Below are 55,052 nucleotides of genomic sequence, written 5' to 3' on the forward strand. Positions count from 1 at the left end.
TGCTGTGGATCAACGACGGGCTGATGGCGCTGTTCTTCTTCCTCATCGGGCTCGAAGTGAAGCGCGAGATCGTGACCGGCCAGCTCCGCAGCTGGAAGCAGGCTTCGCTGCCCATCATCGCTGCAGTCGGCGGCATGGCGATCCCCGCGATCATCTTCGTCGCGCCCAATTTCGGCTCGCCGGAGAACCTGCGCGGCTGGGCGATTCCCGCCGCCACCGACATCGCCTTTGCGCTGGGCCTGCTGGCCCTGCTCGGTTCGCGCGTTCCCGTCGCGCTCAAAGCCCTGCTGCTCGCCATCGCGATCATCGACGATGTCGGTGCGATCGCGATCATCGCCATCTTCTACACCGAGAACATGAACCTCGCCGCGCTGGCGTTGGCGCTGGTTCCCGCCGCTGCCATGCTGCTGCTGAACCGTGCGGGCGTCGCACGGACAATACCCTACTTCCTGTTTGCGGCCCTGCTGTGGATTTGCGTGCTCAAGTCCGGCGTCCATGCGACGCTGGCAGGCGTGGTGACCGCGCTGTTCGTGCCTATCGCAACGGGCGAGGAGCGCCCGCTCGAACGGCTCGAACATGCACTTCACCCGTGGGTCGCCTTCCTCATCCTGCCGGTCTTCGCCTTTGCCAATGCCGGCGTTTCCTTTGCCGGTGCGGGGCTCGACGCGCTGCTCGCGCCGCTGTCGCTGGGCATTGCGGCGGGGCTCGTCATCGGCAAGCAGCTGGGCATTTTCGGTGCCTGCTGGCTGTCGATCAGAGCCGGCTGGGCGAAGCTGCCCGAAGGCGTCGGCTTCCATCATATCTACGGCCTCTCGTGTCTTGCCGGGATCAGCTTCACCATGAGCCTGTTCATCGGCAACCTCGCCTTCGCCGATCCGCAGCAGATCGCGGCGGTCAAGTTCGGGGTGCTCGGCGGATCGCTGGTCTCGGCGATCGCGGGTATCGTGGCACTGCGCTTCGCTACCCCGCACCAACCGGCGCAGGTGGCCGCATGACGACCGCGCTGCTGCTTGTCGCGGCGGGTCTCGTTGCGCTGGTCCTCGGCGGCGACCTGCTCGTGCGCGGCGCAGTGGCGCTGGCCGAGAAGGCCGGGGTCAGCGCCCTCGTAATCGGGGTCGTCATCGTCGGTCTCGGCACATCCACGCCCGAGCTGGTGACCAGCATCGAAGCCGCACTGGCCGGCGCCCCGGCGATCGCCTGGGGAAATATCGCCGGTTCGAATATCGCCAACAGCCTGCTGATCCTCGGCACGGCCGCGCTGGTCACCCCGATAGCGATCGCCTCGCCCAATCGCTGGCGGGATCCGCTTGTCGCCGTGGGGGCCAGCGCGATCATGCTGGTCCTCGTGGCGAGCGGTGCGGGATCGGCACCGGTAGGCCTCGCGCTGCTTGCCTGCCTCGCGGGCTACATCGCCTATTGCTACCGCGAAGAACGCCTCGCGCAGCCGGCCAGCGTGCACAATGCGCCATTCGACCGGGCGCAGGCCCTCGAACTCACCGACACGCATCTGCACGACCTGCGCAATGGCTGGACCAAACCCATCCTGCTGATTCTGTTTGGCCTTGCGGTCCTGATAGGCGGCGGGCGTATGCTGGTTATCGGGGCGATCGACCTTGCCCGGATGGCGGGGCTGACCGAGGCGCTGATCGGCCTCACGATCGTGGCGATCGGCACTTCGCTGCCCGAACTTGTCACCTCGGTGATCGCCGCGCGGAAGGGCGAGACCGAAGTCGCTTTCGGCAATGTCGTGGGATCGAATATCTACAATTTGCTGGGTATCGGCGGAGCGACCATGCTGTTCGCACCCGGCGCGATCCCCGCCGACCTGCTTCCCGTCGACCTCGGCGTGGTGCTCGCCAGCGCCGTGATCATCCTCGGCTTCACGCTACTGCGCGGCATTTCGCGCATCCCCGCGCTGGCTCTGCTGGCCGGTTACGCGGCCTATCTCGCCCACCTCGTTTCTAATGCATGACTTCAAGGAGCTTACGATGATGTCACGACGCAATGTTCTCGCCGGTGCGGCTTCCGCCGGGGGTGCCATGGCCGCCGGAGTCGGCACGGCCGCGGCGCAGGCTCCCGCACGGCTCGTCCCTGTGGTCGACGGCAAGACCGCTCTGTCGCCCGACGAAGCGCTCGACCTCCTGATCGAGGGCAATCGCAACTTTCTCAACGACGTCCCCACCTCTGCACCGGTGGGACGCAAGCGCCGGCTCGAGATCGCGCAGGGCCAGGCCCCGTTTGCTGCCTATGTCACCTGTTCAGACAGCCGCGTTTCGCCCGAGATCCTCTTCGGTCGCGGCCTGGGCGAGCTGTTCATCATCCGCAATGCGGGCAACACGGTCGACACCGTCGCGCTGGGATCGATCGAATATGCCGTTGCCGAACTGGGCGTGCCGCTGATCGTGGTCATGGGGCATGAATCCTGCGGCGCGGTGAAAGCGGCCAAGGCCGTGGTCGACGACAATGCTACCTTCCCCGGCAGCATCGGCCGCATGATCGAACCGATCATCCCAGCCGTGCTCGAAGCTCGCGGCCGCGAAGGCGATATGCTCGACCATGCGATCCGCAACAATGTGTCGCGCGTGGTGCACCGCTTGCGCACCACCACCGACCCGCTGCTGCTCGATCCCCAAAAGACCGGCAAGCTGAAGGTCGTCGGGGCCCATTACAATCTTGGGACCGGAGCGGTCGACTTCTTCGATCGCTAGATAGCCTCAACGACGGTGGTCCGATCCTGCAGCACCACCCTTCGGGATCGTGGTTTTGCACGGTATCACACTGCCGAACTGAACTGCCTCGTTGAGGGCTGACGATAGACGTCGAACGCCGCGGCGATCGTTCGTGCATAGGGCAGCCCCTCCGTACAGATGGTAAGCCATTGCCCGTCGGTGGATGCCAACCCTCGTTCGAGAAACGGGCGGAGCGTCTCGTTCGCTTCCCGCATGAGGCATGCCCCAAGCTGCGCGCGGCCCTGGCACAGCAGACGTTCGATCACCGCAGCGCGGTACCGGTCGTCGGGCTTGCGGACGATGCCGCGCTCGGCCGCGAGGTGTCCCTGCGAACTCAGCATGCGATAGCGGCCGCTGTTTTTTTCGTTCTGCGCGAGCAGTTGCGGAAAGCTGCTGATCGCCGAGGCGCCCAACCCGAGTAGGATGTCGCTGGGATCGTCGGTGAAACCCTGGAAGTTGCGCCGCAAAGTCCCATCGAGTGCCGCACGGGCGAGCGGGTCTCCGTCCGGCTTGGAAAAATGGTCGAAGCCGATCGGCGTGTAGCCATGCGTGGCGAAATACGCGTATCCCATTTCGGCCATTGCAAAGCGTTCGCGCTGGCCTGGCAGGTTGCTGCCATCGATCACCCGCTGCCGTGGCACGATATGCGGCACGTGGGCATAGCCGAACAGCGCGACCCGGTCGGCGCCGAGAGCGCGAGTGCGCTGCAAACTGTCTTCGAGATCATGCATAGACTGGCCCGGCAGGCCGTACATCAGGTCGAAGTTGAGCGACGTCACGCCCGCCCCGCGCAGCCAGTCGACGGTCTGCACAATGCAGTCCTCGGATTGCACGCGCCCGATCGCCTCCTGGCACTGGGCCGCGAAGGTCTGGACCCCCAGGCTGGCGCGTTCGATGCCGACCTGCCCGATCATCTCGGCCCATTCCCGCGTCATCGTTCGCGGATCGAGTTCGATCGAGAAGGTTGGATCGGACACGGGCAGCTTCGCAAACAGACTATCGATCAAGCGCCCGAAGTCGCTCGGCTCAATTGCGTTGGGGCTACCCCCGCCGAAAGCGATCCGCGCGATCCGCGCCGATTTCGGCAGGAGCGAGCCGACCAGTTCGATCTCGCGGTGCAGCGCCGCAAGATACGTCTCGAGCCGCTGACGGCGGCCCGATGCAGCGGTGTTGCATCCGCAATAGAAGCAGATCTTCTCGCAGAACGGGACATGGATGTAGAGTGAGATGTCGCCTTTGACCTCCCCCAGCGCTCGCCTATACAGGCCGGCGTCGATGGCGCCGAATTCGGCCGCGGTGGGATAGCTCGTGTAACGGGGCACGGGCCTGGCAAGCAGATCGGGGTAGTATGTCCACATGCGGGCCTACTTGAAGCTGCCCACGATGCGCGTCATTGCGCCAGATCAAATCTCTTGCGGCATGATCCCGCATGACATGCCTTTACGGTACAGGGTTCCTCGTGTGCCGGCTTACGATCAATGGGGATTTCCACCGATCCCCCGTTGCACAGCTTAGCCGTGATGGTTCGCACGGGCTGCGGCAGCGGCCCGACCGCCAGCGGCAGCAGCACGAGGATGCTCGGAAGCACGGAGCCGGTCACAGCTCGTCTTCCTCATCGTCGATCAGGATGCGCTGCGCCGCGCCATCGAGGTCTTCGAACTGCCCCCTCTTCATCGCCCAGAAGAATGCTGCGAGACCGAGCATGCCGAGGCCCAGCGCGATCGGGATCAGAAAGGCCAGGCCGCTCATCGTGCCGCCCTGGCGAGCCGGAGCGAATTGCCCACCACTACCAGCGAACTGAGCGACATCGCCACTGCCGCGATCAGCGGCGTGACGAGGCCTGCCAGCGCCAGCGGTACGGCAAAGACGTTGTAGACGATTGCGAAAGTGAAGTTCTGGCGAACGATCCGCATGGTCCGGCGAGCGACCCGGACTGCGAGCGCGACGGGACGCAGTGACCTGCCGAGAAACACCGCATCCGCCGCCTGCTGGCTCACATCGCTGGCGCTGGCCGGGGCTATCGAGGCATGCGCTGCGGCCAACGCCGGGCCGTCATTGATGCCATCCCCCACCATGAGCGGACGGCGGCCCGCCGCTTTGAGCTTTTCGATATGCGCCAGCTTGGCATCGGGGTGCAGTTCGGCCTGCCATTCGAGCCTCAGGTCGTCGGCAACCGCACTCACCGGCCCCGCTCTGTCGCCAGAGACCACTGCGCTTTGCACCCCGGCCGCGGCAAGCTCGTCCAATGTCCACTTGGCGTCGTGCCGGACGGGGTCGTCGAAGGCGATATTGGTGACCTCGTCCCCGATCCGCAGGCCCGTAGCGATCCGGATGCCGTCCGTATCGGGGCGCGTGAGCGCGACTGGGATGCCGTCAAGAACAGCGGAGACACCATTGCCTCCCGTTTCTCGCACGCCGGACAAATCGATGGCTTCGACGCCCCGACCTTCGAGCGCGCTGGTGATGCTCTTGCTCAGCGGATGGCGGCTGGTGCGGGCAAGTGCCAGAGCGATCGCCGCCTGCCGGTCGGTAAGATGCCCCAGCTCGGGAACCGGCTCGCCCAAGGTCAGCGTTCCCGTCTTGTCGAACAGCGCGGTATCGACTTCGGCAAGGCGTTCGAGCGCGCTGCCATCCTTGACCAGCAGGCCTTTCCTGGCGAGCGCCCCCGACGCCACGACCTGCGCTGCGGGAACCGCGAGTCCTATCGCGCAGGGGCAGGTAATGATCAGCACGGCAATCGCGATCACCAGCGACTGGTACCATCCCGCCCCGGCGATCATCCACCCGGCGAAGGCCAGCAACGCGAGCGAATGCACCGCGGGGGCGTAAAGCCGCGAGGCACGATCGGCGATGCGAACGTAGTGACTGCGTGATTGGCCCGCCTCGTCCATGAGGCGCGCGATCCCCGCGAGCGCCGTATCCGAAGCGGCGTCCGTCACGCGCACGCGCACCGCGTTCCCCAGGTTGATTGCCCCGGCATAGACCGTGTCGCCGACCCGCGCGGCTTGCGGCGCGCTTTCCCCGGTCAGCATGGCGTTGTCGAGCGACGTCTCGCCTTCCTCGATCACGCCGTCGGCCGCAAGCGCCTCGCCCGCTGCGACGATCATCAGCATGCTCCGCTCGAGATCCTCCGCAGCGACCGTGCGATGCGTCCCGCTTTCATCGAGCACCATCGCGCTGCGGCCCATGCGCGACAGCAGGGCGCCGATTCCTGCGCGGGTCCGGTTGCGCATCGTCGCGTCGAGCGCGCGCCCGGCAAGCAGGAAGAACAGCAGCATCACCGCGCTGTCGAAATAGGCATGGCCGGTGCCCGCGATGGTCTCGTAGAGGCTGAGCCCCGTCGCCAGCAGGACCCCGATCGAGATCGGCACGTCCATGTTGGTGCTCCGGTGGCGCAGTGCCATCGCCGCGCTCGCGAAGAAGGGCCTTCCGGCATAGGCCACGACCGGCAGGGCGATCATCGCCGACAACCAGTGGAACAGGTCGCGCGTGCCCCCTTCCGCACCCGACCACACGCTGACCGAAAGCAGCATGATGTTCATCATGCCGAACCCGGCGACCGCGAGCGCCCGCATCAACGTCGCCGCTTCGCGGTCGTCGCGCGCCATCGGATTGTCCGCCACGGGCTGGGCCTCGAACCCGATGGCGGCGATCGCTTCTACGACGTCGCGTTCATCCAGCCGAGCGTCGTGGCGGACCGCGACACGCTTGGCGGAGAAGTTCACCCGTGCCCAATCCACACCTTCGAGCTTCGCCAGCCCGCGCTCGATCTTCGATATGCACCCGGCACAGCGCATCCCCGGCACCGTGAACCGGCTGTCGCGCAAGGGCATACTGTCTTGCGTATCGAGAGCGAGCGGGGCGTTCATTGCACTTCCGCTTCGTCCATCCAGCGATTGTTGCCATCGGTGACGGCAACGCGCGCGATCCAGCGACCCGAGGGGAGGGTCTCGGTCGAGGCATAGCTACCCGGTGCCACCTGCTCTAGCTGCAACGACATGTCCTGCGGCTGGCCGAGCGGACGCCGCAATTCGGCAGAGACGCGTGCCGCCTGCGGCACGCCCTGCGTCGTTACCACCAGCCTGCCGTCGCCAGCGCGGGTCATGTTTACAGCGTAGCCAAGCTTGCCGCCCTCGCGCGCCTCGTCGAGCCAGCCGTTGAACTTCTGGCTAGCGACATAGGAATTCTCGACCACCACGCCGCCGAAACCGCCGATGGCGAGCGAAGCCATATAGAAATTCACGGCAACCACGATGCCGAAACCAGCGACCATGACCACGGCCATGTCCCGGCCTGTGAATTCACGGCGCATCATTCATCCTCCGGCGCATCGAAGCGCGTTTCCACCACATCCGTTTCGCGCTGCTTGTCGAGCGAGGTGACGCGGAATTCAAACTGTTGCGGCGCGGTCCCCGCGGGAACGACGAGATAGGCACGCACCTGCCGCACGAGATCGGCGGGCACCGTCACCCGCTGCGTGGCCGCTGCCTCGCCGCGGTTGATCGTATCGGTCCACATGACTGCACCGGGGAGGCCCTCGACTGCGATTTCCATCTCGCGCGGGCGGCTTTCCATATTGCGGATCTTGAGCGTGTAGGAATTGCGCACCGATCCGTCCGACATCAGCATGAAGGGCGGGTTGCGATCGGGGGCCACGGTCAGTTCGGTATGGCTGCGCGTGCCCAGCGCGAACACCAGTGCTCCGCCGATCCCCGCCCAGATCATCGAGTAAGCGATCGTTCGCGGCCGCAGCAAGGTGCGCCAGGGCGATTTCACGGCGCCTCCGGCTGCCTCGCGCTCGCAATCTTCGAGCGTGGCATAGTCGATCAGACCCCGCGGGCGCCCGATATCGTTCATTACCCGGTCGCAGGCATCGATGCACAGTCCGCAGGTAATGCACCCGATCTGCGGACCTTCGCGGATATCGATCCCGGTCGGGCACACCTGCACGCACTGGGTACAATCGATGCAATCGCCGAACCGGTCGGGGTTCTTCGCCGCCTTCTTGACACTTCCGCGCGGCTCGCCGCGCCAGTCCTTGTAGGTCACCAGAAGCGATTTTTCATCCATCATTGCCGTCTGGATGCGTGGCCAGGGGCACATGTAGATGCACACCTGTTCGCGCATGAAGCCGCCCAGCGTGACCGTGGTCAGCGTCAACACCGCGACCGTTATGTAGGCAACCGGTGCCGCTTCGCCGCGCCAGAAATCCTGGACCAGCGTGGGCGCATCGGCGAAATACATGATCCACGCGCCGCCGGTCCAGAAACCGATGAACAGGTAGATGCTCCACTTGAAAGCGCGGCGAACCACCTTGCTCCAGGTCCATGGTGCCGCGTCGAGGCGGATGCGCGCGTTGCGATCCCCATCGACAAAGCGGTCGACGTGCTGGAACAGGTCGGTCCACACCGTCTGCGGGCAGGCATAGCCGCACCATGCACGTCCCACGGCGCTGGTCACCAGGAACAGGCCTATCCCCGCCATGATCAGCAATCCGGCTACGAAGTAGAATTCGTGCGGCCAGATCTCGATGCTGAACATGTAGAAGCGGCGATTGGCGAGATCCACCAGCACCGCCTGATCGGGCGCGTAAGGGCCGCGGTCCCAACGGATCCACGGCGTGGCGTAGTAGATCCCCAGAGTGACCAGCATCACCAGCCATTTGAACCGGCGGAAAGGCCCATCGATCCGCTTGTTATGCACTGCTTTACGCGGCTCGTAGAGCCGCTCGGGCAGGTGCTCGCGCGCAGGTTCGTGTGGCTCGTGCCGCCGCATGGTCGCCGCGGGATCGGCAACCGCACTCGAAACCGGCTCGTTGCTCTTGGCGATGCCGTCCTCGACGACTACCGACCAGTCGCGTTCTCCCGGGGGGCTGGTGTCCTCAGGGTTGTTCATCGACCGCTACCTCGGGATCCTCGGCAACTTCCACGAAGTCTTCACCTCCCCCGAGCGAGTGTACATAGGCCGCCAGCATCTTCAGCGTCACCGGATCGAGCCGGCCTTCCCATTTGGGCATCATGCCCATCCGCGGATTGAGGATCTGCCGCTTGATCGCCTCGCGGCTGCTGCCCCGCAGCCAGATCGCATCGTTGAGAGTGGGCGCGCCCTGCGCGCGGTCCCCTTCCCCGCGGATACCATGGCAGGCGGCGCAATTGTCGGCATAGAGCTGTGCGCCCACCGGATTGCTCGCGGCCTTGCCGCTGAACGCGAGGACATGATCGGTCAGCGCATCGAGCTGGTCGGTGTCGAACGCGCCAGCGAAGGGCGGCATGACACTCCTGCGCGTCTCGTCGTCACCATCCTGCCGGATGCCATGCGCAAGCGTATATTCGATCGCCTTGAGATCGCCGCCCCACAGCCAGTCGTCGTCATTGAGATTGGGATAGCCTAGTTCCTGGCTGCCCGCCGCGCCCGAACCATGGCATTGTACGCAATTGACGCGGAACGCGGCTGCGCCGCCGGCAATTGCCTGCTGCATCAACGCGCTATCATCGGGCAGGCGTTCGACCGGAATACGCGCGAGTTGTTCGCTCACGGTGGTGCGCGCCTGATCGGCAGCGCTCATTTCCTTCGCCAGTTCGCCCCGGCTCGACCAGCCGAGCACACCTTCGGTCGCCCTGTCGATCATCGGCCAGGCGGGATAAGCGATCACATAGCCCACCGCGAAAGCGATCGTCAGGTAGAAGGTCCACAGCCACCAGCGCGGCAAGGGCGTATCGAGTTCCTCGATGCCATCCCATTCATGGCCGACGGTGGGCGTGCCGGTCGGCTGGTCGATGCGCTTATTCGCCATCGGCTTTCCCTTCGAAGATCAGGTTTGCAGCGTCACGGTTGCGTTTCTTCGCACCGGGCCGGAACGGCCAGGCGCACAGCCCGACGAACAGCGCCAGCATCAACACCAGCGCATAGCTGTCGGCGAAGTGGCGCAGGGTTTCGTAAATGCTCATCGGCCCTTCTCCTCGGCCAGTTCTTCGAGCGGCGCGGCACTGTCGAAATCGACGAGCGTGCCGAGCATCTGGAGATAGGCGATGAGCGCGTCCATCTCGGTTATCCTGTCGGGATCGCCGTCGAAATCGCGGATCTGCGCCTTGGGATAGCGGGTGGCGAGATCGCCCGGGTCGCGATCGGGGTCCGCCTGCGCGAGCAGATCGGCTTCGGCATTCGCGAGGTCTTCCTCGGTATAGGGTACGCCCACCCGCATCAGGGCGATCATGGTCGCTTCCGGATCGCCGAGGTCGAGCTTGGTTTCCTTGAGGAAGCCGTATTGCGGCATGACGCTTTCGGGCACCACGCTCTGCGGGTTCTCGAGGTGCTGTACGTGCCATTCGTCCGAATAGCGGCCGCCTACGCGCGCGAGATCAGGCCCGGTGCGCTTCGAGCCCCATTGGAACGGATGGTCGTACATGCTTTCGGCAGCCAGGCTGTAGTGGCCGTAGCGTTCCACCTCGTCGCGGAACGGACGGACCATCTGGCTGTGGCACACGTAGCAGCCTTCGCGGATGTAGATGTCGCGTCCGGCCTGTTCGAGCGGGGTGTAAGGACGCACACCCTCGACCTCCTCGATCGTATTGTCGAGATAGAACAATGGCGTAATCTGCACCAGACCGCCGATGGCGACGGTCACGAAAGTGCCGATGGCCAGCAGGGTGATGTTGCGCTCGAGCCGTTTGTGGCCCTTGACGGTTTCTTCGACGACGGGATCGGTCATGACTTGCGTGATCCTATTCGGCCGGAACGGCGCTGGGCTGATTGACGATCGGGCGATCCGCTTCGGGATCGTAGGCAGCGTCGTTCAGCGGTGCTTCGACGCGCTGCTTTCCGGCCAGCGTCATCCAGATGTTGTAGGACATGATGAGAGCGCCACTGAGGTACATCAGGCCGCCCGCTGCGCGCATGACATACATCGGGAACATGGCAGCGACGCTGTCGGCGAAGGACCACACCAGATAGCCGTCGGGCCCGTATTCGCGCCACATCAGCCCCTGCATGATGCCCGCGACCCACATGCTAGCGGCGTAGAAAACGATGCCGATCGTTGCGAGCCAGAAGTGCCAGTTGATCATGCGCAGCGAATACATCCGTTCGCGCTTCCACAGCCGGGGCACGAGGAAATAGACGCAGGCGAAGGTGATCATGCCGTTCCAGCCGAGCGCGCCCGAATGCACGTGGCCGATCGTCCAGTCGGTGTAGTGCGACAGGCTGTTGACGCTCTTGATCGACAGCATAGGCCCTTCGAAAGTGCTCATGCCGTAGAAAGCCAGCGCCATCACCATCATGCGGATGATCGGGTCTGTGCGGACCTTGTCCCACGCGCCGTTGAGGGTCATCAGCCCGTTGATCATGCCGCCCCAGCTCGGCATCCACAGCATAACCGAGAACACCATGCCCAGCGTCTGCGCCCAGTCGGGCAGTGCGGTGTAATGCAGGTGGTGCGGTCCCGCCCAGATGTAGAGGAAGATCAGCGACCAGAAGTGGATGATCGACAGTCGGTAGGAATAGACCGGGCGCTCCGCCTGCTTGGGGACGAAGTAGTACATCATCGCCAGGAAGCCCGCGGTGAGGAAGAAGCCGACCGCATTATGGCCGTACCACCACTGCGTCAGCGCATCCTGCACCCCGGCAAAGGCGCTGTAGCTCTTGGCCCCCAGCAGGCTGACCGGGATCGCCAGATTGTTGACGATGTGCAGCATCGCTACCGTCACGATGAACGCGAGGTAGAACCAGTTGGCGACGTAGATATGCGGTTCCCTGCGCTTCGCCAGCGTGCCGACGAAGACGACGAAATAGGCGACCCAGACTATCGTGAGCCACAGGTCGACATACCACTCAGGCTCGGCATATTCCCTCGACTGGGTAATGCCGAGCAGGTAGCCCGTTGCCGCCAGGACGATGAACAGCTGGTAGCCCCAGAAGACAAAGCGCGCGAGGTTGGGAAAGGCCAGCTGCGTGCGGCAGGTGCGCTGCACGACGTAGAAGCTGGTCGCCAGCAGCGCGTTGCCACCGAAGGCGAAGATCACCGCGCTGGTATGCAGCGGGCGCAGTCGGCCGAAATTGAAATAAGGTTCCAAATTGAGCTGCGGAAAAGCCAGCTGTGCAGCGATGAAAACGCCAGCCAGAAGGCCCGCGATTCCCCAGAACATGGTGGCAATGACACCCCAGCGGATGGGATCGTCGTCATAGCGAGAGGGGCCGTCGGGGAGCTTGAAAAAGCCCCTCGCCTTGCCCAGCGGGTCGAACCGCGATGCGCTCACCCAGATCATCACGAAACCCAGGGCCGCGATGATCCAGGCATGCGCCGCGAAACCGCTGTCCGCCGCGCCAACTGCCGCCGCCATCGCGATGAGCATTACAAGGAACCACAGGCCCACACGGCCCAGCGCAGTTTCCGCTTGCATAGATTTCTCCGTCCTTTTGCAGGGAGTTAAGCGGGTATCCCGCGAAGGGCATTGATCCAGATCAAATTTGGAAAAGAAATCATGCGGCCTCGCGCAGGAATCCCGCCCGGTCGCGAAGGCTTTCCAAGGCGTTCAAAATCACGCCCGAGCGGCCCACTGTCTCGATCACCCCGTCGTCCCTCAGCTTGGATAGCTGCCGACTGACGGTCTCGATAGTGAGGCCGATGCTGTCCGAGATGTCCCGGCGGGACATTGGCAATTCCAGAAACAGTCGATCGCCCTGCTCGACGCCGATCCGGTCCGCCATCCCGATCAGGAACACAGCGACCCGCTCGCCGGCCGTTTTGCGTCCCAGCGCGATCGTCTTCTCGCGGCACCGGCGCAGTGAGCGCGAGGTGCTATCCAGCAAATGGTGCAGGACCCCCGCCTCGCCCGATGCCAGCCGGAGGAACCGCGCCGAGTCGAAAGCTAGAATGTCGCAATCCCTGAGCGCGCTGACCGAGTAGGAGTAATTGTCGGAATCCGGCACGGAAAAAACCTCGCCGGCGAACTGGAAGGCAACGATCTGGTCGCGCGACTCCGACGCGTGCGCAACCAGCTTGGTGGCCCCGTTGACGACGAAGACGATCTGCTGACCCGCGCCCGCGAATCCCAGCGCATGCCCCTTGGCGAGCTGGCTTGACCGGGAAAGCGACTTGAACCGGCAAAACACGGAATCCGGTAGATCCGCAGGAAGAATCCGGTGGGCAAAACGCTGGAAGGGATCGGTTGATGTGATCATGAAACCGCTCTCGCCCCGATGGGCCGACACTTCCTTGATCTAGATCAATGCCGACAAGAAACTTTCGCTTCAAAGCCGCCCCAGCGCTGCAACAACCCTGGGCTGCATTGGGCGGCCACTGCGGCGCTCGAGGACAATCGAATGAAGAAGTTTCTGGTGGCTGCGCTGACCGGTACGGCAATGTTGGCTGCGCCTGTCCAGGCCGCGGAAAACGAAGGTAAAGTGCAGCTAAAGCTGCTCGGCACCTATGTCGCGCCCGATGGCAAGATCACCGATATCAACACGGATATCGTGGGCCTTCCTGCCACCACGCAGACCAAGGCGAGCGACAATTTCGTACCCACGCTGGCAATCGAATATTTCGCCACGCCGAATTTCTCGATCGAGACGATCTGCTGCGTGACCCAGCACGATGTCGATGCGGTGGCCGGCCTGCCGGGTGCCGAACTGGTGTCCGACGCCAAGGTCATCCCCGCGACCTTCACGGCGAAGTACCATTTCGATCTCGGCGGCGTAAAACCCTATCTCGGTGCCGGGGCCACCTATTTCTGGTGGGTCGATGTCGAACCGGGTGCGGACACCATTCCGCTTGGTGTGACGCGCACCACGCTGTCGGACGAATTCGGCCTCGTGCTGCAGGCGGGTACCGATATCGCGCTCGGCGATAGCGGCATGGGCCTGACGATCGACGCGAAGCGCTACTTCGTCGACACGACCGCGCGCTGGTATGTCGGCGATATGCTGGCAATCGAGACCGAGCACAAGCTCGACCCGTGGGTATTGAGCGCCGGCGTAGCCTATCGGTTCTGATCGGGCATCGAATAGGCACGCTTCCAAACGGCGAGGAACTCAGCGCGCCCGGCTAGCTCTCTAGCCGGGCGCGCGATCCTTGCGGCAGGATCCAATCGCTAACTGACGGTCGCCTATTTGAGAATTTCGAGCCAGTAGCGCGCAGTCCATCGTCGGCTCGATGCCAGATTAGCTGCTTCGGTTAGGTTCTGCCGGGCAGCTTTGCGGCCTGTTTCCCTGCCGTTCGAGCCGGGTTGCAGATACCGGAAAGCGGACCGACAGCTCCGCTCTGGCCACCGACGAGGGACTTGTCTGATTGCGAAGTGGAAGCGAAGAGTACTTGGCTCAGGCTCGCTCCGGATCCAATCGCTGAAGCAGGCGTGCCTGCGACACAGTAATCTGTGCCAAATCGAACTGATCGAGGTGCGTCAAAAAGGCTTCGATAGCGCCCGCTAGCGCGGGCTTGAGGCCGCACGCACCATCTATCACGCACTTTTCCTTTCCGCCCATGCAGGCAACGAAGCCCGTGAGGTTCTCCATGCTCCGGACGACGTCGCCTACGTTTATCTCTGCCGGCGGCCGCGCAAGTCGCAGTCCGCCGCCTCGTCCCCGCAGCGATACGACATAGCCTGCTGCGACCAGGTCTTGTGCGACCTTGGCGAGATGATTGCGCGAAATGTCGTAGTGATCGGCCATCCAATCGATCGAAACCACCTCATCCTTGGCGGCAAGCGCCATGAGCATTCGCAAGGCATAATCAGTTCTCAGGTTCAACTGCATAAAACAGGTATATCATATATTGATTTTCGCTCCAAGGCGCTATAACAGGCATATCAAATACCGCTTTGAAAGAGTCGAACATGTCCACCCTCGCCGAGAAGTCCCGCGAACAAGTCCACGCCGCAAGAGCAGCAAAGCGCGCGCAGGCGGTGGCACTTGGCGTCGATGAGCGGTTCGTGTCGCTCATGGTGGAGCGTTTTTACGCCAATGTTCGGGAGGACGAGCTGCTCGCTCCAATCTTCGCCGAGCGCATTTCTGACTGGCCCCAACATCTCGAGCGGATGAAAGCCTTCTGGCGCTCCATTCTTTTTAACAGCGGTGAGTTCTCGGGAAACCCGATGGCCAAACACATGGCGATCACTGGTCTTGAGCAGTCTCACTTCGTGCGCTGGCTCGAGCTTTTCTACGCAACTCTGGATGCACTCGGACCCCAACCCAAGGGCGTCGCGCTCGTCGCCGAACGCGCGCGCTCCATCGCCGACAGCCTTCTCACCGGGATCTCGATCCGGCGAGAAGGTCTCTCCGGATCCACAGCAGGAAAGGACCTCCCCCATGTTTGAACAACGATCGATATTAGCCGAACGGGAAGCCGACCTGGAGACCGAGCTTCAGCCTCTGGAGAGCATACTCCACCCCTTGGCAGCACCACCCGTCGCGCCACAGAATGCGGGGTTCCAGCTGCCGCGCGGTGTTTGGACGGCGATGCTGTCCTGCTATGCGGTATTCTTCGCAGCCATCTTCGCCGCGACCGGCGGCAGTAGCGCCGCGCGCTTCGCCATCGTCATTTCCGTCCTCTACACTGCGGTCTATTTCGGGGTGGCGAGGATCGGCGCGCGCCAGGCTGGGAGAGAAGCCACATCGCCGCTCGAACAGGGCCAGATGCTCGATACCTGGACCGGCTTGATGGACAAAAGAGCGGTTTACGGCCAGGTATTGATCGTGCCGCTCGCGGTCGCCCTGTTCGGCATCGGGATCCTTTTAATTACCGTCCTGATCGGTATCGGAGCATAGGCATGACGAAAAATTTGCCAGATGATGTCCGCAAATATTCGGAAACGCCGGTTTTTAACCAGCAGACGGTACCTGATAAGCTTACTTCGGAGCACGACCTCAAGGCTGGAGTGTGGGGCAAGCTATGCGTGATCGCTGGCCACCTCGCCTATCACGTTCCGGGAGCGCCGGATCAGAAACGTGCGATAAAAACGGGCGAACACATCGTTATCGAGCCTCGACAAGTGCATTTCGTCAGGCCCATTGGCGACGTTCAATTTAAGGTCGAATTTTATCGTTGAGCGAGTTCAGAGAGCGCAAAGGACGAGGTGAACAGCCGACCATTCGATCCATTCGTGCCGGCTATCGCACTTCGACGATCCGCAGACGGCGCTCCTTACCAGAACGATCGGGCCAGTTGATCGCAGAGCCAGCCTGCATCCCGATGAGACCGGCACCCACGAGCGTCAACACGGAGAGACGGTTCTGGTCCAAGTTAGCATCGCGTGGCCAGACCAGTTGGACCTGGCGCCGATCGCCCGACCGCTCGTCGATGAATTCGACCTCAGATTGCATGGCCACGACATCGGACGGCAAGCCTTCGGCCGCCACGACAATTGCGCGGTCCAGTTCCTCGCACAGTTTTCCAGCTACATCTGGACTGCGTTCCTCAATAGACATCGCCAGTTCGTAGAGTGCGTCGGCTTCGGTATCGATAACGTGAATGGTCGGCTTTTCGCCGTTCTGGGAGGTGGTCATTTCTGTAACTCGCTTGAGAGCCGCAAGAGTATCGCGGCAGGGCTGTCGATCGTCCGGGAGCCTCGCCCCGGACCGGATCACGGCCGTCGAGACGAGGCGTCCGCCCGTGCGGGCAGCTGACCTGCGTGCGCGAAGTGTCGGTCGATGTGCGGCGAAAAGACCATGAGCCACATGTGGGCGCGAACTCTGATCTAGTCAAATCGCAACGTAGCAATCGCCTCATCGACTAGTCCGAGACTTTCGAGTCCGGAACGCCTATCGGCAGGAAATGATGAACTTTCCTTCCTTCGGATCCAGGCGCGGGCCAGATCTCGCGATCGATCTCGGCACTGCCAATATGCGCATCATGGTTCGAGGCGAAGGGGTCGTCTTCGACGAACCATCCTTGTGCTATTACGAGAACACGGCCGGTCAGATGAAACTGATTGCAGCAGGCCGAGACGTCCTGGCGATGATTGATCGGGTTCCCGGGAACCACGTGGTCCGCCGTCCTCTCGCCCGCGGCGTTCTTCAGGATATGGAAGCAGCCACCGCTTTGCTTGCACATGGACTGGCTTCGGTGGTCGGCAAGAAGCGTAGGGGACGCCCCCCGGCCATGATCGGCATTCCCGCGGACGCCACGAAGGCGGAGGCGAACGCACTTCTTGTTGCCGCAGACGATGCCGGCTTCGGGCGGATCGAATTGGTGCGCGAGCCTTTTGCAGCGGCTATCGGGGCGGAACTGCCCGTTCGCGAAGCCCGTGCTTCCATGGTTGTGGAATGCGGGGCGGGAACGACCGAGATCGCGGTTTTCTCGATTGACGGGCATTGTCGTTCACGCTCCGTACGTTTGGGGGGGCTGAGCCTTGACGAGGCCCTCATCGAACACCTCCACCTGCGGCATCATTTCCTCATCGGCAAAATCACCGCCGAAACGCTGAAGAAGCATCTCGCGAAAGATGGTGCCCAAGACGCGGAAGTGGAAATCAAAGGGCGGTCATTGCACAACGGCCTTCCCGGAACTTTGACCCTGTCGGTCACCGAGTTCAATCCGGTGCTGAAGCGACACTTCGGTCGTTTCGCAGATGCCGCCCGGCTGGTGGTGGGCGAGATATCTCCCGATCTTGCTGCTGACCTGTTGAGCGAGCGCGTTGTCGCCACGGGCGGCGGGACCTGCGCGCGTTTCCTGGCTGAGGCGATCACCGCGGAATGCGGTATTCCGGTCGCCATTGCCAACGATCCTTCCGGTTGCGTTTCGCGTGGTCTGATGCGGTTGATGGAGGAGCGCGCTGCCTGATCTCGAGAGCTTCGCTAATCTCTGTCGCTGATGCAGAACACTTCTAGAGACTGTTCCATCTCGCGTTCGGCAAGGGTCAGAACTGCTGTGTTTTCATCGACCCTCACTTGCGTTTCCCGCCGGACGTCATGAGGTCAGGCTTTGGCGGCGGCTTCCAGTCTGGCGGAGGAACCGGGCGCTACCGGCTCGAGTCGGCACCATCGCCCCCTCCTCGTCTATCCAATCTCTCGGCGCGCCAGGCTTTCCACGATCTTGCACTCGCCGATCTTGTTGGCCTTGCACGACCGCAGCATCTGTCCAAGTTCATCGCGAAGCGAAGTGAGGTAGCGAATCTTGCGCTCGACCTCGACCATTTGCTGATGGACGAGTTGGTCGACGTCCTCGCATGGCTTGTCCTCGTGATCGGACAGCGCGAGCAATTCTCGCACCTGCGCCATGCTGAAGCCAAGCTCGCGGGCTCGTCGAACGAATGTCAGCATCTCCAGATGCTCGTCGGAGTAGTCGCGGTAATTGCTTTCGGTCCGGTCGGCGGGCGGGAGAATGCCCTCCCGCTCGTAATAGCGGATCGTCTCGGCTTTGGTGCCGGTTGCCTGTGCCAGTTCGCCGATACGCATCGCTTGACCTTGTAGTTGCTACAGGGTGCATATGTCTCCGCGACTCGAACGTTGCAAGGAGCGCGGCATGGGCAAATCCTGCTGCCAAACATCCGAACCCGACCAGGATGCGCACAACAATCCACGCTGGCGCGCGATCCTATGGGTCGCACTCATCGCCAATGCGGCGATGTTCGTTGTCGAGATCGTCGCTGGCGTTGCAGCGGATTCCCGCTCGCTCCAGGCCGATGCCCTCGATTTCTTCGGCGACGCCGCCAACTACGCCATCAGCCTCGGCGTTGCCGGCATGGTGTTGGCCTGGCGTGCCAAGGCGGCTCTGTTCAAGGCCGCCACGATGCTTGCTTTCGGCCTGTGGGTGATTGGCTATGCCATCTACGGTCTGGTCGCTGGATCGAATCCTGAACCCCAGACAATGGGTGTGATCGGGACGCTCGCGTTGATCGTGAACATTGTCGTCGCGCTCATGCTGTTCCGCTACCGCGATGGCGATGCCAACATGCGCTCGGTGTGGATTTGCTCGCGCAATGACGCGATCGGCAACCTGGCCGTGCTTGGCGCAGCGTTCGGTGTGTTCGGAACCGGACAGGCATGGCCCGATCTTCTGGTAGCCACCATTATGGCGGGACTGGCCTTGTGGGGCGCCGCCGAGGTCTTCGGGCATGCCCGCCGCGAACTCGCGCACCAGTGATCTTCCGCATTCAACTCTGAAAGAAAGACCGACCGTGACCAATGCCCTGCGCCTTGCGCTGCTTTTCGCTTCCGCTTCGCCGTTCACTCTCTCGATGCCGGCGTTCGCGCAGGATGCGCCGACAGGCGAGGATGAACATGCCCATGAAGAAGGGGAAGAGACACAGGCCATTATCGTTCAGGGCACGCGTTCGGGTCGCAGGGTGCAGGACGAGCCGATCCGGGTCGAAGTGATCGCAGGCGAGGAAATCGAGGAAAAAGCGATCATGCGTCCCGGCAATATCGCGATGCTCGTTAACGAGACCGGCGGCGTGCGCGTCCAGGTCACGTCGCCGGCTCTCGGTGCTGCCAATATCCGCATCCAGGGGCTCGAGGGCCGATACACCCAGCTGCTGGCCGACAACCTCCCGCTCTATGGCGGGCAGGCGGCATCGCTGGGGCTATTGCAGATCCCGCCGACCGATCTCGGGCAGGTTGAGGTCATCAAGGGTGCGGCCTCGGCGCTTTACGGTGCCTCGGCACTGGGCGGCGTGATCAACCTCATCTCCAAACGGCCCGGCGACGCGTTCGAAGCCGAAGTCCTTGGCAACGCCACGACCCGCAACGGACAGGACGTGACCGCCTATGCCGCCGGTCCGTTGGATGATAATTCGGGCCTTTCGCTCACTGTGGGGGCGCATCGCCAGAGCGGGCAAGACCTCGACGGTGATGGCTGGTATGACATGGCCGCCTACGATCGGCTGACGGCCAGACCGCGCTTCCAGTGGGACGGCGATGACGGTTCGTCGGTCTATCTCACCGTCGGCGCGATGACGGAAGACCGCATAGGGGGCACGCTGCCCGGCAGGGCCGCGCCCGATGGCACGGCTTTTCGCCAGACGCAGGATACCGAACGCCTCGATGCAGGTGTTGTCGCGCAGACGCCCCTGTCGGACCTCGCTACGCTGAATTTGCGCGCATCGGCCATGCGTCAGGACCATCTCCACCGCTTTGGCGACGTGACGGAGGATGATCGCCACACGAGCCTGTTCGGGGAAGCCTCGGTTTCGAGCAGCAGCGGCGCAACCTCCTGGGTCGGCGGCGTCGCCTTCCAGTCCGATGGCTTCCGGTCCGAGACTTTCCCGGCATTCGATTACACTTACGATGTGCCGGGCATCTTCGCGCAGGTCGAACACGAAGCGACGCTGGACCTGACGCTGGCAGCGAGCGCGCGTGTCGATTTCCACGACGAATTTGGAACGCAGTTCAGCCCGCGGCTTTCCGCACTCTACCGTCCGGGCAACTGGACCATTCGTGGATCGTTCGGCGGAGGATTCTTCGCCCCCTCTCCCTTTGTCGATGAAATCGAGGCGGCAGGCCTCTCCCGGCTCGAGCCGCTAGGGGGCTTCGAAGCCGAAACCGCGAAAACCGCATCGCTCGATGTCGGTTACGCCGATGGCCCTTGGGAAGCCAACTTGACGCTGTTCGGTGCGGATATCGAGAACGCATCGCGGCTTCGCGAGATTGGCCCCGACAGAGTCGAGCTGGTCAATATCGATGGCACCACACGGGTTCGCGGGACCGAGGTATTGCTCCGCTTCAAGCAGGACGGTTTCACGGTCACCGGCAGTTATGTGTTCGTCGATGCGAGCGAACCCGATCCGTCGGGTGCCGGCCGCCGCGCCGCACCGCTGACGCCCAAGCATACGGCGGGTCTCGTCGGGATGTGGGAAGAGCACGGCAAGGGCCGGATCGGGATCGAGGCCTATTACACCGGCGAACAGGCCCTCGACGACAATCCCTACCGTACGCGCTCGCGCCCCTACCTGCATCTCGGCATTCTCGGCGAGATTACGCTTGGTAAAGTCAGCCTTTTCGCGAACGCCGAGAACCTGCTCGACGTTCGCCAGACGAAATACGATCCGCTGCTGCTCCCGCAACGCGCCGCGAGCGGGCAGTGGACCGTCGATGCCTGGGCGCCTCTCGAGGGCTTCATTCTGAACGGCGGGATCCGCCTTCGGTTCGGCGGGCACTGAGCAGAGCCATGGCTCGCGCCAGCCGAAACCTCCGGCAGCGTACATCTACCGCCTGATCAGGAGCGACCGACCGCGAGCGGCCATATCCGGACTCACAGTCGATGACGCGGATCGCTGCTTTCTGCTGTCCGATCGCACTACCAGACGGTCTCGATCCGTCCCACGCGGCGACACTCGGAGCGTTCCCTCCTCGGCCGGGTACCCACAGGGCATCCAGTTTTCTTACATCCGTTGCCAAAGCCGTCTTCCCGCGCCAAACAGGTTGCAATGGGAGACGGACATTTGAGTGAGACCTTTCCGGAAATCCGCGAAGCGGTGCGGCGGTTGTGCGCGCGGTTCCCCGGTGAATACTGGCAGAAGCTCGACCGCGAGCGCGCCTATCCGAGCGAATTCGTCAGCGCGCTGACCGAGGCCGGCTTCCTGTCGGTGCTGATTCCCGAGGAATATGGCGGCTCGGGCCTCGGGCTCGAGGCGGCGTGCGCGGTGCTCGAGGAAATCCACCGTTCGGGATCGAACGGCGGTGCCTGCCATGCGCAGATGTACACCATGGGCACGCTGCTCAAGCATGGCTCGGACAAGCAGAAGAGCGAATACCTGCCCAAGATCGCCAGCGGCGAATTGCGGCTGCAGGCCTTCGGGGTGACCGAGCCGGGGGCGGGCACCGACACGACGCGGATCAGCACCTTCGCCAAGCGCGATGGCGACGATTACGTGGTCAACGGCCAGAAGATCTGGATCAGCCGTGCGGAGCATTCGGACCTGATGGTGCTGTTGTGCCGCACCACTCCGCGCGAGGAATGCGCCAAGCCGTCCGACGGGATGAGCGTGCTGCTGGTCGACATGCGCGAGGCGGTGGGCAACGGGCTGACGATCCGCCCGGTGCGCACCATGCTCAACCATGCCACCACCGAACTGTTCTTCGACGATTTACGGGTGCCGGCCAGCGCGCTGATCGGCGAGGAGGGCAAGGGTTTCCGCTACATCCTGTCGGGCATGAATGCCGAACGCATCCTGATCGCCAGCGAATGCATCGGCGACGGGCGCTTCTTCATCGACCGCGCGGCTGCCTATGCGAAAGACCGCAGCGTGTTCGGCCGCGCTATCGGCGAGAACCAGGGTGTCCAATTCCCCATTGCGCGCGCTTATGTCCAACTATCCGCAGCCGCCGAAATGGTCACTAAGGCCGCGCGCATGTTCGATGCCGGCGAAACCGGCGGGACCGAAGCGAACATGTCGAAGATGCTGGCGAGCGAGGCCAGCTGGTTCGCCGCCGATATGTGCATCCAGACGCACGGCGGGTTCGGCTTTGCCGAGGAATACGACATCGAGCGCAAGTTCCGCGAGACGCGGCTCTACCAGGTCGCGCCGATCAGCACCAATCTGATCCTGAGCCATGTCGCCACGCATGTCCTGGACCTTCCCAAGAGTTTCTAGAACACATACGTTTCCAAGGAGAGAGAAATGTCGAGCAACGGTCCGCTGACCGGCCTCAAGGTCGTTGAATTCCAGGGTATCGGTCCGGGGCCGCACGTCTGCATGATGCTGGCCGACATGGGTGCCGAAGTGGTGCGTATCGAGCGCGCAGGCCACCAGCCAATGAACCCGGTGGTCGAGCGCGCGCGTCACCGCGCGGCGGTCGATCTCAAGAGCGATGAGGGCAAGGCGTTCGTCAAGCAGGCCTTGGCGCATGCCGATGTGCTGGTCGAAGGGTTCCGCCCCGGCGTGATGGAACGGCTCGGGCTGGGCCCACAGGACATGCTCGCGGCCAATCCGCGGCTGGTCTATGCGCGGATGACCGGCTGGGGGCAGGAGGGCCCGCTGGCGCAGGCCGCAGGCCACGATCTCAACTATATCGCCATCACCGGAGCGCTCGACGCGATCGGCAAGCGCGGCGAACTGCCCGTGCCGCCGCAGAACCTCGTCGGTGATTTCGGTGGTGGGTCGATGTATTGCGCGATGGGCGTGCTCGCAGCGTTGTTCGAACGCGAACGCAGCGGCAAGGGGCAGGTAGTCGATGCCGCGATTGTCGATGGCGTGACCAGCCTGATGAGCTTCTTCTACGGTCAGCCGCACAGCGCGCTGCGCACGGTGGATCGCGGCGCTGGCCTGCTGGGCGGGGCGGCGCATTTCTATCGCTGCTATACCTGCAAGGACGGGAAAGAGATCAGCGTCGGCGCGATCGAACCGCAATTTTATGCCGAGCTGCTCCAGCGTGCCGATGCGCCCTCGCATTTGCGCGAGGCCCAGATGAACCCGGCGAATTGGGATAGCTATGCCGAGGATCTGGCGGCGCTGTTCGTGACGAAGACGCAGGACGAATGGTGCGCATTGCTCGAAGGAACCGACGCCTGCTTCTCGCCCGTCGTCCCGCTCGACCATGCCAAGGACCATCCGCACATGAAGGCGCGCGAGGCTTTCGTCGAAAAGGACGGGCGCTGGCATACTGCGCCCGCGCCGCGGTTCGACCGCACGCCGAACACGATCCGCGACAGCGCGCAGGATGGCGAAGAGGTGGTGGCGCGCTGGCGTCAGGAGAGCTAGAGGCGCGCGCAAAGGAGAGTTTCCGATGCGCGAATGCACCCAGTTCTATATCGACGGCCAGTGGGTCGACCCGGTCGACGAAAACACCGTTGCGGTGGAGAACCCCGCTACCGAGAAGACCATCGGCCATATCAGCTTCGGCAGCGCCGCCGATGTCGACAAGGCGGTGGCTGCCGCGCGGCGCGCGTTCGATAGCTGGTCGCAGACCTCGAAGGAGGAACGCCTGCGCGTCATGCGCGCGATCCAGGCCGAGATCGAGGCCCGCAAGGAAGATCTCGCGCGCGCGGTCAGCGATGAAATGGGCGCGCCGATGAGCCTCGCCAGCGGGCCGCATGTCGGCCTGCTTGCGGGCCATTGCCAGAAGGCGATCGAGATCCTCGAAGGCTTCGCGTTCGAGCGGCAGGATGGGCCGACGCTGCATGTGTGGGAGCCGGTCGGCGTGGTCGGCATGATCACCCCGTGGAACTGGCCGCTCAACCAGATCGCCTGCAAGGTCTTCCCCGCGCTGGCGACGGGCAACACCATGCTGCTCAAGCCCAGCGAGATCGCGCCCTTCAACGCCCATATCTTCGCCGAGATCATGCATGCGGCAGGTGTTCCCGCGGGCGTCTTCAACCTGATCAATGGCGACGGGCCGGGCGTGGGCGAAGCGATCAGCGGGCATCCCGATATCGATATGGTCAGCTTCACCGGCTCGACCCGCGCAGGCATCGCGATCGCCAAGAACGCCGCCGATACCGTCAAGCGCGTCGCGCAGGAACTGGGCGGCAAGAGCCCCAATATCGTGCTCGACGATTCCGCTTTCACCCAGTCGGTCGCCAAGGGCACGGCCGCGATGATGGGCAATTCGGGCCAGACCTGCACCGCGCCCAGCCGCATGCTGGTGCCGCACGCGCGGATGGAAGAGGCGAAGGCCGCAGCCAAGGAAGCCGCTGAGGGCGTCATCCCCGGCGATCCGAAGGGCAATGCCGCGATCGGCCCAGTGGTCAGCCGCGCGCAGTGGGACAAGATTCAGGGCCTGATCGAGAAGGGCGTCGAGGAAGGCGCGACGCTGGTTGCGGGCGGCCCCGGCAAGCCGGAGGGGCTGGAGACCGGCCACTACGTCAAGCCGACCGTCTTCGCCGATGTCACCAACGACATGACCATCGCGCGCGAGGAAATCTTCGGCCCCGTGCTGTGCATCCTCGGCTACGAGGATTACGACGACGCGATCCGCATCGCCAACGACACCGAATACGGCCTCGCCAGCGCGATCACCGGCGAGGACATCGAACTCGCCCGCAGCCTTGCCAAGCGCATTCGCGCGGGCCGCGTGGCGATCAACGGCGGCTACGATCTCAACGCCGCCTTCGGGGGCTATAAGAAGTCGGGCAATGGCCGCGAATGGGGCGAATGGGGCTTCCACGACTTTCTCGAAGTCAAAGCCGTGATGGGGCACGGCTGATGGCGGGCCGGTATTTCGACGAATGGCAGGTCGGCGATACGTTGACCCACGAGATCCGCCGGACCGTGACCGAGACGGACAATCTGCTCTTCACCACCATGACGCACAATCCGCAGCCGCTCCATCTCGACGCGGAAGCGGCCAAGGCGAGCGAGTTCGGGCAGATTCTCGTCAACGGGACTTTCACCTTCTCGCTGATGGTGGGGCTCAGTGTCGGTGACACCACGCTGGGTACCCTTGTGGCCAACCTCGGTTACGACAAGCTGGTCATGCCCAAACCCGTCTTTATCGGTGATACGCTGCATGCCACCAGCGAGGTAATCGGCCTGCGCGAAAGCAAGTCGCGTCCCGATGCAGGCATCGTCACTTTCCTCCACGAAGCCGTGAACCAGCGCGGCGAGGTGGTGTGCCGCTGCGAACGCTCGGCGCTGCTCAACAAGCGACCCGCCTGACACCGTCCCGTTCCGCGCGCGTAACCTTTTGGCTCCCGGCGCGTTTATGGCGCAAGGGAGATGGCTCTGGTGCAACACGAACCGACCAGCATGGGCGAAGTGCTCGGCGAACTCGACGAGTTAGCCTCGACACATGACGAGGTCTGCGTCGCCGATGTGCTCGACGACTTCGGCGAACGTAGCTTCGGCCCGTTCATCATGCTCCCCGCGCTGCTCGAGATCACCCCCATCGGCGGCATTCCCGGCCTGCCCACCGCACTGGCGCTATTCATCGCGCTGATCGCAATCCAGCTCCTTGTGGGGCGCGACCATGTATGGATGCCGCGCTTCGTCCAGCAGCGCTCGGTCGGCTCGAAGAAACTGCATAAATCGGTCCGCAAACTGCGCGGGCTGGCCAGTTTCCTCGATCATCATAGCGAAGGACGGCTGGAAGGCCTGACGCAGGGCGCGGCGATCCGGCTGGTCGCCGCGGCGGTGATCCTGCTGTGCTGCACGGTCCCGCCGCTCGAATTCCTGCCTTTCGCCAGTTCGGTTCCGATGCTCGCCATAGCGGTTCTCGGCCTGGCCCTGACCGTACGCGACGGGGCGCTGGTTCTGGGAGCGCTGCTGTTTACCGCTCTCGCCACCGCTCTGGGGCTTGCCATGTATTTCAATTCCTCGGGCGACGGCGCGGGTTTGCCGTTCCTCTAGCCAGCGCTGCCGCCGGTCCGGCCGCGCCCGCGCGAGGCATCGCGGGGATTCCCTTGGCTCGGCGCAACTTGCCATTCACCAGTCGCACCCTACATAATCGGGAACGAAAGGACTCCGTGCATGAGCGACCAGAATTCCCCGCCCGAGCCTGAGGGCAACGGCCCGAACCCCTGGGTGAAGAGCCTGATGATCTGGGGCGGCATCTTTCTCGCCCTGCTGATGGTCGTTTCGGTCTTCGGCGGCGGGTCGAGCGGCGGTGGCGCGCAGATCCTCTATTCGGACTTCCGCGACAAGGTTGCTGAAGGTTCGGTTGCCAGCGTGCAGATTTCCGACACCTCGATCGTCGGCGAGATGAAGAATGGCGAGCAGTTCTCGGCCATTCCCGTCCCCAACGACACCACGCTGCCGCAGCTGCTCGAAGACAATGGCGTGCGCTATTCGGGGGCCGAGGCCGATAGCGGCAATCTCCTGCTTTACGCGCTGATCCAGATCCTGCCGTTCGTGTTGATCCTGGGCATCGCCTTCTTCGCCCTGCGCCAGGTTCAGAAGGGCGGCGGTGCCGGCGGCGCGATGGGCTTTGGCAAGTCCAAGGCCAAGATGCTCACCGAACGGCAGGGCAAGGTAACCTTCGCCGATGTCGCCGGGATCGACGAAGCCCGCGAGGAGCTCGAGGAAATCGTCGAATTCCTCAAGGATCCGCAGCGCTTCTCCAAGCTTGGCGGCCAGATCCCCAAGGGCGCGCTGCTGGTCGGCTCGCCCGGTACCGGTAAAACGCTGTTGGCGCGCGCAATCGCGGGTGAGGCGGGCGTGCCTTTCTTCACCATTTCGGGTTCGGACTTCGTCGAAATGTTCGTCGGCGTCGGTGCCAGCCGCGTGCGCGACATGTTCGAACAGGCGAAGAAGAACGCGCCGTGCATCCTGTTCATCGACGAAATCGATGCAGTCGGTCGCAGCCGTGGCCACGGCCTCGGCAATTCGAACGATGAACGCGAACAGACGCTCAACCAGCTGCTGGTCGAGATGGATGGCTTCGAAGCCAATGAAGGCATCATCATCATCGCGGCGACCAATCGTCCCGATGTCCTCGACCCAGCGCTGCTGCGTCCGGGCCGGTTCGACCGCCAGGTCGTGGTGCCCGTGCCCGACATCGAGGGCCGCGAGAAGATCCTTGCCGTCCATATGAAGAAAGTGCCGCTGGCACCCGATGTGAACCCGCGCACCATTGCCCGCGGTACGCCGGGCTTCTCGGGTGCCGATCTCGCCAATCTCGTTAACGAGGCGGCGCTGCTTGCTGCGCGGCGCAACAAGCGCCTTGTCGCGATGCAGGAATTCGAGGACGCTAAGGACAAGGTCATGATGGGCGCCGAACGGCGTTCGATGGTCATGACCGAGGACGAAAAGCAGATGACCGCCTATCACGAGGCCGGTCACGCGCTGGTCAGCCTCAATGAACCCGCGTCGGACCCGATCCACAAGGCGACGATCATCCCGCGCGGCCGGGCATTGGGCATGGTCATGCGCCTGCCCGAACGCGATAATTACTCCTACCACCGCGACAAGATGCATGCGAACCTCGCGGTTGCCATGGGTGGCCGTGTCGCCGAGGAAATCATCTTCGGCCACGACAAGGTGTCGAGCGGGGCGTCGGGCGACATCCAATATGCCACCGATCTTGCGCGCAACATGGTCACCAAATGGGGCATGAGCGACAAGCTTGGGCCGCTGCAGTACGAGGCCAGCCAGGAAGGCTATCTCGGCATGGGCCAGACCGCGCGCACCATGTCGGGCGCGGAGACCAACAAGCTGATCGATGCCGAGATCAAGCGGCTGGTCGAAGAAGGCCTCACGCGCGCCAAGGACGTGCTGACCGAACAGGAGGACAAGCTCCACCTGCTCGCGCAGGCCATGCTCGAATACGAGACGCTGACCGGGGACGAGATCGACCAGCTGATGAAGGACGGCAAGATCGACCGTCCCGACGAGCCCAAGGGCCCGATCGCGGTCAAGCCGGTTGCGGGTATTGCGGTGCCCAAGGCTGGTCGAAACAAGCTTGGCGGAGGACCGGCACCGCAGGGTGCCTGATCCTCTCGATCCATAACAACGATTGCGAAGGGCCGTCCGGGATGACCGGGCGGCCCTTTTGCCGTCTCAGTAGAGCCCGAGTAGCGCCAGAAGCGCAGTGAACAGGCCGAGGATCACCACGATTGCCACGGAGAGCACCGAAAGCCGCCAGAAGGCCGAGAACCGCGACAGGCTGTAAGCGCCGCGCAGGTGCTTGTAGATGTGGATCGGCGGCACGAAGACCGACACCAGCGCCACCGTTTCCGCTGCGGCGCCCGCCAGTCCCGCCAACACGACGCCCAGGATCAGCAGTGTCATGAAGCTGAGCGAATAGGTCACGAAGATCGCATGGTCATAGGCCCTGAACCGGCGTTTCCAGGCGAACAAGACCCACACGAACGGGATGGACAGCGGGATCAACAGCCAGCTGAACTTGTAAAAATTCGTCTGTAGTTTGTAGAGCATGAGCCCGGGGTTCATGCGCCACTTCTTGACCGCTGCCTCGACCCACGAAATCTGCTCGAGGCCCGTTTCCCACTCCTCCAGCTCGCGCAGGTTGGCTTCATCGCCAGTCACCACCCCTGTTGCGTCGGTAGCCGGGGTGTCCGCTGCGGCGGCGGTAGCGATGCCGCTGGGCGCCGCAGTCGCGGGTTGTCGATCCGTTGTATCGACAAGGAAGGGCAGTTCCTTGCGGGCCAGCACCAGTGCATCCAGCTGGCGTTCGACATCGGTGAGCGAATCGCGTGCACGGTCACGCCGGGTTTCGCTGATTCCTGGATCGTCGATGCGGTCGGACAGCACCTCGCGGCGCTCGAGCAGCGCGGTTTCCTTTTCGCCGGCCAGTTCGTTGAGCTGCGCGTCGGCATCGCCGGCAATATCGGTCGGCGCGCTGATCCCGGCGATCTGAAACACCGCGAACATCAGGAAGATCGAGAACAGAAACAAGGCCATCGGACTGACGAAGCGCTTGCGTTCGCCGTCTATGTAGCGGCGGGTCAGCTCGCCCGGCTTGGCTATTAGCAGCGGCAGCGTGCGCCAGGTTTTGCCATCGAAGTGGAGCGCGCCGTGCAGCAAGTCGTGCATAAACGCGCTCAGCGTACGGTGCAAATGCGCTTGCTGGCCGCACGCATGACAGTGGTCGCCGATCAGAGCGGTGCCGCAGTTGAGGCAGGCCCCTTCGGCAAAATGCCCTTTTTCGAGCGGGGTCGCCTTCCCCGTGTCGCCAGATACCACCTTGGCAAACATGCCGCCTTCGGCCGCCGTTCCCAGCCCCTCAACGATATCGCTCATCATGCCCCCTTGTCGGCACATAGGGTAAGACCGGGAGGGCTTGGGCTGCAATGCAAAAAGGCCGCCCGATGGGCGGCCTTCTCACAACAATACCGATGCGGCGAACGGCTTAGCCGTCGTAATCGGCGCCGATCGAGGTCGAGCGTGTCGGCGCGGAGGCGGTGATCCGCAGCGCTTCGGCCGACTGGCTGAGCGAGCCGACTTCATCCATCTCGTCATCGTCGTCGGGCAGAATCTTCTGCAGATTGGTAACCGCAGCTTCGTGCAGTTCCTTGGGCTTGATCGTCTGTTCGGCGATCTCGCGCAGCGCGACGACCGGGTTCTTGTCGCGATCGCGATCGACAGTCAGCTCCGCACCACCCGAAATCTCGCGCGCCCGCTGGGCAGCCAGCAGGACGAGATCGAAACGGTTGGGGACCTTGTCTACGCAGTCTTCGACGGTAACGCGCGCCATGGGGCACTCCGATGCAAATCAAGTGATTCCGGGAAAGCGCGCCACATAGGTTCGAGGCGCGGAATAGTCAAGGATTTGCGCGGTGCGGACAAGCGGCTAAGCCCTCCCAGATGCGAACTGCCGAAGCTGCCGACCGCGATGCGGACTATGCCGAGCCGGCGCCGTTTGAGGCCGAGGCCGCGGGACAGCGGCTGGTCTTCTATCCCGCGGGCGCGGACCGGCGCGCAGCGCTGTTCGATGTGGTGGAAAGCGCGCGCACGCGGCTCGACGTCTGCTTCTACATCTTCGCCGACGACGATGTCGGCGCGCAATTTCGCGATGCGCTCGCCGCGGCGGCGAAGCGCGGGGTGCGGGTAACGCTGATCATCGACCAGTTCGGGGCGGGCGCGAGCGAGGAGTTCCTGCGCCCGCTGACCGATGCCGGGGGCGTGTGCCTACGCTTTTCCGCCAAATGGACGCGGCGCTATCTGATCCGCAATCACCAGAAGCTGGTGATCGCCGATGGCGTCAGGGCGATGTTCGGCGGCTTCAACATCGCCGACGATTACTTCGCCCCGCCCGAACAGAACGGCTGGGCCGATCTCGGCGTCGTTATCGAAGGTTCCGCGATCGAAGGCCTCAACGACTGGTATGCCCGGCTGCGCCAATGGACTGAGCGGGAGGAACAGCATGCCCGCGAAATCGCGCGCACGGTGCGCGACTGGCAATGGCAGCAGCCGGGGGTCACCTGGCTGGTCGGCGGGCCGACGCGCGGCCTATCGAGCTGGGCGCGCTGCGTGTCGGACGATCTGCTAAACGGCGAACGGCTCGATATGTTCATGGCCTATTTCAGCCCGCCCAAGCGGCTGCTGCGCCGCATGGGCGCAATCGCGCAGAAGGGCGCGACGCGGCTGGTGATGGCGGGCAAGTCGGACAATGGCGCGACCATCGGCGCGAGCCGCTCGCTCTATTCTTATCTGCTGTCGAAACGCGCGCAGATCTGGGAGTTCGCGCCGTGCAAGCTGCACACCAAGCTGATCGTGCTCGACGATGCGGTCTATCTCGGCAGTGCCAATTTCGACATGCGCAGCCTCTATATCAATCTGGAACTGATGCTGAAGATCGAGGATGCCGCGCTGGCCGACCGGATGCGCGACTTCGTCAGCCAGCAGATTGCCGCCTCGCAGCGGATCACCGTCTCCCTTCACAAACGCCGCGCCACGCTGTGGAACCGCATTCGCTGGAACCTCAGCTGGCTGCTTGTATCGGTGATCGATTACACGGTGACCCGCAGGCTCAACCTGGGCATCTAACCTATTCGTAATCGTCGTAGTGACGGATTTCAGGGCTGCTGAACTTGGTGAACTCGCTGTGGAACAGCAGCGGGACATTGCCGGTCGAGCCGTGACGCTGCTTGGACACGATCAGCGTGGCCTTGTTGACCAGTTCGAGATGGCGCGCTTCCCATTCGGCATATTTCATCCGCACTTCTTCCGACGAGGTCTCGTCGGGCGTGTCGGGCTTGAGCGCATTGTGATAATATTCGGCGCGGAAGATGAACCACACCATGTCGGCATCCTGCTCGATTGAGCCCGATTCGCGCAAATCGGACAGCTGGGGGCGCTTGTCCTCGCGCTGTTCGACCTGACGGCTGAGCTGCGACAGCGCGACCACCGGGACATGCAGTTCCTTGGCCAGCGTCTTGAGGCCCCGGCTGATTTCCGAAATCTCGTTCACGCGGTTGTCGCTGGCGCGCCCCGAACCCTGCAGCAGCTGGAGGTAGTCGACGATGACGAGCCCGATATTGTGCCGCCGCTTGAGCCGCCGCGCGCGCGTGCGCAGCGCGCCGATGGTCAGTGCGGGCGTATCGTCGATATACAGCGGGAGATCGGTCAGTTCCTGGCTGGCAAAGCTGAGGCGCTGGAATTCCTCGCGGCTCAATTTGCCCGAACGCAGCTTCTCGCTCGAGATTTCCGCCTGTTCGGCAAGGATACGCGTGGCGAGCTGGTCGGCGCTCATTTCGAGGCTGAAGAAGGCGACGCCCGCACCGGGCGACTTGTCGATCTCGATCCCCGATTTCTGATCGTCCATCAGCCGGCGCGCGGCGTTGAAGGCGATATTGGTCGCGAGCGAGGTCTTGCCCATGGCCGGACGGCCCGCGAGTATCACGAGGTCCGAATTGTGCAGGCCGCTGGTCTTGTCGTTGATCGTGTCGAGACCGGTGGTCTTGCCCGAAAAGCGCCCGCCCGAATTCATTGCTGCCTGGACGACTTCCAGCGCGCCGAAGGCGGCCTTGCGGAAGGTCTGCGCCTCATTGCCGGAACTGGCACCCTCGGCCACGCGGTAGAGATCGGCTTCGGCCTGCTCGATCTTGCGCAGCGGTTCGACCTCGTCCGAAGTGTCGAGCGCGCCTTCGACGAGATTGCGCCCTACGCTCACCAGTTCGCGCAGCAGCGCAAGGTCGTAGATCTGCTCGGCCAGCTCGCGCGGATGGAGCAGGCCCTGCCCGTCGGCGGTGAGCTGCGCGAGATAGGTCACCCCGCCCAATTGCTTGAGCGCTTCGTCGCTTTCGAAATAGGGCCGCAGCGTCACCGGCGTGGCGACCGAATTGCGATCGAGCAGCCGCAGGACGCGTTCGTAGATGCGCTGATGCACCGGCTCGTGGAAATGCTCCGCCATCAGCGGCGTGGTCAGTTCCTCGATCACCTTGTTGTCGATCAACACCGCGCCGAGGAAGGCGGCCTCCGCCTCCAGATTGGCAGGCAGCACCGGCCCCTTCGCCGGTTTCGTGGAAGTCGAATCGTCGGCGGGGACAAGAAGGTCGTTATCGGGCATCGCGCCCTGATGCGCTCCAGCCGGCGTGGATGACAAGGAAATTGGACAGCTAATTTTTTCGCGAGGGTTGTGGATAGTGGGGACACTTCGCCAAGCCCTTGCCGCACCCCGCCTATCTCTGCGAAAGCAGCGCCCAGGCATGACCGATTCCCCATCCTCCCCGGGCGACCATCGCATCGCGCATATCGAGCTCGACGAGGAGACGATCATCTGGCGCAATGCCGATATCGAGCAGGAACGGCGGATCGCGATCTTCGACCTGATCGAGGAAAATACCTTCAAGCCGCTGCGCGCGGTCGAACGCGGCGCCGATGGGCCCTATCGCCTCAAGCTCGCCGTGCGCGATGGGCGATTGCTGATGGAAATCGCCGACGAACAGCAGCAGTTGCTTGAGGAATTGCTACTCGGCCTGGCGCGTTTCCGCCGCCCGATCCGCGAGTATTTCGCGATCTGCGACAGCTATTACCAAGCCATCCGCAAAGCCACGCCGTCCGAAATCGAGACCATCGACATGGCCCGCCGCGGCGTCCACAATCAGGCCGCCGAATTGCTTATGGAGCGGCTCGAAGGCAAGATTGAAACCGATTTCGCCACCGCCCGCCGCCTGTTCACGCTGATCTGCGTGCTGCATATCAAGGGCTGAGGGAGAGCACATGGCCAGACGCGGACGCAAACGGCGCACGTTTCGCCTGCCCCCAGTGCTGTCGCGCGCAGGCAAGACCGCCATGTTCCTGGCGCTCATCGCCCTGATCGGCGCGGCCTATGCTTGGTACGAAGGCCGCGACTGGCGGCCGGATGAAGAGCTTTGGCCCGACCAGGGCGCGCTGGTGGGTGCGGGCGACGGCGCGGTCGATTTCGACACGCTGGCGGGGCTGGGCGCCCAGTTCGTCTATCTCGAGGCCAGCGACGGGGCCGCACGCAAGGACGCCGGTTTCGGGCCGAACTTCGCCCGTGCGCGCAACGCCGGTCTGCAGGTCGGTGCGGCACATCGCTTCGATCCTTGCGCGGTGGCCGATGGGCAATCGGGCAATTTCGTCACCATGGTCCCGCGCGATGCCGACCTGCTGCCGCCCGCGATCCTGCTCGAAACGACCGCGGATGACTGCCCGACGCGGATTTCGGACGCCGCGGTGCAGAGTGAACTGACGACGCTGGTCAACCAGATCGAGGCGCATGCGGGCAAACCCGCGATCCTGGCCCCGGTCGAGGAATTCGAGGCGGCCTATGCCCCGTCGCGCCGGTTCGACCGGCAATTGTGGCTGACGCGCAGCTGGTTCGAACCCGAATATGCCACACGGCCCTGGCTGATGTGGACCGCCAATCGCTGGTACCAGACCGAAGCGGCGCAGGAGCCGCTACGCTGGGTCGTGGTCCGGCCCTGAGGACAGTGTGATGACCGACGAAGAGCTGATCGCCGCCGCCCGCGTGGCCTCGCGCCATTCCTATTCGCCCTATTCGAACTTCGCGGTGGGGGCCGCTTTGCGCTTTGCCGATGGCAGCGTGGTGACCGGCACCAATATCGAGAATGCGAGTTATGGCCTCGCGCTGTGCGCCGAGGCGGTCGCGGTCTCGAAGGCGATGGCCGATGGCGTGCGCGGCGGTCTCGAAGCGGTTGCGGTGACCGGGCCGGGACCCGATCCCATCACCCCCTGCGGGCGCTGTCGGCAAGTGCTCAACGAGCTCGCACAGCTTGGCGGGACCGATCCCGAAATACTCTGCGTGGGGCCGGATACCGTGCGCAAGGTGCGCCTATCCGACCTGCTGCCCGACGCGTTCGGACCCGCGAGCCTCGGATGATCGCGCGGCGTACCGCGCTTGGCCTGCTCGGCGGGCTAGCGGGTGCAGCCGTGGTTCCGGGCCAGCTGGCGGCAGCATCTGTGCGCAAGCCGCCGCGGCTGCGGCAGGGCGATACGGTCGGCCTCGTCGCCCCCGCCAGTGCGGTGACGCTGCCCGATGAACTCGACCGCGCGATCCACTGGATCCGCGGAATGGGGCTGGTCCCCAGGCTCGGCGCGCATGTGGCGGACCAGAAAGGCTATCTCGCAGGCACCGATGCGGATCGTGCGGCGGATCTCGCGGTCATGTTCGCCGCGCCCGATGTCCGCGCGATTTTCGCGGTGCGCGGGGGCTGGGGCGGGGCACGTATCCTCCCGCTGCTCGATTGGGACACGATCCGCGCCAACCCCAAGCTGCTGATCGGTTACAGCGACACCAGCGCGCTGCATCTTGCGATTGCCGCACGCGCCGGTTTCCCGACACTGCACGGACCCAATGCGGCGAGCCGGTGGGACGGGGCAAGCTGGGACAGCCTGTGGCGTATCGCTTTTGCCGGGGGCATGCCCATGCTTGGTGGCGGGAGGATCGAGGAGGCGACCGGCCGACCTGCGCGAACGCTTGTCCCCGGCACCGCGCGCGGGCGGCTGTTGGGCGGTAATCTGACGATCCTCTCGACGCTGATGGGCACCGGCTGGCTTCCCGGTTTCGATGGCGCGGTCCTGTTTCTCGAGGATATCAATGAAGAGCCTTATCGCGTCGACCGCATGCTCCAGCAATTACGATTGGCCGGAGTATGCGATCGCGTGGCGGGGGTGGTGTTCGGCCAGTGCACCCGCTGCACCGGGCGCGATCCCGGCTATGCCGGGTTCACGCTCGACGAAGTGCTCGACCGACATCTGAGCGATCTGGGCAAGCCGGTGATCGCGGGCTTCAACACCGGCCATATCCGCAACCAGCTGTGTCTGCCCGTCAATGTTCCGGTCGAACTGGACGCCGCTTCGCGCACTTTACGGATGCTCGAACCCGCTGTTGCCTGAGGCCACACGATCTTGATCGCTTCCCCGGCGGTTTCGGGCTATCGGGGCAGGGTCAGGAGACACCCCCCATTATGAAATTCGTTGCCCTTGATTCGCGTGGCGGAAACTACCTCGTAGTTGCGTCCAACATCGCATGGCTGCGTACGGCCGAAAACGGCCAGACTACCGTCGGCATCGTCGGCGGCCAGCCGCTGCTGGTCACCGGCACCATGGACGAGGTTTCGCGCAAAATCCTCGGCGACTGAGGCCTGCGCTCAGCTGTCCTGCGTTTCGAGCAACTCGAGCAATGACGCGAGGCAGTCGCGCGCCAGCATCTTGCAGCGCTCGGGGCTCCAGCCCTGCTCGGGCTCCGGATTGGCCTTATTGTCCTTGTAAGGCATTTCCAGCGTCATCGCGGTCGCGCCGAAGCGCTCGGCGACCTGGTTGGTGCTCATCGACAGATTGGCCCGGCCCGGTGCCGACTTGGTATAGCCGAGTTCGGTCTGGAAATCGGGCGTGCGGCGGTCGAGGATCGCCTCGTAGCGATAATAGCGTTCGCCCTGTTCGTCGGTCCAGCTGGGGATGCCTTCGAAACCGGCAAGGAAGCTGACGGGGATCGCCTCGTCGCCGTGTACGTCCATGGCGAAATCGACGCCGGTCTTGTCCATGTGGTTGCGGATCGCGAGGACTTCGGGCGATTTTTCCGCGGTCGGGTTTTCCCATTCGCGGTTGAGGTTCGATCCCGCGGCGTTGACGCGCAGATTGCCGCGCTTCGATCCGTCGGGATTGCAATTGGGCACCAGATGCAGGCGGCAGCGCTTGCGCAATTCGCGGCCCACGCTGTCGGCGGGGTCGGTCAGCACTTCCAGCGCGCCTTCCATCCACCATTCGGCCTGCGTTTCGCCAGGATGCTGGCGCGCATAGAGCCACACGCTGAAGCGGCCTTCGCCCATTTCGAGGCAATCGAGCGGCTGCCCGTCGAGCGTCGTGCCCAGATGGACATGGTCGACGCCTTCGGATGACGCGGCCTCGGCGACGAGGTCGTGATGGCGCTCCATCGAATAGGGCGCGAAATAGGCGAACCAGGCGATATCGCTGGCGGGCGTATAGCGGATCGTCAACGTACCGCAGTCGGCATCCTTGTCATAGGATGAGACAGCGCGGCCCCAATAGTCGCGATCCTCTGATACGCAGGCGTCGTAATCGGGCCAGCCGCCCGGATAGGCGCTCTGCTCGAGGCCGGTAATCATCAGCTCGAGCTCGCGTCCCGCAGCGCCTGCGACACGGAAATGGAACCACTGTTTGAAGTCGCTATTGGTGTCCTTCGGGATCGCCAGCTTCGCGCTGGCGCCATCCACCGACAGGACCTCGATATTGCCACTGTCGAAGGCAGAATCGATCCGGATATCGCTCACTCGGTAACCTCTACTTCTATCGTTTCGCCATTGTTGCCGGGGAACTCCCGGAACAGCGCTGAGGCGACCGTCTGGGCGTTCGCCTGTCCCCGCGCAAGGGGTGAATTCTCAGGCGGCTGGAAATCGGCGCGGCCTTCCCAGATGCTCTGACCGGTGGCCTCGTCGCGGATGGTCACGGCAAGCTCGGTGCCGAGACGATCCTTCGCCCCGCCGCCAAGATTGATCCCGATGCCCACGCCGACACCCGAGCCATAACTGCCAGTCGATCCGCCCACGCCTACGCTGACCGGGCTGCGCTTTCCGCCACTGCCGATAACGTATTGCGCAAGCGATACCTGCGCGATCTGGCGCGCGCCGCTGCGGTCGCTTTCGCTATAGCCCAGCCGGCGAAGTTCCTTAGCGACTGCAGCCTTGTAGGGGGCCAGCGCAAGACTGTCGCCGCCGCTGCCCGGCGCGGTTTCGACGAAGATGCTGCCCTGACCCAATTGCGCCGCCTGCTCGGGCGCGACGAAGCGGGTCACCTCGACCGGGCCGACCGGCGTGGTGCACCCGGCCAGCGTCAGGGTGGCGGCGATGCCCAGTGCAAGGGGGAAGCGTTTCATCTGTGGCGATCCTTCTAACGTCTTGGCGGCCTTAATGCCTGCCCCTGCAACGCATGACGATGGAAATCCGCACCGGGGCGTTCGACCGGAAATCTAGAAAGTTGCTGTTACCATTTGGTATGCTACGTCCGCAGCCCATGAGCGAGACGACGAAAGCGCCCGTGCTGGTCACCGGCGGGGCGGGCTATATCGGTAGCCATGCGGTCCTGGCGCTGCGCGATGCAGGCTGGCCGGTGGCCGTGATCGACAATCTGTCGACCGGCTTCGCCTTTGCGGTGCCCGAAGACGTGCCGCTCTATGAAGGCGATATTTCCGACACCATCTTGCTCGAACAGATCTTCGCCGAACAGGGGATCGAGGCGATCATGCATTTCGCCGGTTCGATCATCGTGCCCGAATCGGTCGAAGACCCGCTTTCCTATTACGACAACAACACGGTGAAGAGCCGGGCGCTGATCGAGGCGGCAGTCGAGGGCGGGGTGCAGCATTTCATCTTCAGCTCGACCGCGGCTACCTATGGCACGCCCGCAAGCTCGCCGGTTTCCGAAGACAGCCCGCGGCAGCCGATCAACCCCTATGGCTGGTCGAAGCTGATGACCGAGCAAATGCTCGCCGATTCGAGCGCGGCCTATGGCTTCAATTTCTGCGCGCTGCGCTATTTCAATGTCGCGGGGGCCGATCCGCAGGCGCGCACCGGCCAGTCGACTGCAGGCGCAACGCATCTGATCAAGGTCGCCTGCGAGGCCGCCACTGGGAAGCGCGACGCCGTGGCGGTGTTCGGGACCGATTACGACACGCCCGATGGCACCGGTGTGCGCGACTATATCCATGTCAGCGACCTTGCGAACGCGCATCTGCTGGCGCTCGAGGCGCTGATCGAACACCCCGACCGCTCGCTGACGATGAATTGCGGTTATGGGCGCGGGTTCTCGGTGCTTGAAGTGCTCGACGCGGTAGACCGCGTGACCAACCAGACGATCGAACGGCGGCTCGAAGCACGCCGCGCGGGCGATCCGGCGGAGCTTGTGTCCGATCCCTCACGCATCCGCGATACGCTGCCGTGGCAGCCCAAACATGCCGATTTGTCGCAGATCATCACTCATGCGCTGCAATGGGAGCGCAAGCTGTCCGATCTGCGCGGTGAGTGACCCGCGTCCGGCTGGTCGCTTGAATAGGTCGTTTCGTCGTTCTGCATTGCCGCGGGAATAGCGGCTCGTCTAAGGGGCGCGCTTGCATATGACCTTGCCCACCTTCCCCGATGGCACGCTCGACGGCCACCGGCATTTCTATGCCGTGCGCGTCTATTATGAAGACACCGATCTTTCGGGGATCACCTATCACGCCAATTACCTGCGCTGGTTCGAACGCGCACGCAGCGACCTGCTGCGCCAGCTCGAGATCGACCAGCGGTCGGCGATCGAGGCGGGGGTGGGCGCTTATGCGGTGTCGGAGGTCAATCTGAAGTATCTTCGTCCCGCCAAGCTCGACGACGATGTGCTGATCGAAACCCGCTGCACCGAACTGCGCGCGGCATCGTGCCGCATGCACCAGCTTGCGTTCAGGCTGGCGGGTCAAGAGCGCGAACTTCTGGCCGAGGCACAATTGCGCGTCGGCTTCGTTTCACCCGAAGGCCGGCCCAGGCGCCAGCCGGAGGAATGGCGCGCGGCCTTCGCGCGTTTTGCCGATCAAGGGAACCCATGAGCTCGCTTACACTCCTTGCCGCCGTGGCACCGACCCGGCTCGATCCGATCCGTCTTTTCCTCGACGCCGATATCGTCGTCCAGTTGGTCATGGCGGGCCTGTTGCTGGCCAGCATCTGGGTGTGGATGATCATCGTCAGTTTCAGCCTGCGGATGCGCAAGCTGCGTAGCCGGACGATCGCCTATGAAGGCGAGTTCTGGGAAGCCGACAGCTTCGACCGGCTGACTTCCGAGCGCGGCAACAAAGACATTCCCGCCGCCCGCGTGGCGCAGGCCGCGGTGGTGGAATACCGCCGCTCGACCAGGAACCCGGTGGGCGATCCCGAGGCCCTGCGCGGACGCATTGCGACGGCCATGGACAGCCAGATCGCGCTGGAAGCGGACGATATCGCCGAGCGGCTCAACTTTCTCGCCACTGTCGGGTCGGTTGCGCCCTTTGTGGGCCTGTTCGGTACCGTCTGGGGCATCATGAACAGCTTCTTCCAGATCGGTGCGCAGGAAAGCTCGTCGCTCGCCGTGGTCGCGCCCGGCATTTCCGAAGCGCTGTTCGCCACCGCCATCGGCCTGTTCGCGGCCATCCCGGCGGTGATCGCCTACAACCGCTTCAGCCACCGCGTCGATCGCTACGAGGCGCGCCTCCAGCGCTTTGCCGACAAGCTGAATGCGACTTTCAGCCGCCAGCTGGAAACGCGCTGATGGCCATGGGGCTTGCATCGTCCCGGGGTGGGAGGCGCGGGCGTGGCGGGCACCGCCGGCCGATGTCCGAGATCAACGTGACGCCGTTCGTCGATGTCATGCTGGTGCTGCTGATCATCTTCATGGTCACCGCGCCGCTGATGACTGCGGGCGTGCCGATCGACCTGCCCGACAGCCGCGCTGCGCAATTGTCGAACGAGCAGCAGCAGGTGACGATCAGCATCGACCAGGCGGGCTATGTCTATATCGACGATACCGAAGTACCGCTCGGCGGCCTGCCGCAGGCGCTCGAAAGCTTGCCGCGCATGGGCGGGGACGGGCCGGATATCACGCTGCGGGCCGACCGTGCGCTCGACTATGGCCGGGTGATGGCGGTCATGGGCGAATTGAACCGCGCCGGGCTGAATCGCATCTCGCTGATCACCAACAGCGCTGCCCCAACTGCGGTCAACAACCGTTCATCGGACGAATCGTAGCGGCGATCCATGGAGAGGACAGGCATCAGCGGAGAGGAACGGACCGGCCTTGCGGTCGCGGTCGTGCTGCACCTCGCGCTGTTCGCGATGCTGATCGTGCAGGGCCTGTTCCCCGCCCCCGTGATCGATCCGCCGGAGCGGATGACGGTGAGCCTGGCCGAGGACGTCGGAATGGAAGCCACTGCGCCCGATCCGGTTACCGAAAGCCGGGCGTCCATCGCGCCGACGCTCGACATCAACCCCGCACCCGCGCCTGCGCAGGACCAGCCCGCGCCGCCGCAGATTACCCGGCCGACCCCGCCGCAGGTGCAATCACCCGCTCCCTCGCCCAATGCCCGCGCCGATACCAGCCCCCGGCGGCGCCCCGATCCGCCGCGCACGCAAAGCCCGGCACAGCGCAGCGAAGCGCAGCCGCAGCGCAGCCAGAGCCAGCCGCAAAGCAGCCCGCGCAGTGGCGGTTCGCGGCTGAGCGACAATTTCCTCGAAGGTTCGGGAAGCAGCACGACGACCGACGAAACGCGCGTTCCCGCATCGCAAATCGGTGCTAGTGCGAAAGCATCGCTGTTCCAGGCGGTGGCCCGTCAATTGCGTCCCCATTGGCGCCCCGTAGATGGCGCGGATCGCGAGAAGCTGGTGTCGAAGATCCGCTTCCGACTCAATCCGGATGGAACGCTGGCGGGCGCGCCGACCCTGGTCGGCCAGCGCGGCGAAACCGAAGCCAATCGCGCGCAGGCGCCGCGCCATGCGGAAAATGCTATCAGGGCGGTTCAACTCGCCGCCCCTTTCGACCTCCCGCCCGAATATTACGAGGCGTGGAAGACCGTAACCGTTGATTTCGACTGGAACCTGTCCCGATGAAGCAATCAGCCCTGTTCGTCCTTTCGCTCCTGATCGCAGCCCCGCTCGCGGCGCAGAACCAGGATCTCGGCCAGCCGGTACTGGAGGGCGGCGAGGTCGAGACCATCGACGAGGGCGAAGGCCTCTCGGGAACGGTCAGCTTCGATGGCAATCTCGACGATCTCGGGATCGCCATCCCCGGCTTTGCGACCGATCGCGATGTCGCGACCCCGGCCAGTTCGTCGGGCACTGCGGCGTTGGGCAAGGAACTGGCGCGCGTCATCACCGCCGATTTGCGTAACAACGGCCTGTTCAAGCCGACCGGCCCTGATGCGCTGCCGCAGCCGAGCTTTGGCGAAATCACCGCACCCAATTGGTCGACGTGGTCCAATCGCGGCGCGGAAATGCTGGTCCATGGTTATGTCCGCGGGCGCAGCGACGATCGGCTGACGGTCGGCTGCTATCTCTACGATATGGCGCTGCAGCAGGAACTGGTCCGTGAAGGCTGGGTGGTCCCGCCGGCCGACTGGCGCCGCGCGGCGCATAAGTGCGCCGATCTGATCTATGCGCGCCTGACCGGCGAAAGCCCGTTCTTCGACAGCCGCATCGCCTATATCGCCGAAACCGGCCCCAAGGATAACCGGACCAAGCGGCTCGCCATCATGGATAGCGACGGCGCCAACCACCGCTTTATCACCACCGGTCGTTCCACTGCGCTGACGCCGCGCTATTCGCCTGACTACAAGCAGCTTGTCTATCTCAGCTATGTCGACGGCAATCCGCGGATTTATGTCTACGACATCGGCACGGGCCGCCAGACGTTGGTCACGCAAAGCAGCAATGCCACTTTCGCGCCGCGCTGGAGCCCGGACGGGCGCTGGATTCTCTATTCGATGGCGGTCGGCGGGAATACCGACATCTACCGCGTTGCCGCGCGGGGCGGGGAAAGCCAGCGGCTGACCGATACGCCGGGGATCGACATCGGCGGGTCCTATTCGCCCGATGGCAGCCAGATCGTGTTCGAAAGTGACCGTTCGGGCAGCCAGCAGATCTACATCATGAATGCCGATGGTACGGGCCAGCGCCGCCTGTCCTTCTTCGGCGGCCGCGCGGCGACGCCCGAATGGAGCCCGCGCGGCGACCAGATTGCCTTCACGCACATCGCGGGCAATTTCAACGTCTCGGTAATGAGCCCCAATGGCCGCAATATGCGCTCGCTGACGAATGGCTGGCAGGACGAGGCCCCGACATGGGCGCCCAACGGCCGCATCATCCAGTTCTTCCGCACCGAGCGAAACAGCGGTAAGACGTCGCTGTGGCAGGTCGATCTGACCGGCGACAATCTGCGCCGCCTGCCAACGCCGGTCGATGCGTCGGACCCGGCTTGGGGACCGATCCTGCCGTAACTGCATTGAAATACAACAGGGACCGAATTCGGGGGGCAAAACCGACTTCACCACGCTGTTTAAAAGGGGACAGCCTATGAATACCCGTGTTGCTACCGGTCTGATGCTTGCATCGACCATCGCGCTTGCAGCCTGCCAGAAAAAGGCACCTGAGGAACTGCCGCCGCCGCCGACGACCGAAACGCCTGCGCCGGCCCCCGCGCCGACGGGCCCGTCGGTCGGATCGCAGCAGCATTTCTTCAATGCCGTCGGGCAGGAGAATACGGTCGTTTACTTCGACACCGACCGCTTCAATATCGACGCCGAAGACCAGACCAAGCTGCAGCGCCAGGCGCAGTATTTCAGCCAGTATGCGCAGGTGACCTTCACCATCGAAGGCCATTGTGACGAACGCGGTACGCGTGACTACAACCTTGCGCTGGGCGAGCGCCGGGCCAATGCGGCGAAGAACTATCTCGTCTCGATCGGCATTCCTGCCAACCGTATCCGTACGGTAAGCTACGGCAAGGAACGCCCGATTGCGCTGGGTTCGAATGAATCGGCGTGGGCGCAGAACCGCCGCGCGGCGACCATCACCATCAGCTGATGAAACGAAAAGGGCTCCCGCCAGCGGGAGCCCTTTCAAACCTGCACTTGTGTACAGGTAGCGTTTATTGCGAGGCGGTGAGGCTCACCAGCGGTGCCTGCGCGACCATCTGGTCTGCCGCGTCCGCATGTAGCCCGCCCCGGCCTGCGATCAATACGAAGACCGCCATCGACAGGACCGCGGCAGTCGCGGAAAGGCCCAGCTGTTTGCTCATTATCGGTCTCATCGATCGGTTTCCTAGGACGAAGATATTAAGTAATTCTTGCAGTGCAACATTTCAAATTGAAACTTGTTCCTGAGCGCTTGCACCTTTCGCCTTTCCCCCTAGATTGACCCCATGCTTATCCGAAAAACGATTGTCCCGGCGCATGGCTAAGCCGCGCCGTTCCAACGATTGGGGCTTTCCGCGTTGGCGGGGCTATGGTTCGTCGCGCGAGGCGACGACGGTGCGCCTGTGCGATCGCCACGGGTGCGAAGAACCGGGTGCATGTCCTGCGCCCAAGGCACCGAACAGTCCCGAACGCTGGATGTTCTGTCAAAAGCACGCTGCCGAATACAATCGGAAGTGGGACTATTTCGAAGGCCTCGACAAGGCCGAGAAGGAAGCCCGCGCCACTGCCGAACGCAGTGAGAATGCGGGCTATGCCGAAGCCCAGCATTATGGCTGGAGCGGGAGCGGTGACGGATCGCGCAGCGCCGACGAAATGCGCGCGCTGGATGTGCTAGAGCTTGAAGCAGACGCCGAATTCGTTGCGATCAAGAAGGCGTGGCGTGACAAGGCCAAGACCGTCCACCCCGATGTCAAACCGGGCGACAAGGAAGCGGCTACCGAATTCCAGAAGCTGCAGCTCGCCTATGAAGTGCTCAAGGCCGCCGAAGAGCGCCGCGAGTGGAAGGGCTAGCCGTCACGACGGCTATTTCGGTTTGGTATCTATCGTCGGAATTGGATTGTCGTTCCACCATGGTGCATCGGTGAACGGTCGGACGTCCACTTCATGGCTCCAGCAATTGCGCGGCTGGTGCGCGAGATGCCAGTAGGTTTCGGCCACCGCGCCAGGATCGATCACCCCGTCCTCGCCTTTCGCGGCTTTGTAGGCCTCGAACCTGTTACCGAGCAGCTTGCCCAGCGTGTCGGGTGCATCCACCGATCCATCGACCACAACATGGGCGACATGTACGCCCTGCGGCGCGAATTCGGCGTTGAGTGTCTGGCACAGCATGCGGCGTCCGCCCATCGCGGCAGCATGGCTGTGCTGACCCGAATTCCCGCGCACTGCAGCGGTGGCCGAAGTGACGAGGATGGTGCCGCTCCCGCGCGCGACCATCAGCGGCGCCACCGCATGCGCCAGCCGGAACAGGCCGAAGCATCCCAGCCGCCAGCCCAGTTCGAAGGTCCGGTGCGGGGTATCGCCGAGCGTGCGGTTCCCGATCTGCGCGCCCAGATTGTAGAGCACGGTGTCGATCGGCCCGATGTCGCGCTCAACCCGTTCGACCAGTTCCTCGATCGAGCCATCCGCCGCCGCGTCGAGCAGCGTGCCCGTCGCCTTGCCGCCATCTTCCTCGATCGCGCCGACCAGGCTGGCCAGTCCCGCTTCGTCGGACCGCCGCGCGAGCACTGCGTGATAGCCCCCGCGGGCGAACCGCGCTGCCGCATGGCCGCCGATTCCCGCGCCCGCGCCGATTACCAGAAACACCTTGTCCGTCATGCCCGCCTCCCTACAGCCGGGCGACGATAGAAACTGCCAGCCTTTGGCCCAAGTCCGGACCCTGTTCGGGGTAGAGATAAGGCTCGATCAACTCCGCTTCCATTACCGCCAGTTCGCCCGATGGCAGGCGCACCATGTCGATCCGGCTATAGAGCGGAGCGTCGAATGGCAGCGCGGCCATGACCGCCGCGGCCGTCGCAAGATCCTCCGGTGTGGGCGCGTACTCGCGCTCGTAACCGCCGTAGAGCGACTGGATACGATAGTCGTCCGCGCCAGCGCATTTCAGGACGCCATGGCTGAAGGCGCCGTCGATGAAGACGAAGGTATATTCGCCTTCCTCGACCACGCTCGGCAAGAAGGGCTGGATCATGCAGGGGCGGCCCATCGTCCAATCCGCGTCGGGAAGCGCGTCGCGGGTGAAGCTGTGCTGGCCCAGTCCGCCCGCGCCGACCTGGCGTTTGACCACGACGCGGTCGGTAGCGAATTCATCCATCGCCGCACGCACATCGGCCGGGGCTGCATCGTCGAGCCAGAGCGTGGGCACAGTCGTCGCCTCGCGCTTGGCCAGTTCGCGCAAATAGCGTTTGTCAGCATTCCAGCGGACTACCTCGGGGGGATTGCAGACCGCGATCCCTTTCGCGGCGAGCGCGTGGAGCCGGTCGAGGAATTCCTCGAGATGGTCCTGATAATCCCACGCGGTTCCGAGCAGGACCAGTGCGATGTCGCCGAACGCTTCCAGCGAAGCGCGCCAGTCGACCTCGACCAGCTCCAGTCCTGCCGCTTCGAATGCGGGCCGCAGCGCGCGCACTTCGAGATCGTGCTCGAACGCGTCTCCCCGGCGAGGACCCTCGCCGGGGAGCGTTTCGGGACAGGCGAGGAAGCCGATCCGGGTCAGACCGCCTCCAGCGCTTGGGTAAAGTCTGCGATCAGATCGTCGGGATCCTCGATACCGATGCTGATACGCACGAGGTTGTCCGAGATACCCAGTTCCGCACGGCGTCCTTCGGCAACCGACAGATGCGTCATCGAGGCCGGGTGGCTCGCCAGCGTTTCGGTCCCGCCGAGGCTGACCGCCAGCTTGGCGATCTTGAGCGCGTCGAGGAAGCGGAAGCACTCCGCCTCACCGCCCTTGAGCAGCAGCGAGAAGGTGCTGCCCGCGCCTTTGCAGTGGCGATCGTAGATGTCCTGCTGGCGGGCATCCTTGATCATGCCGAGATAGCCGAGACCCTCGACCTTGGGATGCTGGGCAAGAAAGTCGCAGACCTTGGCGGCGTTCTCGCCCGCGCGATTCATGCGCAGTTCGACCGTCTCTAGGCTACGCATCAACATCCAGGCCGTGTTCGGATCGCAGATGCCGCCCATGGTGTTGCGCAGCATGCGCACCGGATCCATCCACTTCTTCGCGCCGGCAATGCTGCCCGCGACGAGATCCGAATGGCCGCCGACATACTTGGTCAGAGAATAGACCACGATGTCGGCCCCCTGGTCGAGCGGACGCTGCCACAGCGGGCCGAGGAAGGTGTTGTCGATCGCGATCGGGCAGTCGAGCTGCGCCGCATCTACCGACGCACGCACCGCTTCGACATCGACCAGCGCATTAGTCGGGTTACCCGGGCTTTCCAGATAGATCATGCACACCTTGCCGCCCTGCTCGTCGGCCTGTGCCTTGGCCTTGGCGAGCACCGCGTCGATTTCCTCGCGCGTCGCACCGGCGGGGAAGTCGACATAGGTCACGCCGAACTTGGCGAGCACCTTGGCGACGAAGCCTTCGGAGGCGGCGTAGAGCGGGCCCGAATGGACGATCACGTCATTCTGGCTGGCATAGGCGAGCATCAGGACGCAGATCGCGGTCATGCCGCTGGAGAAGCTGAGCGCATCCTCGGCGCCGTCCCATACCGACAGGCGATCCTCGAGGATTTCCTGGTTGGGGGCATTGAAGCGCGAATAGACGAGACCGTCTGCGCCGCCCGGGCGCTTGCCGGTGATGCCTTCAAAATGGCGCTTGCCGTCGGCGGCGCTGGGAAAGGCGAAGGTCGAGGTGAGGAAGATTGGCGGCTTGAGGCTGCCTTCGGACAACACCGGGTCATAGCCATAACCCATCATCAGTGTGCTGGGCTTGAGTTCGCGCCCGTCGATTTTGGTGACTTCGGGCTTGGGTGCCATGCGCGGCGAGGTAGGGTCGATATCGTGGTCGCTCATCGGGCGAACCTCCTTCCTGATCTATGCTCCCAGGAAGGCGGGAGCCAAGGCGGATGGGCCGCGGCACCCGTTCCTAACCTCCGCAGGAACGCTTCTCCGCCGACCGCCGCTGTGGGCCAGTCCATATGTTGGACCGAAGTTGGTTTCAACTGCGACGAGTCCCATGGGATGGAACGCATGGAACACGGTCCTGAAGCAAAGAACGCTCAGCCCGGGGAAAAGCTATTGGAAGAGGGCGGAAATGCGGTGCAGCGGTCATGTAGCGGGGTCTAGCGCGACTGGGCCGAGGTAGGAAAGTTCCCTCGTCCCCACTCCATGCAGCATGGCGCTATGCCAGCGTCGCCATTCCCCACACCACGCCGACGATCATGAAGATGCCGGCGATGTCGAGCAACAGGCCCGCCTTCACCATGCGGTCGATGCGAATATGCCCGGTCGACCAGGCAATGGCATTCGGTCCGGTGCCTGCCGGCAGCATGAAGCCCCAGCTCGCCGCCAGCGCTGCGGGCATGGCGAGCAGGATCGGGTCCACGCCCAGTGCCACCACCAGCGCGGCGATTACCGGAATGATCCCGGTGGCCGTCGCGACATTGCTGGCAAATTCGGTGATCAGCACCACCATCGCGACAACCGCGAGAGCGACAAATACGAGCGGAAAGGCTTCGAGCGGAAGCAGCGCATTGCCGAGCCAGTCGGCCAGCCCGCTCGCGTTCATGCCCGCCGCCAGCGCCAGCCCGCCGCCGAACATCATGATGACGCCCCACGGCGCGCGGTTGGCTTCTTCCCACACCAGCAGCGGCCGCCCGGTGCCATCGGGGAGCAGGAACAGCGCCAGGCTGGCAATGATGGCGATGGTGCCATCGGTCCACGACCCTTCCGGGAGGTAGGGCCCCAGCACCAGCCGCGTCATCCAGGCGGCGAAGGTCAGCGCGACGACGATCATCAGGCGCCGTTCGGCGGGTCCCATCGGCTGTTTGTTGACCACGGCGGCGCGGGCCGCGGCTACATCGAAAGGATGCGCGGAAACGCGCTGGACGCGCGCCACCAGGAAAGCCGCGAGCGGAACGCCGAGCAGCACGATGGGGAAGCCGTAGAACGACCATTCGGCAAAGCTGATCTGCGCGCCGATCATGGTATCGAGCAGCCCCACCGCAATCGCATTGGTCGGCGATCCGACCAGCGTGCCGAGCCCGCCGATGCTCGCTGCAAACGCGATCCCCATGGGCAAGGCGCCCGCCAGCCCGTCGCGGTCGCCGGCGAGCACCCCGCCGCCCGCGAGGACGGCGACGGCCATGGGCATCATGATGAGAGTGGTGGAGGTGTTCGAAATCAGCATCGACAGGATCGCGGCGGCGATCATGAAGGCCAACAGCAGGCCGGCCTGTCCGCCGCGCCCGCCAAGCAGGCTGAGGATTCCCAGCGCAAGCCGCCGGTGCAGGCCGGTGCGCTCGATCGCCAGCGCGATGAACCCGCCGCCCAGCAGCAGGAACAGGATGTCGGAATAATAGGCGCTGGCGGTTTCCTTGGCGCTCATCACCCCGGCAAAGGGCAGCACGATGAACGGCATCAGCGCGGTCGCGGTCAGCGGCAGCGCCTCGGTCATCCACCAGGCGGCCATCAGCACCACCAGCCCGGCGACGATGAATGCCTCGCGTTCCATGCCCGCGGGCGTGGGCAGGAAAATGCTGGCCAGCAGCGCCGCAGCGCCCACCAGCAATCCGATATGTCTGGCCGCCATGTGCTGCGATCCCCCCTCGGCGCGAACTGCTAACAGCGGCGCGCGGGCGGGGCAACGCGCCAGGCGCATGGATGCCCGATACGAAAAGGGCGGCCCCGAAGCGCCGCCCTTTCGCAATGCAGTGTGGTGCGCGCCTTACTTGGGCGCGAGCACCATGATCATCTGACGCCCTTCGAGGCGCGGGAAGGCTTCGACCTTGGCGATTTCCTCGACATCGTCGCGGACGCGGTTGAGGAGATCCATGCCGAGCTGCTGGTGCGCCATTTCGCGGCCGCGGAACCGCAGCGTGCATTTCACCTTGTCGCCGTTCTCGAGGAACTTGACGACATTGCGCATCTTCACCTCGTAATCGTGGGTGTCGATGTTCGGGCGCATCTTGACCTCTTTGATTTCCTGGGTCTTCTGCGTCTTGCGGGCGAGGTTGGCTTTTTTCTGCGCTTCGTAGCGGTGCTTGCCGACATCGAGGAACTTGCACACCGGCGGGTCCGCATTGGGGGACACTTCGACGAGGTTGAGACCAAGTTCATTGGCCTGCTCGACCGCTTCGCGGGTGAACATAACGCCGATGTTTTCGCCTTCGTGATCGATCACGCGGACTTTCGGCACATTGATCATGTTATCGTAGCGCGGGCCGCTTTTCACGGGCATTTGCATGCTGCGCCGGGGTGGACGGGCTATGGGGCACTCTCCTTTGGTGGCCGTATTTGGACATGTTGCGGTATTCGGAAAGCCAGCATGTAGGCATTCCCGGGCGGATTCGGAAGTGTGTTATGCGAATGGGGCGCATATTTGCGCGCTGTTGTTGCCATCAGGCAGCGCGGTTCCACAGGTTGAAGCGCGCCAGCTGGCCCTTGGCCGGGACCACCGCATCGATCCGCTGCGCTGGCTGGAGCGCTTCCAAGATCGCCGGATCGGCGGCATCCATTCCCCCGGTAAAAGCGCCGAATGCGGGCAGGATCATGCGTCCGCCCGGCTTGCGGCCGGGGCCGTCGTTCGCACTGATCACCGCACAAGGACGGCGGATATGGCGCTGGCGCACCTTGAGCTGGAGGCGCGGATGGTAATGGCCCGACAGTTCGGGGCGGATTTCGCCCGCCTTGGCGCGGTGGCGCAGGATCAGCCCGCCGAGCTCGAGTTCTTCCGCCAGCGTGCCGCCGCAGCGCGCTTCCATTGCGGGATCGTGATTGCCGGTGATCCAGACCCAGTCGACCGTGCGGGTCAGCGCGTGAAGCATCCCCGCGGCGTGCTCTTCAAGCCGGGTCGAGCCGGCCGAATCGTGGAAATTGTCGCCCAGCGTGATGACCCGGCGCGCGCCCGTTTCGCGGATCGCCAGCGCCACGCGTTCCAGCGTTTCGCGGCTGTCATAGGGCGGGATCAGCTGCCCGTGCCGCGCGAAGAAACTGCCTTTTTCCAGATGCAGGTCGGCCACCAGCAGCGCGCGCTCGCGCGGCCAGTACAGCGCGCGGCCTTCGGTGAGGAGCCATTCCTCGCCTGCGAACGAAAGGGGAACCATGGCTCGCTATTGCCGTAGCGAAGTGGGGATGGCAAGGCTTTTGCCATGACCGACTGGACCCAGCAGACCGAGACCGCCCGCGCCTGGTTCGAAAGCCTGCGCGACCGCATCTGCACCGAATTCGAAGCCATCGAGCGCGAAGCGGGCAGCGATGCCGGCTTCCAGTACGACAGCTGGAGCCGCGAAGAGGAAAACAATGCCGATCCCGGCGGCGGGACGCGCGGCTTGATGAAGGGCAAGGTGTTCGAAAAGGTCGGCGTCAACGTCTCGACCGTGCGCGGCAATTTCGCGCAGGAATTCGCCGCCACGATCAATGGCGCCAGCGCGGACAGCCCGGGCTTCACCGCCACCGGCATCAGCCTGGTCGCGCATATGGCCAATCCGCATGTGCCCGCAGTGCATATGAACACGCGCTTCCTGACTACCGGCAAGGCGTGGTTCGGCGGCGGGGCGGATCTCAATCCGCCGATCCCCTATGCCGAGGACACGGACGAATTCCACGCCTGTTTCCGCGCGGCCTGTGCGGCGCACAACCCGACCTATTACGAACGATTCAAGAAGTGGGCCGACGACTATTTCTACATCCCCCACCGCGGCGTGCACCGCGGCGTGGGCGGGATATTCTACGACCACCTCGAATGTGAAGATCCTGCTATCGACGAAGGGGCCGCGTTCGACCGTAATCTCGCTTTCACCAAGGATGTGGGCGAGGCTTTTCTCGATATCTTCCCCAAGCTGGTGCGCCGGCGGATGGAGAGCGATTTCACTGATGCCGACAAGCTGACCCAGCTCGAATGGCGCGGGCGCTATGCCGAGTTCAATCTCGTCTATGACCGCGGCACGCTGTTCGGCCTCAAGACCGGCGGCAATATCGACGCGATTCTGATGAGCCTGCCCCCCGAAGCGGTGTGGAGCTGAACCGGCCACGCGCCCAAGCACTGCAAAAATAGACAAATAGCCGGGTCGCGTATCCGGCCTTCACCGGAGACCTTTCATGCGTAAATTCGCCGCCCCGCTCGCCCTATTGCTCGCCAGCACCGCCTGTACCACGATGGAAGCGGCGCCCGCGCCGGTGGCTGCGGCAGCGGACCGTATGGTTTCGCCGATCCTGACCTCGCCCGAGGCAGTCGATACACTGACCCATGCGCAGCCGCAGGTCGCGCGGGTGACGCATGTCGCGCTCGATCTGGACCTCGATTTCGACGCCAAGCGCGTCGGCGGGACGGCGCAGCTGACCGTGTTGGCCGCGCCGGGGGCCGAGGAGATCGTGCTCGACACCAACGGGCTTGAGATCGCGCAGGTCACCGACGGGCAGGGCCGCGCGCTGTCCTATGCGGTGGGCGAGGCAGTAGCCGAAGGCGGCAAGGGCGCGCCGCTGACGATTCGGCTCGACGGGGCGGAGACGCTGCGCATTGCCTATCGCGCGCCCGCCGATGCCAGCGCGCTGCAATGGCTCAGCCCGGAACAGACCAAGGGCGGGGAGCATCCCTTCCTCTTCAGCCAGGGACAGGCGATCCTCAACCGCAGCTGGATCCCGACGCAGGACAGCCCCGGCATCCGCCAGACGTGGGAAGCGCGGATCACCGCACCCGAGCCGCTCGATGTGGTAATGAGCGGCGTGCGCCAAGGCGAGCCCGAAGATCTGGGCGATGGTCGCCGTGCGTTCACCTTCGTGATGGACAAGCCGGTGCCGCCCTATCTCATCGCGCTGGCGGCGGGCGATATCGATTTCCGCGCGATCGGTCCGCGCACCGGCGTCTGGGCCGAACCCGCCACGCTCGACCGGGCATGGCGCGAAGTGAACGACACCGAGGAAATGGTCGTCGCGGCGGAGGAGCTCTACGGTGAATACCGCTGGGGCCGCTACGACATGATCGTGCTGCCGCCCGCCTTCCCCTATGGCGGGATGGAAAACCCGGTGATGACCTTCCTCACCCCGACATTCATCGCGGGCGACCGGTCGAACAACGGCCTCGTCGCGCACGAACTGGCGCATAGCTGGTCGGGCAATCTCGTCACCAACGCCGTATGGGGAGACAGCTGGCTCAACGAGGGCGTGACCACCTATTTCGAGAACCGCATCGTCGAGGCGGTCTATGGCAAGCAGCGCGCCGAGCAGGAAGCCGCGCTGATGTTTGCCAATATCCAGGAAACGCTGGCCGAAGTGGGCGCGGATGCCCCCGGTACCGCGCTCAGCACCGATGGCGGCTACCAGCTCGGCAGCGCGATCGCTTACGACAAGGGCGCGTTCTTCCTGCGCACGGTAGAAAGCGTGGTCGGCCGCGAGCGTTTCGATGCCTGGCTGCGCCAGTGGTTCGACAATCACGCGTTTCAGCCCGCTACCAGCGAGCTGTTCCTCGCGGACATGATGGAAAACCTGGTGCAGGGCGAGGCCGAGGCCGACCGGCTGCAACTCCGCGAATGGATCTTCGAGCCGGGCCTGCCCGCGAATGTCGCGCGGCCCGATCCGGCGGCCTTTGCCGCGGTCGATGCCGCGGTGTCCGCCTATGCCGCCGAGGGCACGATCCCGGACGGCTATGCGCAGTGGAGCAGCGCCGAGCGCCAGCGCTTCCTCGACAACATCCCCAAGCAGCGCACCGCCGAGCAACTGGCCGCGCTAAACAAGGCGCTAGGCCTGTCGGGCACGGGCAATAACGAAGAGCTGTTCCTGTGGCTCGAACTGGCGCTCGCCAACCGCTACGAACCCGCGGTGCCGCAGGCGGAGGAATTCCTCGCCGAGGTCGGCCGCGCGAAATTCGTGCGCCCGCTGTTCCGGGTGCTGTGGGATCAGGACGAATGGGGCCGGCCGATCGCGCAGCGCATCTATGCCGAGACCCGCGGCCGCTACCACGCGGTAACGCGCGGCGGGGTCGACCGCATTCTCGGGACCGAGGGCTAAGTCACACCATATCGGCGGGGCGGACGAGGCGGTCGAAGGTCGGCTCGTCCACCAGCCCCAGCTCGAGGCTCGCCTGCTTGAGCGTCTGGCCGGTCTGGTGCGCATGCTTGGCGATCTTGGCGGCATTGTCGTAGCCGATCTCCGGCGCCAATGCCGTTACCAGCATCAAGGAGCGTTCGACCAGCGCGGCGATCTGTTCAATGTTCGCCTCGATCCCCTCGACGCAGCGGACGGCAAAGCCCTCCATCCCGATTGCGAGCAATTCGACCGAGCGGATCACGTTCGATCCAATCAGCGGCATGAACACGTTGAGCTCGAAATGGCCCTGCATTCCGCCCACCGTCACCGCCTGGTGATTGCCGATCACCTGGCCTGCGACCATGGTCAGCATCTCGCATTGGGTCGGGTTGACCTTGCCCGGCATGATCGAGCTGCCCGGTTCGTTTGCGGGTAGCGACAGTTCACCAAGGCCCGAGCGCGGACCCGAAGCGAGGAAGCGGATATCGTTGGCGATCTTGTTGAGCGCCACTGCGAGTGTGTTGAGCGCGCCCGAGAAGGACACCAGCCCGTCCTTTGCAGCGAGCTGTTCGAAGGTGTTGGGGGCAGGCTCGAAGGCAAAGCCGGTGATGTCGCTGATCGCGCCAGCCATATCCGCAGCCCAGCCATCCGGCGCATTGAGCCCGGTGCCGACCGCGGTGCCGCCGATCGCGAGCTTGCGGATGTCGTTCTCCAATGCGCCCTCGATCCGCACCCGGCAGCTTTTCAGCTGCGCGACATAGCCGGAGAATTCCTGCCCCAGCGTCAGCGGGGTGGCGTCCTGCGTATGCGTGCGGCCGATCTTGACGATATCGGCAAAGGCCAGCGCCTTGGCATCGAGTGCTGCGGCCAGCCGGTCGAGCGCGGGCAACAGCGCATCGCGCGACGTTAGCGCCGTGGCGATATGCAGTGCGGTGGGAAAGCTGTCGTTCGAGCTTTGCGACCGGTTTACATGGTCATTGGGATGGACCGGCTCCTTCCCGCCTCGGGTGCCCGCCAGCGCTTCGTTGGCGATCCCGGCAATGACCTCGTTGACGTTCATATTGGTTTGAGTCCCGCTGCCGGTCTGGAAGATGGTCAGTGGAAACTGGTTGTCATAATCGCCTGCGCGGATCGCTGTGGCGGCGCGCTCGATCGCATCGGCAAGCGGTGCCTCCAGCCCGTGCTGGCGATTGATCCGCGCGGCAGCCTGTTTGACCGTCGCTTGCGCGTGGACGATCTGGATAGGCATGCGCTGGTGCGCGGGGAAAGGGAAATTTTCCAGGCTGCGCTGCGTCTGCGCGCCCCAGTAGGCGTCGGCAGGAACTTCGATGGGACCGATGGAATCGGTTTCGGTGCGCGTGTCGGTCATGGCCTGTCGGGTCTCCGGATTGCTCGATGCCACAGGTAGGATCACGAGGCGTCGCTTGCCACCCGCGATCATGATCGCTGAAGATTTCATCTGTTCATGTCCGGCAGGCGAACCTATCTCGAAGATATGCTGCGCCAGTACGAACTCGTAGAACGGGTCAAGGAATACGACCCAGATGCCGACGAGGCGATGCTGAACCGCGCCTATGTCTATACCGTGCAAAAGCACGGCACGCAGACCCGCGCGAGCGGCGATCCCTATTTCAGCCACCCGGTCGAAGTTGCCGGCTTGATGACCGACCTCAAGCTCGACCAGGAAACGATCGCCACCGCGCTACTGCACGATACGGTCGAAGATACGCTGGCGACGATCGACGATATCGAAAACCACTTCGGCAAGGATGTCGCGCGGCTGGTCGACGGGGTGACCAAGCTGTCCAAGATCGAGCAAATGCCCGAGAACGAGCGCGCGGCGGAGAACCTGCGCAAGTTCCTGCTGGCGATGAGCGAGGATATCCGTGTGCTGCTGGTCAAGCTGGG

The 55,052-nt window shown here is 64.0% G+C and carries 59 protein-coding genes (2 of these 59 cut by a window edge); 33 read left to right on the forward strand and 26 right to left on the reverse strand.

Annotated features, from left to right (window positions below):
- The 3 genes in view from nhaA to N6L26_RS12615 are tightly spaced (at most 16 nt apart) and all read left to right on the forward strand, a layout consistent with a single transcriptional unit that may run on beyond the window.
- Window positions 1-995 carry the 3' portion of a Na+/H+ antiporter NhaA gene (nhaA, locus tag N6L26_RS12605; protein WP_263605900.1) on the forward strand. 196 nt of this gene lie to the left of the window's left edge, so 995 of the gene's 1,191 nt are visible here — the last part of the coding sequence; the start codon falls outside the window, past its left edge; its stop codon occupies window positions 993-995.
- Window positions 992-1,972 (forward strand): calcium/sodium antiporter, encoded by a 981-nt coding sequence (locus N6L26_RS12610; RefSeq protein WP_263605901.1) that lies wholly within the window; start codon window positions 992-994, stop codon window positions 1,970-1,972. Before nhaA ends, N6L26_RS12610 begins: the two co-directional genes overlap by 4 nt.
- A gap of 16 nt (window positions 1,973-1,988) precedes the next feature.
- A complete protein-coding gene (locus N6L26_RS12615; RefSeq protein WP_263605902.1) occupies window positions 1,989-2,708 on the forward strand; it encodes a carbonic anhydrase in 720 nt (239 codons plus the stop codon).
- A 65-nt stretch (window positions 2,709-2,773) separates the two neighbouring features.
- Here N6L26_RS12615 and hemN read toward each other — a convergent pair whose 3' ends face one another.
- The 10 genes from hemN to N6L26_RS12665 form a co-directional block, all read right to left on the reverse strand.
- Complete coding sequence (gene hemN / locus N6L26_RS12620) at window positions 2,774-4,087, reverse strand: oxygen-independent coproporphyrinogen III oxidase (protein WP_263605903.1); 1,314 nt, start codon at window positions 4,085-4,087, stop codon at window positions 2,774-2,776.
- Window positions 4,088-4,325: 238 nt separating this feature from the next.
- A complete protein-coding gene (gene ccoS, locus N6L26_RS12625) occupies window positions 4,326-4,478 on the reverse strand; it encodes a cbb3-type cytochrome oxidase assembly protein CcoS (protein ID WP_263605904.1) in 153 nt (50 codons plus the stop codon).
- Window positions 4,475-6,598 (reverse strand): heavy metal translocating P-type ATPase, encoded by a 2,124-nt coding sequence (locus N6L26_RS12630; RefSeq protein ID WP_263605905.1) that lies wholly within the window; start codon window positions 6,596-6,598, stop codon window positions 4,475-4,477. Before N6L26_RS12630 ends, ccoS begins: the two co-directional genes overlap by 4 nt.
- Entirely contained in the window at window positions 6,595-7,041 is a 447-nt protein-coding gene (locus N6L26_RS12635; RefSeq protein ID WP_263605906.1) for a FixH family protein, read from the reverse strand. The genes N6L26_RS12630 and N6L26_RS12635 overlap by 4 nt, the downstream gene beginning before the upstream one ends.
- Window positions 7,041-8,624, reverse strand: a complete 1,584-nt coding sequence (ccoG, locus tag N6L26_RS12640) for a cytochrome c oxidase accessory protein CcoG (protein ID WP_412071331.1) — start codon at window positions 8,622-8,624, stop codon at window positions 7,041-7,043. The genes N6L26_RS12635 and ccoG overlap by 1 nt, the downstream gene beginning before the upstream one ends.
- Window positions 8,611-9,522, reverse strand: coding sequence for a cytochrome-c oxidase, cbb3-type subunit III (gene ccoP, locus N6L26_RS12645; RefSeq protein WP_263605907.1), 912 nt, complete (start codon window positions 9,520-9,522; stop codon window positions 8,611-8,613). The genes ccoG and ccoP overlap by 14 nt, the downstream gene beginning before the upstream one ends.
- Window positions 9,512-9,676 (reverse strand): cbb3-type cytochrome c oxidase subunit 3, encoded by a 165-nt coding sequence (locus N6L26_RS12650; protein WP_263605908.1) that lies wholly within the window; start codon window positions 9,674-9,676, stop codon window positions 9,512-9,514. The genes ccoP and N6L26_RS12650 overlap by 11 nt, the downstream gene beginning before the upstream one ends.
- A complete protein-coding gene (gene ccoO, locus N6L26_RS12655; RefSeq protein ID WP_263605909.1) occupies window positions 9,673-10,437 on the reverse strand; it encodes a cytochrome-c oxidase, cbb3-type subunit II in 765 nt (254 codons plus the stop codon). The genes N6L26_RS12650 and ccoO overlap by 4 nt, the downstream gene beginning before the upstream one ends.
- Window positions 10,438-10,450: 13 nt before the next feature.
- On the reverse strand, window positions 10,451-12,124 hold the full coding sequence (gene ccoN, locus N6L26_RS12660; RefSeq protein WP_263605910.1) for a cytochrome-c oxidase, cbb3-type subunit I: 1,674 nt from the start codon (window positions 12,122-12,124) through the stop codon (window positions 10,451-10,453).
- Window positions 12,125-12,203: 79 nt separating this feature from the next.
- Window positions 12,204-12,905, reverse strand: a complete 702-nt coding sequence (locus N6L26_RS12665) for a helix-turn-helix domain-containing protein (protein ID WP_263605911.1) — start codon at window positions 12,903-12,905, stop codon at window positions 12,204-12,206.
- 141 nt (window positions 12,906-13,046) lie between these two features.
- Here N6L26_RS12665 and N6L26_RS12670 point away from each other — a divergent pair, with 141 nt between their 5' ends.
- Complete coding sequence (locus tag N6L26_RS12670) at window positions 13,047-13,715, forward strand: OmpW/AlkL family protein (RefSeq protein WP_263605912.1); 669 nt, start codon at window positions 13,047-13,049, stop codon at window positions 13,713-13,715.
- Between the two features lie 324 nt (window positions 13,716-14,039).
- On the opposite strand, the gene N6L26_RS12675 is transcribed toward N6L26_RS12670, so the two are convergent.
- Complete coding sequence (locus N6L26_RS12675; protein WP_263605913.1) at window positions 14,040-14,474, reverse strand: RrF2 family transcriptional regulator; 435 nt, start codon at window positions 14,472-14,474, stop codon at window positions 14,040-14,042.
- Window positions 14,475-14,554: 80 nt separating this feature from the next.
- Here N6L26_RS12675 and N6L26_RS12680 point away from each other — a divergent pair, with 80 nt between their 5' ends.
- Genes N6L26_RS12680 through N6L26_RS12690 form a run of 3 tightly spaced genes read left to right on the forward strand, consistent with a single transcriptional unit; the run spans window position 14,555 to window position 15,766 of the window.
- Window positions 14,555-15,034: a group III truncated hemoglobin gene (locus N6L26_RS12680; protein WP_263605914.1), complete on the forward strand. Its 480-nt coding sequence runs from the start codon at window positions 14,555-14,557 to the stop codon at window positions 15,032-15,034.
- Window positions 15,027-15,485, forward strand: coding sequence for a hypothetical protein (locus N6L26_RS12685; RefSeq protein ID WP_263605915.1), 459 nt, complete (start codon window positions 15,027-15,029; stop codon window positions 15,483-15,485). The genes N6L26_RS12680 and N6L26_RS12685 overlap by 8 nt, the downstream gene beginning before the upstream one ends.
- 2 nt (window positions 15,486-15,487) lie before the next feature.
- Window positions 15,488-15,766 (forward strand): DUF1971 domain-containing protein, encoded by a 279-nt coding sequence (locus tag N6L26_RS12690; RefSeq protein WP_263605916.1) that lies wholly within the window; start codon window positions 15,488-15,490, stop codon window positions 15,764-15,766.
- A gap of 61 nt (window positions 15,767-15,827) precedes the next feature.
- Here the strand turns inward: N6L26_RS12690 and rnk are convergent, their stop codons facing one another.
- The gene (gene rnk, locus N6L26_RS12695; protein ID WP_263605917.1) at window positions 15,828-16,223 is read right to left on the reverse strand and encodes a nucleoside diphosphate kinase regulator; all 396 of its coding nucleotides are present in this window, start codon (window positions 16,221-16,223) and stop codon (window positions 15,828-15,830) included.
- 268 nt (window positions 16,224-16,491) lie between these two features.
- On the opposite strand from rnk, the gene N6L26_RS12700 reads away from it, so the two are divergent.
- Window positions 16,492-17,499, forward strand: coding sequence for a rod shape-determining protein (locus N6L26_RS12700; RefSeq protein ID WP_263605918.1), 1,008 nt, complete (start codon window positions 16,492-16,494; stop codon window positions 17,497-17,499).
- A gap of 215 nt (window positions 17,500-17,714) precedes the next feature.
- On the opposite strand, the gene N6L26_RS12705 is transcribed toward N6L26_RS12700, so the two are convergent.
- Window positions 17,715-18,113 carry a MerR family transcriptional regulator gene (locus tag N6L26_RS12705; RefSeq protein WP_263605919.1) on the reverse strand — a complete coding sequence of 133 codons (399 nt, stop codon included), beginning with the start codon at window positions 18,111-18,113 and terminating at the stop codon, window positions 17,715-17,717.
- Window positions 18,114-18,180: 67 nt separating this feature from the next.
- Between N6L26_RS12705 and N6L26_RS12710 the strand changes: the two genes are divergently transcribed.
- The 8 genes from N6L26_RS12710 (at window position 18,181) to ftsH (ending at window position 28,024) form a co-directional block, all read left to right on the forward strand.
- Complete coding sequence (locus N6L26_RS12710; protein WP_263605920.1) at window positions 18,181-18,801, forward strand: cation transporter; 621 nt, start codon at window positions 18,181-18,183, stop codon at window positions 18,799-18,801.
- 34 nt (window positions 18,802-18,835) lie between these two features.
- Window positions 18,836-20,815, forward strand: coding sequence for a TonB-dependent receptor plug domain-containing protein (locus tag N6L26_RS12715; protein WP_263605921.1), 1,980 nt, complete (start codon window positions 18,836-18,838; stop codon window positions 20,813-20,815).
- A 267-nt stretch (window positions 20,816-21,082) separates the two neighbouring features.
- The gene (locus N6L26_RS12720; protein WP_263605922.1) at window positions 21,083-22,249 is read left to right on the forward strand and encodes an acyl-CoA dehydrogenase family protein; all 1,167 of its coding nucleotides are present in this window, start codon (window positions 21,083-21,085) and stop codon (window positions 22,247-22,249) included.
- A gap of 27 nt (window positions 22,250-22,276) precedes the next feature.
- Window positions 22,277-23,356: a CaiB/BaiF CoA transferase family protein gene (locus N6L26_RS12725; RefSeq protein ID WP_263605923.1), complete on the forward strand. Its 1,080-nt coding sequence runs from the start codon at window positions 22,277-22,279 to the stop codon at window positions 23,354-23,356.
- A 25-nt stretch (window positions 23,357-23,381) separates the two neighbouring features.
- Window positions 23,382-24,800: an aldehyde dehydrogenase family protein gene (locus N6L26_RS12730; RefSeq protein WP_263605924.1), complete on the forward strand. Its 1,419-nt coding sequence runs from the start codon at window positions 23,382-23,384 to the stop codon at window positions 24,798-24,800.
- Window positions 24,800-25,252 (forward strand): MaoC family dehydratase, encoded by a 453-nt coding sequence (locus tag N6L26_RS12735; RefSeq protein ID WP_263605925.1) that lies wholly within the window; start codon window positions 24,800-24,802, stop codon window positions 25,250-25,252. The genes N6L26_RS12730 and N6L26_RS12735 overlap by 1 nt, the downstream gene beginning before the upstream one ends.
- Window positions 25,253-25,312: 60 nt before the next feature.
- On the forward strand, window positions 25,313-25,942 hold the full coding sequence (locus N6L26_RS12740) for an exopolysaccharide biosynthesis protein (protein WP_412071332.1): 630 nt from the start codon (window positions 25,313-25,315) through the stop codon (window positions 25,940-25,942).
- Window positions 25,943-26,062: 120 nt separating this feature from the next.
- The gene (gene ftsH, locus N6L26_RS12745) at window positions 26,063-28,024 is read left to right on the forward strand and encodes an ATP-dependent zinc metalloprotease FtsH (RefSeq protein ID WP_263605927.1); all 1,962 of its coding nucleotides are present in this window, start codon (window positions 26,063-26,065) and stop codon (window positions 28,022-28,024) included.
- 66 nt (window positions 28,025-28,090) lie between these two features.
- On the opposite strand, the gene N6L26_RS12750 is transcribed toward ftsH, so the two are convergent.
- Window positions 28,091-29,293 carry a DUF3667 domain-containing protein gene (locus tag N6L26_RS12750; protein ID WP_263605928.1) on the reverse strand — a complete coding sequence of 401 codons (1,203 nt, stop codon included), beginning with the start codon at window positions 29,291-29,293 and terminating at the stop codon, window positions 28,091-28,093.
- A gap of 109 nt (window positions 29,294-29,402) precedes the next feature.
- Window positions 29,403-29,747, reverse strand: coding sequence for a DNA-directed RNA polymerase subunit omega (rpoZ, locus tag N6L26_RS12755; protein ID WP_253519965.1), 345 nt, complete (start codon window positions 29,745-29,747; stop codon window positions 29,403-29,405).
- A gap of 110 nt (window positions 29,748-29,857) precedes the next feature.
- Between rpoZ and N6L26_RS12760 the strand changes: the two genes are divergently transcribed.
- A complete protein-coding gene (locus N6L26_RS12760; protein WP_263605929.1) occupies window positions 29,858-31,039 on the forward strand; it encodes a phospholipase D-like domain-containing protein in 1,182 nt (393 codons plus the stop codon).
- A 1-nt stretch (window position 31,040) separates the two neighbouring features.
- Here N6L26_RS12760 and N6L26_RS12765 read toward each other — a convergent pair whose 3' ends face one another.
- Entirely contained in the window at window positions 31,041-32,561 is a 1,521-nt protein-coding gene (locus N6L26_RS12765; protein ID WP_263605930.1) for a replicative DNA helicase, read from the reverse strand.
- Window positions 32,562-32,700: 139 nt separating this feature from the next.
- Here N6L26_RS12765 and N6L26_RS12770 point away from each other — a divergent pair, with 139 nt between their 5' ends.
- The 5 genes from N6L26_RS12770 (at window position 32,701) to N6L26_RS12790 (ending at window position 35,619) form a co-directional block, all read left to right on the forward strand.
- Window positions 32,701-33,204, forward strand: a complete 504-nt coding sequence (locus N6L26_RS12770; RefSeq protein WP_263605931.1) for a UPF0262 family protein — start codon at window positions 32,701-32,703, stop codon at window positions 33,202-33,204.
- Window positions 33,205-33,214: 10 nt separating this feature from the next.
- Window positions 33,215-33,943: a glycoside hydrolase family 25 protein gene (locus N6L26_RS12775; protein ID WP_263605932.1), complete on the forward strand. Its 729-nt coding sequence runs from the start codon at window positions 33,215-33,217 to the stop codon at window positions 33,941-33,943.
- Window positions 33,944-33,953: 10 nt separating this feature from the next.
- Entirely contained in the window at window positions 33,954-34,358 is a 405-nt protein-coding gene (locus N6L26_RS12780; protein ID WP_263605933.1) for a cytidine deaminase, read from the forward strand.
- Complete coding sequence (locus N6L26_RS12785; protein WP_263605934.1) at window positions 34,355-35,374, forward strand: S66 peptidase family protein; 1,020 nt, start codon at window positions 34,355-34,357, stop codon at window positions 35,372-35,374. Before N6L26_RS12780 ends, N6L26_RS12785 begins: the two co-directional genes overlap by 4 nt.
- 71 nt (window positions 35,375-35,445) lie before the next feature.
- Window positions 35,446-35,619 carry a hypothetical protein gene (locus tag N6L26_RS12790; RefSeq protein ID WP_263605935.1) on the forward strand — a complete coding sequence of 58 codons (174 nt, stop codon included), beginning with the start codon at window positions 35,446-35,448 and terminating at the stop codon, window positions 35,617-35,619.
- Between the two features lie 9 nt (window positions 35,620-35,628).
- On the opposite strand, the gene N6L26_RS12795 is transcribed toward N6L26_RS12790, so the two are convergent.
- Complete coding sequence (locus N6L26_RS12795) at window positions 35,629-36,768, reverse strand: M14-type cytosolic carboxypeptidase (RefSeq protein WP_263605936.1); 1,140 nt, start codon at window positions 36,766-36,768, stop codon at window positions 35,629-35,631.
- Window positions 36,765-37,370 (reverse strand): DUF4136 domain-containing protein, encoded by a 606-nt coding sequence (locus tag N6L26_RS12800; RefSeq protein ID WP_263605937.1) that lies wholly within the window; start codon window positions 37,368-37,370, stop codon window positions 36,765-36,767. Before N6L26_RS12800 ends, N6L26_RS12795 begins: the two co-directional genes overlap by 4 nt.
- Window positions 37,371-37,507: 137 nt before the next feature.
- Between N6L26_RS12800 and galE the strand changes: the two genes are divergently transcribed.
- From galE to pal, 7 genes are all read left to right on the forward strand, one after another.
- Window positions 37,508-38,518 carry a UDP-glucose 4-epimerase GalE gene (gene galE / locus N6L26_RS12805; RefSeq protein ID WP_263605938.1) on the forward strand — a complete coding sequence of 337 codons (1,011 nt, stop codon included), beginning with the start codon at window positions 37,508-37,510 and terminating at the stop codon, window positions 38,516-38,518.
- Between the two features lie 88 nt (window positions 38,519-38,606).
- Window positions 38,607-39,071: a YbgC/FadM family acyl-CoA thioesterase gene (locus N6L26_RS12810; protein ID WP_263605939.1), complete on the forward strand. Its 465-nt coding sequence runs from the start codon at window positions 38,607-38,609 to the stop codon at window positions 39,069-39,071.
- Window positions 39,068-39,766 (forward strand): protein TolQ, encoded by a 699-nt coding sequence (gene tolQ, locus N6L26_RS12815; protein ID WP_263605940.1) that lies wholly within the window; start codon window positions 39,068-39,070, stop codon window positions 39,764-39,766. Before N6L26_RS12810 ends, tolQ begins: the two co-directional genes overlap by 4 nt.
- Window positions 39,766-40,242: an ExbD/TolR family protein gene (locus N6L26_RS12820; protein ID WP_263605941.1), complete on the forward strand. Its 477-nt coding sequence runs from the start codon at window positions 39,766-39,768 to the stop codon at window positions 40,240-40,242. Before tolQ ends, N6L26_RS12820 begins: the two co-directional genes overlap by 1 nt.
- 9 nt (window positions 40,243-40,251) lie before the next feature.
- On the forward strand, window positions 40,252-41,100 hold the full coding sequence (locus N6L26_RS12825) for an energy transducer TonB (RefSeq protein ID WP_263605942.1): 849 nt from the start codon (window positions 40,252-40,254) through the stop codon (window positions 41,098-41,100).
- Entirely contained in the window at window positions 41,097-42,485 is a 1,389-nt protein-coding gene (gene tolB, locus N6L26_RS12830; protein WP_263605943.1) for a Tol-Pal system beta propeller repeat protein TolB, read from the forward strand. Before N6L26_RS12825 ends, tolB begins: the two co-directional genes overlap by 4 nt.
- A gap of 76 nt (window positions 42,486-42,561) precedes the next feature.
- On the forward strand, window positions 42,562-43,071 hold the full coding sequence (pal, locus tag N6L26_RS12835; protein WP_263605944.1) for a peptidoglycan-associated lipoprotein Pal: 510 nt from the start codon (window positions 42,562-42,564) through the stop codon (window positions 43,069-43,071).
- A gap of 64 nt (window positions 43,072-43,135) precedes the next feature.
- Here pal and N6L26_RS12840 read toward each other — a convergent pair whose 3' ends face one another.
- On the reverse strand, window positions 43,136-43,285 hold the full coding sequence (locus N6L26_RS12840) for a hypothetical protein (protein ID WP_263605945.1): 150 nt from the start codon (window positions 43,283-43,285) through the stop codon (window positions 43,136-43,138).
- 154 nt (window positions 43,286-43,439) lie between these two features.
- On the opposite strand from N6L26_RS12840, the gene N6L26_RS12845 reads away from it, so the two are divergent.
- Complete coding sequence (locus tag N6L26_RS12845; RefSeq protein ID WP_263605946.1) at window positions 43,440-43,973, forward strand: J domain-containing protein; 534 nt, start codon at window positions 43,440-43,442, stop codon at window positions 43,971-43,973.
- A 12-nt stretch (window positions 43,974-43,985) separates the two neighbouring features.
- Here N6L26_RS12845 and N6L26_RS12850 read toward each other — a convergent pair whose 3' ends face one another.
- The 6 genes from N6L26_RS12850 to pdeM form a co-directional block, all read right to left on the reverse strand.
- Window positions 43,986-44,777 (reverse strand): SDR family NAD(P)-dependent oxidoreductase, encoded by a 792-nt coding sequence (locus N6L26_RS12850; protein ID WP_263605947.1) that lies wholly within the window; start codon window positions 44,775-44,777, stop codon window positions 43,986-43,988.
- A 10-nt stretch (window positions 44,778-44,787) separates the two neighbouring features.
- Entirely contained in the window at window positions 44,788-45,585 is a 798-nt protein-coding gene (locus N6L26_RS12855; RefSeq protein WP_263605948.1) for an ATP-grasp domain-containing protein, read from the reverse strand.
- 83 nt (window positions 45,586-45,668) lie between these two features.
- Window positions 45,669-46,976: a cystathionine gamma-synthase family protein gene (locus tag N6L26_RS12860; protein WP_263605949.1), complete on the reverse strand. Its 1,308-nt coding sequence runs from the start codon at window positions 46,974-46,976 to the stop codon at window positions 45,669-45,671.
- A gap of 328 nt (window positions 46,977-47,304) precedes the next feature.
- The gene (locus N6L26_RS12865; protein WP_263605950.1) at window positions 47,305-48,714 is read right to left on the reverse strand and encodes an SLC13 family permease; all 1,410 of its coding nucleotides are present in this window, start codon (window positions 48,712-48,714) and stop codon (window positions 47,305-47,307) included.
- A gap of 135 nt (window positions 48,715-48,849) precedes the next feature.
- Window positions 48,850-49,368 (reverse strand): translation initiation factor IF-3, encoded by a 519-nt coding sequence (gene infC / locus N6L26_RS12870; protein ID WP_082835772.1) that lies wholly within the window; start codon window positions 49,366-49,368, stop codon window positions 48,850-48,852.
- A gap of 154 nt (window positions 49,369-49,522) precedes the next feature.
- On the reverse strand, window positions 49,523-50,227 hold the full coding sequence (gene pdeM / locus N6L26_RS12875) for a ligase-associated DNA damage response endonuclease PdeM (protein ID WP_263605951.1): 705 nt from the start codon (window positions 50,225-50,227) through the stop codon (window positions 49,523-49,525).
- Between the two features lie 45 nt (window positions 50,228-50,272).
- On the opposite strand from pdeM, the gene hemF reads away from it, so the two are divergent.
- Together hemF and N6L26_RS12885 are read left to right on the forward strand one after the other, a co-directional pair.
- A complete protein-coding gene (hemF, locus tag N6L26_RS12880) occupies window positions 50,273-51,145 on the forward strand; it encodes an oxygen-dependent coproporphyrinogen oxidase (RefSeq protein ID WP_263605952.1) in 873 nt (290 codons plus the stop codon).
- A 76-nt stretch (window positions 51,146-51,221) separates the two neighbouring features.
- Window positions 51,222-53,126, forward strand: coding sequence for a M1 family metallopeptidase (locus tag N6L26_RS12885; RefSeq protein WP_263605953.1), 1,905 nt, complete (start codon window positions 51,222-51,224; stop codon window positions 53,124-53,126).
- A 1-nt stretch (window position 53,127) separates the two neighbouring features.
- Here the strand turns inward: N6L26_RS12885 and fumC are convergent, their stop codons facing one another.
- Window positions 53,128-54,513: a class II fumarate hydratase gene (fumC, locus tag N6L26_RS12890; RefSeq protein WP_263605954.1), complete on the reverse strand. Its 1,386-nt coding sequence runs from the start codon at window positions 54,511-54,513 to the stop codon at window positions 53,128-53,130.
- A gap of 126 nt (window positions 54,514-54,639) precedes the next feature.
- On the opposite strand from fumC, the gene N6L26_RS12895 reads away from it, so the two are divergent.
- On the forward strand, window positions 54,640-55,052 hold the 5' end (the start) of the coding sequence (locus N6L26_RS12895; RefSeq protein ID WP_263607314.1) for a RelA/SpoT family protein. The gene runs 1,678 nt beyond the window's last position; the window shows 413 of its 2,091 coding nt (coding positions 1-413); the start codon lies at window positions 54,640-54,642; the stop codon falls past the right edge of the window.

Source organism: Qipengyuania sp. SS22 (assembly GCF_025736935.1).
Lineage (GTDB): Bacteria > Pseudomonadota > Alphaproteobacteria > Sphingomonadales > Sphingomonadaceae > Qipengyuania.

Bases quoted from the DNA above. Each gene is read 5' to 3' on its own strand.
- N6L26_RS12840 (WP_263605945.1), bottom strand. From the start codon at position 43,285: ATGAGCAAACAGCTGGGCCTTTCCGCGACTGCCGCGGTCCTGTCGATG.
- ccoS (WP_263605904.1), bottom strand. From the start codon at position 4,478: ATGAGCGGCCTGGCCTTTCTGATCCCGATCGCGCTGGGCCTCGGCATG.
- N6L26_RS12680 (WP_263605914.1), top strand. From the start codon at position 14,555: ATGTCCACCCTCGCCGAGAAGTCCCGCGAACAAGTCCACGCCGCAAGA.
- ccoG (WP_412071331.1), bottom strand. From the start codon at position 8,624: ATGAACAACCCTGAGGACACCAGCCCCCCGGGAGAACGCGACTGGTCG.
- N6L26_RS12630 (WP_263605905.1), bottom strand. From the start codon at position 6,598: ATGAACGCCCCGCTCGCTCTCGATACGCAAGACAGTATGCCCTTGCGC.
- N6L26_RS12765 (WP_263605930.1), bottom strand. From the start codon at position 32,561: ATGCCCGATAACGACCTTCTTGTCCCCGCCGACGATTCGACTTCCACG.
- N6L26_RS12825 (WP_263605942.1), top strand. From the start codon at position 40,252: ATGGAGAGGACAGGCATCAGCGGAGAGGAACGGACCGGCCTTGCGGTC.
- ccoO (WP_263605909.1), bottom strand. From the start codon at position 10,437: ATGACCGATCCCGTCGTCGAAGAAACCGTCAAGGGCCACAAACGGCTC.
- N6L26_RS12760 (WP_263605929.1), top strand. From the start codon at position 29,858: ATGCGAACTGCCGAAGCTGCCGACCGCGATGCGGACTATGCCGAGCCG.
- pdeM (WP_263605951.1), bottom strand. From the start codon at position 50,227: ATGGTTCCCCTTTCGTTCGCAGGCGAGGAATGGCTCCTCACCGAAGGC.
- N6L26_RS12710 (WP_263605920.1), top strand. From the start codon at position 18,181: ATGGGCAAATCCTGCTGCCAAACATCCGAACCCGACCAGGATGCGCAC.
- N6L26_RS12800 (WP_263605937.1), bottom strand. From the start codon at position 37,370: ATGAAACGCTTCCCCCTTGCACTGGGCATCGCCGCCACCCTGACGCTG.
- N6L26_RS12780 (WP_263605933.1), top strand. From the start codon at position 33,954: ATGACCGACGAAGAGCTGATCGCCGCCGCCCGCGTGGCCTCGCGCCAT.
- hemN (WP_263605903.1), bottom strand. From the start codon at position 4,087: ATGTGGACATACTACCCCGATCTGCTTGCCAGGCCCGTGCCCCGTTAC.
- N6L26_RS12885 (WP_263605953.1), top strand. From the start codon at position 51,222: ATGCGTAAATTCGCCGCCCCGCTCGCCCTATTGCTCGCCAGCACCGCC.
- N6L26_RS12690 (WP_263605916.1), top strand. From the start codon at position 15,488: ATGACGAAAAATTTGCCAGATGATGTCCGCAAATATTCGGAAACGCCG.
- N6L26_RS12850 (WP_263605947.1), bottom strand. From the start codon at position 44,777: ATGACGGACAAGGTGTTTCTGGTAATCGGCGCGGGCGCGGGAATCGGC.
- N6L26_RS12615 (WP_263605902.1), top strand. From the start codon at position 1,989: ATGATGTCACGACGCAATGTTCTCGCCGGTGCGGCTTCCGCCGGGGGT.
- N6L26_RS12700 (WP_263605918.1), top strand. From the start codon at position 16,492: ATGATGAACTTTCCTTCCTTCGGATCCAGGCGCGGGCCAGATCTCGCG.
- tolQ (WP_263605940.1), top strand. From the start codon at position 39,068: ATGAGCTCGCTTACACTCCTTGCCGCCGTGGCACCGACCCGGCTCGAT.
- N6L26_RS12685 (WP_263605915.1), top strand. From the start codon at position 15,027: ATGTTTGAACAACGATCGATATTAGCCGAACGGGAAGCCGACCTGGAG.
- N6L26_RS12705 (WP_263605919.1), bottom strand. From the start codon at position 18,113: ATGCGTATCGGCGAACTGGCACAGGCAACCGGCACCAAAGCCGAGACG.
- N6L26_RS12790 (WP_263605935.1), top strand. From the start codon at position 35,446: ATGAAATTCGTTGCCCTTGATTCGCGTGGCGGAAACTACCTCGTAGTT.
- N6L26_RS12725 (WP_263605923.1), top strand. From the start codon at position 22,277: ATGTCGAGCAACGGTCCGCTGACCGGCCTCAAGGTCGTTGAATTCCAG.
- N6L26_RS12675 (WP_263605913.1), bottom strand. From the start codon at position 14,474: ATGCAGTTGAACCTGAGAACTGATTATGCCTTGCGAATGCTCATGGCG.
- N6L26_RS12785 (WP_263605934.1), top strand. From the start codon at position 34,355: ATGATCGCGCGGCGTACCGCGCTTGGCCTGCTCGGCGGGCTAGCGGGT.
- N6L26_RS12750 (WP_263605928.1), bottom strand. From the start codon at position 29,293: ATGAGCGATATCGTTGAGGGGCTGGGAACGGCGGCCGAAGGCGGCATG.
- N6L26_RS12740 (WP_412071332.1), top strand. From the start codon at position 25,313: ATGGCTCTGGTGCAACACGAACCGACCAGCATGGGCGAAGTGCTCGGC.
- pal (WP_263605944.1), top strand. From the start codon at position 42,562: ATGAATACCCGTGTTGCTACCGGTCTGATGCTTGCATCGACCATCGCG.
- rnk (WP_263605917.1), bottom strand. From the start codon at position 16,223: ATGACCACCTCCCAGAACGGCGAAAAGCCGACCATTCACGTTATCGAT.
- fumC (WP_263605954.1), bottom strand. From the start codon at position 54,513: ATGACCGACACGCGCACCGAAACCGATTCCATCGGTCCCATCGAAGTT.
- N6L26_RS12865 (WP_263605950.1), bottom strand. From the start codon at position 48,714: ATGGCGGCCAGACATATCGGATTGCTGGTGGGCGCTGCGGCGCTGCTG.
- ccoN (WP_263605910.1), bottom strand. From the start codon at position 12,124: ATGCAAGCGGAAACTGCGCTGGGCCGTGTGGGCCTGTGGTTCCTTGTA.
- ccoP (WP_263605907.1), bottom strand. From the start codon at position 9,522: ATGGCGAATAAGCGCATCGACCAGCCGACCGGCACGCCCACCGTCGGC.
- galE (WP_263605938.1), top strand. From the start codon at position 37,508: ATGAGCGAGACGACGAAAGCGCCCGTGCTGGTCACCGGCGGGGCGGGC.
- N6L26_RS12770 (WP_263605931.1), top strand. From the start codon at position 32,701: ATGACCGATTCCCCATCCTCCCCGGGCGACCATCGCATCGCGCATATC.
- N6L26_RS12730 (WP_263605924.1), top strand. From the start codon at position 23,382: ATGCGCGAATGCACCCAGTTCTATATCGACGGCCAGTGGGTCGACCCG.
- N6L26_RS12665 (WP_263605911.1), bottom strand. From the start codon at position 12,905: ATGATCACATCAACCGATCCCTTCCAGCGTTTTGCCCACCGGATTCTT.
- tolB (WP_263605943.1), top strand. From the start codon at position 41,097: ATGAAGCAATCAGCCCTGTTCGTCCTTTCGCTCCTGATCGCAGCCCCG.
- N6L26_RS12635 (WP_263605906.1), bottom strand. From the start codon at position 7,041: ATGCGCCGTGAATTCACAGGCCGGGACATGGCCGTGGTCATGGTCGCT.
- N6L26_RS12775 (WP_263605932.1), top strand. From the start codon at position 33,215: ATGGCCAGACGCGGACGCAAACGGCGCACGTTTCGCCTGCCCCCAGTG.
- N6L26_RS12845 (WP_263605946.1), top strand. From the start codon at position 43,440: ATGGCTAAGCCGCGCCGTTCCAACGATTGGGGCTTTCCGCGTTGGCGG.
- rpoZ (WP_253519965.1), bottom strand. From the start codon at position 29,747: ATGGCGCGCGTTACCGTCGAAGACTGCGTAGACAAGGTCCCCAACCGT.
- N6L26_RS12735 (WP_263605925.1), top strand. From the start codon at position 24,800: ATGGCGGGCCGGTATTTCGACGAATGGCAGGTCGGCGATACGTTGACC.
- N6L26_RS12810 (WP_263605939.1), top strand. From the start codon at position 38,607: ATGACCTTGCCCACCTTCCCCGATGGCACGCTCGACGGCCACCGGCAT.
- infC (WP_082835772.1), bottom strand. From the start codon at position 49,368: ATGCAAATGCCCGTGAAAAGCGGCCCGCGCTACGATAACATGATCAAT.
- N6L26_RS12820 (WP_263605941.1), top strand. From the start codon at position 39,766: ATGGCCATGGGGCTTGCATCGTCCCGGGGTGGGAGGCGCGGGCGTGGC.
- N6L26_RS12670 (WP_263605912.1), top strand. From the start codon at position 13,047: ATGAAGAAGTTTCTGGTGGCTGCGCTGACCGGTACGGCAATGTTGGCT.
- hemF (WP_263605952.1), top strand. From the start codon at position 50,273: ATGACCGACTGGACCCAGCAGACCGAGACCGCCCGCGCCTGGTTCGAA.
- N6L26_RS12610 (WP_263605901.1), top strand. From the start codon at position 992: ATGACGACCGCGCTGCTGCTTGTCGCGGCGGGTCTCGTTGCGCTGGTC.
- N6L26_RS12860 (WP_263605949.1), bottom strand. From the start codon at position 46,976: ATGAGCGACCACGATATCGACCCTACCTCGCCGCGCATGGCACCCAAG.
- ftsH (WP_263605927.1), top strand. From the start codon at position 26,063: ATGAGCGACCAGAATTCCCCGCCCGAGCCTGAGGGCAACGGCCCGAAC.
- N6L26_RS12720 (WP_263605922.1), top strand. From the start codon at position 21,083: ATGGGAGACGGACATTTGAGTGAGACCTTTCCGGAAATCCGCGAAGCG.
- N6L26_RS12650 (WP_263605908.1), bottom strand. From the start codon at position 9,676: ATGAGCATTTACGAAACCCTGCGCCACTTCGCCGACAGCTATGCGCTG.